This window comes from Paenibacillus sp. SJS-P3 (assembly GCF_056711585.1).
In genome coordinates, this window is record NZ_CM160043.1 from 1,728,037 (window position 1) to 1,785,707 (window position 57,671).

52 protein-coding genes, 1 tRNA gene and 1 pseudogene (2 of these 54 only partly in view) are annotated in these 57,671 nt (G+C 57.2%); 40 read left to right on the forward strand and 14 right to left on the reverse strand.

Annotated elements, in window-relative coordinates; translation table 11 throughout:
* The 6 genes from AC06G8_RS07730 to AC06G8_RS07755 all read left to right on the forward strand — a co-directional run.
* A protein-coding gene (locus AC06G8_RS07730) for a cache domain-containing sensor histidine kinase (RefSeq protein ID WP_447662110.1) crosses the window boundary here: on the forward strand, positions 1-1,282 show its 3' portion. 515 nt of this gene lie to the left of the window's left edge; the window shows 1,282 of its 1,797 coding nt (coding positions 516-1,797); its start codon lies off the left edge, out of view; it ends in the stop codon at positions 1,280-1,282.
* A complete protein-coding gene (locus AC06G8_RS07735) occupies positions 1,279-2,913 on the forward strand; it encodes a response regulator transcription factor (protein WP_447662109.1) in 1,635 nt (544 codons plus the stop codon). Before AC06G8_RS07730 ends, AC06G8_RS07735 begins: the two co-directional genes overlap by 4 nt.
* Before the next feature lie 29 nt (positions 2,914-2,942).
* Positions 2,943-4,577, forward strand: coding sequence for a glycoside hydrolase family 3 protein (locus AC06G8_RS07740; protein ID WP_480284928.1), 1,635 nt, complete (start codon positions 2,943-2,945; stop codon positions 4,575-4,577).
* A gap of 371 nt (positions 4,578-4,948) precedes the next feature.
* Complete coding sequence (locus tag AC06G8_RS07745) at positions 4,949-5,101, forward strand: hypothetical protein (protein WP_480284929.1); 153 nt, start codon at positions 4,949-4,951, stop codon at positions 5,099-5,101.
* 85 nt (positions 5,102-5,186) lie between these two features.
* The gene (pnpS, locus tag AC06G8_RS07750) at positions 5,187-6,974 is read left to right on the forward strand and encodes a two-component system histidine kinase PnpS (protein WP_480284930.1); all 1,788 of its coding nucleotides are present in this window, start codon (positions 5,187-5,189) and stop codon (positions 6,972-6,974) included.
* A gap of 178 nt (positions 6,975-7,152) precedes the next feature.
* Positions 7,153-7,872 (forward strand): response regulator transcription factor, encoded by a 720-nt coding sequence (locus AC06G8_RS07755; RefSeq protein ID WP_049867018.1) that lies wholly within the window; start codon positions 7,153-7,155, stop codon positions 7,870-7,872.
* Between the two features lie 132 nt (positions 7,873-8,004).
* Here the strand turns inward: AC06G8_RS07755 and AC06G8_RS07760 are convergent, their stop codons facing one another.
* A complete protein-coding gene (locus AC06G8_RS07760; protein ID WP_480284931.1) occupies positions 8,005-8,880 on the reverse strand; it encodes a helix-turn-helix domain-containing protein in 876 nt (291 codons plus the stop codon).
* Between the two features lie 177 nt (positions 8,881-9,057).
* On the opposite strand from AC06G8_RS07760, the gene AC06G8_RS07765 reads away from it, so the two are divergent.
* Complete coding sequence (locus AC06G8_RS07765; RefSeq protein ID WP_447662105.1) at positions 9,058-10,137, forward strand: Gfo/Idh/MocA family protein; 1,080 nt, start codon at positions 9,058-9,060, stop codon at positions 10,135-10,137.
* A gap of 1,468 nt (positions 10,138-11,605) precedes the next feature.
* Here AC06G8_RS07765 and AC06G8_RS07770 read toward each other — a convergent pair.
* On the reverse strand, positions 11,606-12,778 hold the full coding sequence (locus AC06G8_RS07770; protein ID WP_480284932.1) for a M20 family metallopeptidase: 1,173 nt from the start codon (positions 12,776-12,778) through the stop codon (positions 11,606-11,608).
* A 278-nt stretch (positions 12,779-13,056) separates the two neighbouring features.
* Between AC06G8_RS07770 and AC06G8_RS07775 the strand changes: the two genes are divergently transcribed.
* The 7 genes from AC06G8_RS07775 (at position 13,057) to AC06G8_RS07805 (ending at position 21,324) form a co-directional block, all read left to right on the forward strand.
* Positions 13,057-14,526: a PTS mannitol transporter subunit IIBC gene (locus AC06G8_RS07775; protein ID WP_480284933.1), complete on the forward strand. Its 1,470-nt coding sequence runs from the start codon at positions 13,057-13,059 to the stop codon at positions 14,524-14,526.
* 80 nt (positions 14,527-14,606) lie between these two features.
* Complete coding sequence (locus AC06G8_RS07780) at positions 14,607-16,796, forward strand: BglG family transcription antiterminator (RefSeq protein ID WP_480284934.1); 2,190 nt, start codon at positions 14,607-14,609, stop codon at positions 16,794-16,796.
* Positions 16,797-16,801: 5 nt separating this feature from the next.
* Positions 16,802-17,239, forward strand: a complete 438-nt coding sequence (locus tag AC06G8_RS07785) for a PTS mannitol transporter subunit IIA (protein WP_447662101.1) — start codon at positions 16,802-16,804, stop codon at positions 17,237-17,239.
* Positions 17,236-18,375 carry a mannitol-1-phosphate 5-dehydrogenase gene (locus tag AC06G8_RS07790; RefSeq protein ID WP_480284935.1) on the forward strand — a complete coding sequence of 380 codons (1,140 nt, stop codon included), beginning with the start codon at positions 17,236-17,238 and terminating at the stop codon, positions 18,373-18,375. The genes AC06G8_RS07785 and AC06G8_RS07790 overlap by 4 nt, the downstream gene beginning before the upstream one ends.
* Before the next feature lie 45 nt (positions 18,376-18,420).
* The gene (gene ptsP, locus AC06G8_RS07795; RefSeq protein ID WP_447662099.1) at positions 18,421-20,145 is read left to right on the forward strand and encodes a phosphoenolpyruvate--protein phosphotransferase; all 1,725 of its coding nucleotides are present in this window, start codon (positions 18,421-18,423) and stop codon (positions 20,143-20,145) included.
* 2 nt (positions 20,146-20,147) lie between these two features.
* Positions 20,148-20,411, forward strand: a complete 264-nt coding sequence (locus AC06G8_RS07800) for an HPr family phosphocarrier protein (RefSeq protein ID WP_021877772.1) — start codon at positions 20,148-20,150, stop codon at positions 20,409-20,411.
* Between the two features lie 433 nt (positions 20,412-20,844).
* The gene (locus AC06G8_RS07805; protein ID WP_480284936.1) at positions 20,845-21,324 is read left to right on the forward strand and encodes a hypothetical protein; all 480 of its coding nucleotides are present in this window, start codon (positions 20,845-20,847) and stop codon (positions 21,322-21,324) included.
* A gap of 93 nt (positions 21,325-21,417) precedes the next feature.
* Here the strand turns inward: AC06G8_RS07805 and AC06G8_RS07810 are convergent, their stop codons facing one another.
* Together AC06G8_RS07810 and AC06G8_RS07815 are read right to left on the reverse strand one after the other, a co-directional pair.
* Positions 21,418-21,873, reverse strand: coding sequence for a VOC family protein (locus AC06G8_RS07810; RefSeq protein WP_480284937.1), 456 nt, complete (start codon positions 21,871-21,873; stop codon positions 21,418-21,420).
* Positions 21,874-22,013: 140 nt separating this feature from the next.
* Positions 22,014-22,268 carry a GlsB/YeaQ/YmgE family stress response membrane protein gene (locus tag AC06G8_RS07815; RefSeq protein WP_076358280.1) on the reverse strand — a complete coding sequence of 85 codons (255 nt, stop codon included), beginning with the start codon at positions 22,266-22,268 and terminating at the stop codon, positions 22,014-22,016.
* 339 nt (positions 22,269-22,607) lie between these two features.
* On the opposite strand from AC06G8_RS07815, the gene AC06G8_RS07820 reads away from it, so the two are divergent.
* The 5 genes from AC06G8_RS07820 (at position 22,608) to AC06G8_RS07840 (ending at position 26,405) form a co-directional block, all read left to right on the forward strand.
* Positions 22,608-23,444 carry a transglutaminase domain-containing protein gene (locus AC06G8_RS07820; RefSeq protein WP_480284938.1) on the forward strand — a complete coding sequence of 279 codons (837 nt, stop codon included), beginning with the start codon at positions 22,608-22,610 and terminating at the stop codon, positions 23,442-23,444.
* Between the two features lie 94 nt (positions 23,445-23,538).
* Positions 23,539-24,198, forward strand: coding sequence for a hypothetical protein (locus tag AC06G8_RS07825; protein ID WP_447662095.1), 660 nt, complete (start codon positions 23,539-23,541; stop codon positions 24,196-24,198).
* A 176-nt stretch (positions 24,199-24,374) separates the two neighbouring features.
* Complete coding sequence (locus AC06G8_RS07830) at positions 24,375-25,040, forward strand: nitroreductase family protein (protein ID WP_480284939.1); 666 nt, start codon at positions 24,375-24,377, stop codon at positions 25,038-25,040.
* A 125-nt stretch (positions 25,041-25,165) separates the two neighbouring features.
* Positions 25,166-25,525 carry a DUF3243 domain-containing protein gene (locus AC06G8_RS07835; protein ID WP_447662093.1) on the forward strand — a complete coding sequence of 120 codons (360 nt, stop codon included), beginning with the start codon at positions 25,166-25,168 and terminating at the stop codon, positions 25,523-25,525.
* 193 nt (positions 25,526-25,718) lie between these two features.
* Positions 25,719-26,405, forward strand: coding sequence for a TerC family protein (locus AC06G8_RS07840; RefSeq protein ID WP_480284940.1), 687 nt, complete (start codon positions 25,719-25,721; stop codon positions 26,403-26,405).
* A 41-nt stretch (positions 26,406-26,446) separates the two neighbouring features.
* On the opposite strand, the gene AC06G8_RS07845 is transcribed toward AC06G8_RS07840, so the two are convergent.
* Positions 26,447-27,322 carry a LysR family transcriptional regulator gene (locus AC06G8_RS07845; RefSeq protein WP_480284941.1) on the reverse strand — a complete coding sequence of 292 codons (876 nt, stop codon included), beginning with the start codon at positions 27,320-27,322 and terminating at the stop codon, positions 26,447-26,449.
* Positions 27,323-27,508: 186 nt separating this feature from the next.
* On the opposite strand from AC06G8_RS07845, the gene AC06G8_RS07850 reads away from it, so the two are divergent.
* From AC06G8_RS07850 to phoU, 6 genes are all read left to right on the forward strand, one after another.
* The gene (locus tag AC06G8_RS07850) at positions 27,509-28,423 is read left to right on the forward strand and encodes a phosphate ABC transporter substrate-binding protein PstS family protein (protein WP_447662090.1); all 915 of its coding nucleotides are present in this window, start codon (positions 27,509-27,511) and stop codon (positions 28,421-28,423) included.
* Positions 28,424-28,528: 105 nt separating this feature from the next.
* Entirely contained in the window at positions 28,529-29,545 is a 1,017-nt protein-coding gene (pstC, locus tag AC06G8_RS07855) for a phosphate ABC transporter permease subunit PstC (protein WP_447662089.1), read from the forward strand.
* 2 nt (positions 29,546-29,547) lie between these two features.
* Complete coding sequence (gene pstA, locus AC06G8_RS07860; protein ID WP_447662259.1) at positions 29,548-30,435, forward strand: phosphate ABC transporter permease PstA; 888 nt, start codon at positions 29,548-29,550, stop codon at positions 30,433-30,435.
* Positions 30,436-30,460: 25 nt separating this feature from the next.
* Positions 30,461-31,267 carry a phosphate ABC transporter ATP-binding protein PstB gene (gene pstB / locus AC06G8_RS07865; protein ID WP_083688382.1) on the forward strand — a complete coding sequence of 269 codons (807 nt, stop codon included), beginning with the start codon at positions 30,461-30,463 and terminating at the stop codon, positions 31,265-31,267.
* Between the two features lie 31 nt (positions 31,268-31,298).
* Positions 31,299-32,054, forward strand: a complete 756-nt coding sequence (gene pstB / locus AC06G8_RS07870; RefSeq protein WP_048745432.1) for a phosphate ABC transporter ATP-binding protein PstB — start codon at positions 31,299-31,301, stop codon at positions 32,052-32,054.
* 28 nt (positions 32,055-32,082) lie between these two features.
* Positions 32,083-32,742, forward strand: coding sequence for a phosphate signaling complex protein PhoU (gene phoU, locus AC06G8_RS07875; RefSeq protein WP_447662088.1), 660 nt, complete (start codon positions 32,083-32,085; stop codon positions 32,740-32,742).
* Positions 32,743-32,932: 190 nt separating this feature from the next.
* On the opposite strand, the gene AC06G8_RS07880 is transcribed toward phoU, so the two are convergent.
* Positions 32,933-33,691: a glycerophosphodiester phosphodiesterase gene (locus tag AC06G8_RS07880; protein WP_480284942.1), complete on the reverse strand. Its 759-nt coding sequence runs from the start codon at positions 33,689-33,691 to the stop codon at positions 32,933-32,935.
* Positions 33,692-33,968: 277 nt separating this feature from the next.
* On the opposite strand from AC06G8_RS07880, the gene AC06G8_RS07885 reads away from it, so the two are divergent.
* The 3 genes from AC06G8_RS07885 to AC06G8_RS07895 all read left to right on the forward strand — a co-directional run bounded on the left by AC06G8_RS07885 (position 33,969) and on the right by AC06G8_RS07895 (position 37,330).
* Entirely contained in the window at positions 33,969-34,934 is a 966-nt protein-coding gene (locus AC06G8_RS07885; RefSeq protein WP_480284943.1) for a carbohydrate ABC transporter permease, read from the forward strand.
* On the forward strand, positions 34,931-35,770 hold the full coding sequence (locus tag AC06G8_RS07890) for a carbohydrate ABC transporter permease (RefSeq protein WP_447662085.1): 840 nt from the start codon (positions 34,931-34,933) through the stop codon (positions 35,768-35,770). Before AC06G8_RS07885 ends, AC06G8_RS07890 begins: the two co-directional genes overlap by 4 nt.
* Before the next feature lie 144 nt (positions 35,771-35,914).
* Positions 35,915-37,330 (forward strand): ABC transporter substrate-binding protein, encoded by a 1,416-nt coding sequence (locus AC06G8_RS07895; RefSeq protein ID WP_447662084.1) that lies wholly within the window; start codon positions 35,915-35,917, stop codon positions 37,328-37,330.
* Positions 37,331-37,393: 63 nt separating this feature from the next.
* Here the strand turns inward: AC06G8_RS07895 and AC06G8_RS07900 are convergent, their stop codons facing one another.
* Positions 37,394-37,624 (reverse strand): hypothetical protein, encoded by a 231-nt coding sequence (locus AC06G8_RS07900; RefSeq protein WP_480284944.1) that lies wholly within the window; start codon positions 37,622-37,624, stop codon positions 37,394-37,396.
* Positions 37,625-37,779: 155 nt separating this feature from the next.
* Here AC06G8_RS07900 and polA point away from each other — a divergent pair, with 155 nt between their 5' ends.
* The 5 genes from polA (at position 37,780) to AC06G8_RS07925 (ending at position 43,486) form a co-directional block, all read left to right on the forward strand.
* The gene (polA, locus tag AC06G8_RS07905; RefSeq protein ID WP_480284945.1) at positions 37,780-40,446 is read left to right on the forward strand and encodes a DNA polymerase I; all 2,667 of its coding nucleotides are present in this window, start codon (positions 37,780-37,782) and stop codon (positions 40,444-40,446) included.
* 78 nt (positions 40,447-40,524) lie between these two features.
* Positions 40,525-41,379, forward strand: a complete 855-nt coding sequence (gene mutM / locus AC06G8_RS07910) for a DNA-formamidopyrimidine glycosylase (protein ID WP_447662081.1) — start codon at positions 40,525-40,527, stop codon at positions 41,377-41,379.
* A 119-nt stretch (positions 41,380-41,498) separates the two neighbouring features.
* Entirely contained in the window at positions 41,499-42,212 is a 714-nt protein-coding gene (locus tag AC06G8_RS07915; protein ID WP_480284946.1) for an MntP/YtaF family protein, read from the forward strand.
* A gap of 81 nt (positions 42,213-42,293) precedes the next feature.
* Complete coding sequence (gene coaE / locus AC06G8_RS07920) at positions 42,294-42,890, forward strand: dephospho-CoA kinase (RefSeq protein ID WP_480284947.1); 597 nt, start codon at positions 42,294-42,296, stop codon at positions 42,888-42,890.
* Positions 42,887-43,486 carry a lytic transglycosylase domain-containing protein gene (locus AC06G8_RS07925; protein WP_447662078.1) on the forward strand — a complete coding sequence of 200 codons (600 nt, stop codon included), beginning with the start codon at positions 42,887-42,889 and terminating at the stop codon, positions 43,484-43,486. Before coaE ends, AC06G8_RS07925 begins: the two co-directional genes overlap by 4 nt.
* Before the next feature lie 59 nt (positions 43,487-43,545).
* On the opposite strand, the gene AC06G8_RS07930 is transcribed toward AC06G8_RS07925, so the two are convergent.
* A complete protein-coding gene (locus tag AC06G8_RS07930; RefSeq protein ID WP_480284948.1) occupies positions 43,546-43,782 on the reverse strand; it encodes an alpha/beta-type small acid-soluble spore protein in 237 nt (78 codons plus the stop codon).
* A gap of 161 nt (positions 43,783-43,943) precedes the next feature.
* Here AC06G8_RS07930 and nrdR point away from each other — a divergent pair, with 161 nt between their 5' ends.
* Positions 43,944-44,411 carry a transcriptional regulator NrdR gene (nrdR, locus tag AC06G8_RS07935; RefSeq protein ID WP_048745439.1) on the forward strand — a complete coding sequence of 156 codons (468 nt, stop codon included), beginning with the start codon at positions 43,944-43,946 and terminating at the stop codon, positions 44,409-44,411.
* 253 nt (positions 44,412-44,664) lie between these two features.
* On the opposite strand, the pseudogene AC06G8_RS07940 reads toward nrdR, so the two are convergent.
* The 4 genes and pseudogenes from AC06G8_RS07940 to AC06G8_RS07955 all read right to left on the reverse strand — a co-directional run.
* Positions 44,665-44,736: pseudogene (locus AC06G8_RS07940) on the reverse strand (hypothetical protein); the annotation flags it as partial.
* Between the two features lie 64 nt (positions 44,737-44,800).
* A complete protein-coding gene (locus tag AC06G8_RS07945) occupies positions 44,801-44,890 on the reverse strand; it encodes a hypothetical protein (protein WP_480284949.1) in 90 nt (29 codons plus the stop codon).
* A gap of 179 nt (positions 44,891-45,069) precedes the next feature.
* Entirely contained in the window at positions 45,070-45,228 is a 159-nt protein-coding gene (locus tag AC06G8_RS07950) for a MarR family transcriptional regulator (RefSeq protein ID WP_480284950.1), read from the reverse strand.
* Positions 45,225-45,368 carry a hypothetical protein gene (locus tag AC06G8_RS07955; protein WP_480284951.1) on the reverse strand — a complete coding sequence of 48 codons (144 nt, stop codon included), beginning with the start codon at positions 45,366-45,368 and terminating at the stop codon, positions 45,225-45,227. Before AC06G8_RS07955 ends, AC06G8_RS07950 begins: the two co-directional genes overlap by 4 nt.
* Before the next feature lie 171 nt (positions 45,369-45,539).
* Here AC06G8_RS07955 and AC06G8_RS07960 point away from each other — a divergent pair.
* The 3 genes from AC06G8_RS07960 (at position 45,540) to AC06G8_RS07970 (ending at position 50,355) form a co-directional block, all read left to right on the forward strand.
* Positions 45,540-45,612 (forward strand) — tRNA-Ala (locus AC06G8_RS07960).
* A gap of 1,484 nt (positions 45,613-47,096) precedes the next feature.
* Positions 47,097-47,468, forward strand: a complete 372-nt coding sequence (locus tag AC06G8_RS07965) for a hypothetical protein (protein WP_480284952.1) — start codon at positions 47,097-47,099, stop codon at positions 47,466-47,468.
* A 1,198-nt stretch (positions 47,469-48,666) separates the two neighbouring features.
* On the forward strand, positions 48,667-50,355 hold the full coding sequence (locus AC06G8_RS07970) for a methyl-accepting chemotaxis protein (RefSeq protein WP_480284953.1): 1,689 nt from the start codon (positions 48,667-48,669) through the stop codon (positions 50,353-50,355).
* Between the two features lie 337 nt (positions 50,356-50,692).
* Here the strand turns inward: AC06G8_RS07970 and AC06G8_RS07975 are convergent, their stop codons facing one another.
* Positions 50,693-53,245: a transglutaminase-like domain-containing protein gene (locus tag AC06G8_RS07975; RefSeq protein ID WP_480284954.1), complete on the reverse strand. Its 2,553-nt coding sequence runs from the start codon at positions 53,243-53,245 to the stop codon at positions 50,693-50,695.
* A gap of 32 nt (positions 53,246-53,277) precedes the next feature.
* On the reverse strand, positions 53,278-54,312 hold the full coding sequence (locus AC06G8_RS07980; protein WP_480284955.1) for a carbohydrate-binding family 9-like protein: 1,035 nt from the start codon (positions 54,310-54,312) through the stop codon (positions 53,278-53,280).
* 147 nt (positions 54,313-54,459) lie between these two features.
* Between AC06G8_RS07980 and AC06G8_RS07985 the strand changes: the two genes are divergently transcribed.
* The 3 genes from AC06G8_RS07985 to AC06G8_RS07995 form a co-directional block, all read left to right on the forward strand.
* Positions 54,460-55,629, forward strand: a complete 1,170-nt coding sequence (locus AC06G8_RS07985) for a GntR family transcriptional regulator (protein ID WP_480284956.1) — start codon at positions 54,460-54,462, stop codon at positions 55,627-55,629.
* 437 nt (positions 55,630-56,066) lie between these two features.
* Entirely contained in the window at positions 56,067-57,503 is a 1,437-nt protein-coding gene (locus tag AC06G8_RS07990; protein WP_480284957.1) for an ABC transporter substrate-binding protein, read from the forward strand.
* A gap of 83 nt (positions 57,504-57,586) precedes the next feature.
* A protein-coding gene (locus AC06G8_RS07995) for an extracellular solute-binding protein (protein WP_480284958.1) crosses the window boundary here: on the forward strand, positions 57,587-57,671 show its 5' portion. 2,870 nt of this gene lie beyond the right edge of the window; only the first 85 of its 2,955 coding nucleotides appear in the window; it begins with the start codon at positions 57,587-57,589; its stop codon lies beyond the right edge, outside the window.

The window sequence follows — 57,671 nt, forward strand, 5'->3', positions numbered from 1 at the left end:
ATACTCGCTGTTCACCCAGATGCGCGTCGTGAAGGACAGGGACAGCCTGGACAATCTGGGCATCATGGTCACCCAGTTCAAGTCGTCCGGCGTGGACGACATCCTGACGAACTTCCGGGGCAGCCTCTCCGACGGCTCAAGGTATTACATCGTCAACCAGCGCGGCCTGGTGCTGCTCGACAGCGAGACGAAGCTTGCCGGGCAAGTACTGGACGGTAATAGCTATCTGCCCTCGAGCGCGGATCAGCCCTACGCGAGCGAGCGGGCCAAGTTCCAGGGAGTCGACAGCCTGACCTCCTCTTATTGGCTCGGCATCAACGATTGGATGCTCGTATCGGCCAAACCATGGAATTCCCTGATGAGCGAGAATGTCAACTTCGTCAAATGGATCAGCCTAATCACCGGCTTGTGCCTGCTGTCGGCGATACTGTTCAACGTCTTCTTCGTCAACCGGGTGGCCAAGTCGATCATCCGCGTCGTCCGCAAGATGCGTCTGGTCGAGCAGGGATTGCTGGATATCCGGGTTCCGGTGCAGGGCAAGGACGAGACGGTGCTGCTCGGGAGCAGCTTCAACAGCATGACCGAGAGGCTGGGGGGCTTGCTGACCGAAGTGAGGGAGGAGCAGGTGCGCAAGCAGCGTGCCGAAATGATGCTCATGCAGGCGCAGATCAAGCCCCACTTCCTGTTCAATACGCTGGAGTCCATCAATGCGCTGGCTGCGCAGAACGAAGGCGCCAAGATCATGCTCATGGTCCATCGTCTCAGCCGGCTGCTGAGGACGAGCATGCACCAGAAGGAAGAGATCACGGTGCATGAGGAGCTGGAGCATGTCCGAAGCTACCTGGAAATCCAGAAGTACCGCTTCGAGGATCTGTTCCATTACGAGCTGGATGTCGATGAGGAGGCGCTGGAATACCGGATCCTCAAGCTGACGCTGCAGCCGCTCGTCGAGAACAGCATCCAGCACGGCTTCGACGGACTTGAGCACGCAGGCATGATCCGGGTGTCCGTGAGCATCGTTTCCGGCAGCATCGTCCTTGAAGTGGCCGACAACGGCATCGGCATGGACGGGGAGGCGATGAGCCGGATCGCGGAGGGCAGGAAAGAGGGGAAATGGAGTCCGATGGAGGATGGGGAGAGGGGCGGCCTCGGCCTGCGCAACGTCGCGGACCGGCTCCGGATCCATTACGGACCCGGCTATGGAATGATGATATGCAGCAGCCCCGGACAAGGAACGACGATCCGGTGCACCATTCCGCGCAATAGGGGGGAACAGGCATGACGGGAAAGGTCATGATCGTCGACGACGAACCGCATATTACTCGCAACCTGGAGAAGGTCATCCCCTGGGAGATGCTCGGACTCCAGGTGGCTGCCACGGCAAAGAACGGGCGCGAGGCTCTGGAGCTTCTCCAGGACGGCGACACGGATCTGCTCTTGTGCGACATCCGCATGCCCGTGATGGATGGAATGACGCTCGTGAAGACGATCCGCGAAGCGGGCATGGATCTGGACATCATCATGCTGTCCGGCTACCAGGACTTCAGCTATACCCGTACCGCCATCCAGTACGGAGTTCAGGACTATATTCTGAAGCCGATTCCTTATGACGAATTGACCGGGGTCATCGCGCGGGTCATGAACCAGCGCCGTACCCGCATGAAGCAGCTGCAGAGCGAGAGGCAGAGGCTGGATGCCGTCATGGATCTGGCCAATGAGAAGGTGCTGTTCGACGTGTTGAAGGATTATACGGACGTGTCCCACAACCATTGGCTCATGGCCGAGGATGAGCTTGAGCCGGCGGGACGCAGCTACATCCTGATCGTATTCGATCTCGACGCCGGGTCCGAAGAGGCCAAGGACTGGAGGGAGTGGAACGACAAGGAGCGCAAGCTCTGGAACTTCGCCGTGAGCAATGTCGTCCGGGAAGCGCTTCGCCGAAGCGGAATCCGGAATGCCGTCATCCAGATGCGGGACGGCGAATGGTGCCTGCTGCTGGAGACGGGCCTCTCGCGGCTTGATCTCAATGTCATGGCGGAGCGGACCGAGCAGCTGCTCGGCGAAGTCAGCCGGCATGTGAAGCTCAATCTCCATGCAGGCATCTGGCATGAACCGGTCCCGCTCAAGGGGCTGTCGGCCGCCTACAAGCGCGTCCACCGCTCCATGCAGCTGGATCCCGAGGCGGAGCGCATCCGATTCTTCACCGACGACAGCGTGGAGAGCGACACTTCCCACGAGGAGCTGTGGGCGAACTCCGAACGGATCCTGGAGGCGATGAAGGGCGGATCGTCCAGCGAGGTGCATGAAGTCATCCGGCAGCTGTCCGCCCATCTGCAGACTCTCAGCACGCCCGAGCTGGGCAGAGCCAAGCCCGTGCTGCACTACTTCGCTCTCCATCTCATGAGGGAGATGAAGGACATGCAGCTGCTCGGCAAGGAGCAGGAAGACGCGTTATGGCGCAAGCTGGACCGGAGGATCAGCGCCAAGGACCTGATGGGCGTCATCCGCCAGACAGCGGACGCCGGGCTTGCTGGATCGAGCGACAAGAAGAAGCATTCGGAGCGGACGATCGCGGAGGCGCGGGCTTATCTGGACCGCAACCTCTTCCGGGACATCAGCGTAGAAGAAGCGGCTACCCGCGTCGGACTCAGCACCTCTTATTTCAGCCTGCTCTTCAAGCAGACCTACGGCGAGACGTTCATCGAATACGTCACGCGGCAGCGAATGGAGAAAGCCAAGGCGCTGCTCGCGGATACTTCGAAGAGCGTCGCTCTGATCTCCAAGGAAGTCGGTTATTCCGAGCGAAGGTATTTTACCAAAGTATTCATGAAGTACACCGGCGAGAATCCGACGGATTTCCGGGCCAGGCTGAGCCAGCCTCCGGCCGAAGGCTCCAAGCCGCATTTGACTTAACCTACATTTTGGAAGGCAGGGGTCTCTCTATGTCCATCAATCATCCATCTTCTATTGCCGGCAGCGCGGGCAAGCCTTACGAGGGCTGGTCCCTCAAGGAAAAAATCGCGCAGCTGTTCATCTTCGGCTTCCATGGCAAGCAGCCTTCGGACGACATCCTTGGCGTCATCCGGGATTACGGTGTCGGAGGCGTCATCTACTTCTCCCGCAATGTCCAGGACGCCCGCCAGGTGCATGAGCTGTCCGGACAGCTCGGCGCAGCAGCCGCCGAGGCGGGGCGTCCGCCGCTGCTCGTCAGCATCGATCAGGAAGGCGGCATGGTCGCCCGCATCGTGGACGGCGTTACCCTCATGCCCGGCAATATGGCGCTCGGCGCGGCAGGCTCGGAGCAAGGGGCGTACGAAACGGCCCGGATCTCCGGCGAAGAGCTGCGCAAGCTGGGCATCAACCTCAACCTGGCGCCTTGCCTCGACGTCAACAACAATCCGGACAATCCGGTCATCAACGTGCGCTCCTTCGGAGACCGGCCGGAGCTGGTATCCAGGCTGGGAGCGGCAGCCGTCCGCGGTTACCAGGCGGCGGGGGTGTCCGCTACGGTCAAGCATTTCCCCGGGCATGGCGATACGAGCGTGGACTCCCACCACGATCTGCCCGTCGTGCCGCATGACCGTGCGCGCCTCGAAGCCGTCGAGCTGCCGCCGTTCAAGGCTGCCATCGAAGCCGGCACGGACCTCATCATGACCGCTCACATCTGCCTGCCGTCGCTCGATCCGAGCGGCGTTCCGTCCACCTTGTCGAAGCCGGTGCTGACTGGGCTGCTGCGCGGCGATCTCGGCTACGAAGGCGTCATCGTGACGGACTGCCTCGAGATGGACGCGATCGACCGCTTCTACGGTCCGGGCCAAGGCTCCGTCAAAGCCATCGATGCCGGAGCCGACCTCCTGCTCGTCAGCCATACGCCGGAGAAGCAGCTGGCCGCGCTTGAAGCCGTTGCCGCTGCCGTCGAGAACGGCCAGCTGGACGAAGCCCGCATCGATGAATCGCTGGATCGGATACTGGCGCTCAAGGACAAGCTGGCCAAGGGCGAGCCGCTGCTGCCATGGGACGAAGCTTCCCGCAGCATCTTCACCGAAGAGCATCGCGCCGCCGCTGAACGCTGGAGCGAAGCTTCCGTGACGCTCGTCAAAAATGAAGGCGGCCTGCTGCCTCTGCCGGCCGAAGGCCGCACGCTCGTCCTGTGGCCGGAGATTGTCGCCGTCTCGGTAGCCGACGAGATGCTCGCCGGCGACGGGACGCTCGGTTCGCAGCTGCAGAAGCGGCTGCCGAACGTGGAGGAGCGCCGCATGAGCGGCAGCGATCCGCTTGCGGGGCTGGAGCATTTCGACCGCATCGTCCTCGTCAGCTACGACGCGATGAAGCATCCGCTGGAGAGGACGACGGCCGAGCAGCTGATGAAGCTTGCTCCCGAGAAGACGGTCGCCGTCTCGGTCCGCAATCCTCTGGACATCAATCTGTTCCCGGATGTCCAGGCCTATCTGGCGGTATATGAGTGCCGGCCGCTTGCCCTTCAATCCGCCGCCAAGGCTCTAGCCGGCGAGCTCAAGCCTTCCGGACGGCTACCGATGGAGCTTTCGGCCGAATATCCGTTCGGCTTCGGTCTTTGATGTCTTCGGAGAGAAGGTTCTGTGATCTGCTCGGCTGACAGATCAGTTCGGACTTAGCTTTACTAGTACTTTAATTTCTAGGAATTAGAAACGTTTTGCCAACATGGAGCGGCGCTTTTGCGTCCGCTCTATTTGGTTGCGGATTTGTCCGATAGGCCCGGAATGAGGATGGAGGCAGTTGAACTCCGCATGCGTTGGAAATATAGGCAAGTAGGCTTGATTGGAGGGTTTGGCTGTCGAATAGGGTTTGGTTGTCGAAGGGTTCTGGTTTGTCTTTTAGCCCCTGCTCTGCGGAGCAGCCGGAAGAATCGTGTAGAAGCGGCAGCGTTCGCCTTTGAAGCCGGATTTCCTCCCAGGAGGAAATGGTATCAATGAAATCCGGCTTCAACAGCGATCGAAACGAACTTCCGACTGCGCAGCCTGAACTTCCGACTGCGCAGCCTGAACTTCCTACTGCGCAGCCTGAACTTCCGGCACCGGAGCTGATCGAAGCGAACTTTCCTGTGCATGAAAGTTTTACATAAAGTTTACAATACCCCCATAGCGCCGCTGGGACAGGGAGGGTACGATAGGGAAGGATTCAGAAAGAGACTTGGGAGAGATGCCGGCTTGAAACGTTTTCGCATGCGGTTGACGCTTATCATTATCCTCATGATCGGCCTGTCGGTGACGGCAGCCGGGCTCATGATGGGCAAAACCTATAAATCCAACCATATCTCGGCGCTTGAGGAAAGCATGGTTAGGGAGATGAGGATCATCAATTCCAATACGACATGGGAGTTTGCATCCCAGGCCGAGGCGGAATCGTACTTCCAGGCGAAAGCCAGGGAACTCAAGGATTTGACGGGAGCGAGGGTCACCTTCATCCGCAAGGACGGCTTCGTCCTCGGGGATTCGGATCATGATCCCTCCACGATGGACAACCATCTCAGCCGCACGGAAGTGAAGCAGGCGGAGCAGAACGGGACCGGGCGCGCGATCCGCCACAGCGACACGATCAGCAGGAACATGCTGTATGTGGCCATAGCCGCAGATAAGGATAGTCCCCATTCGGACATCATCCGGCTTTCCTATAGCCTGGAAACCGTCGAAAGGAACATCAACCGCCTCTGGACGGTGCTCATCATCGGACTGCTGCTGCTCTTCCTGGTGGCCGCTGTCGTCAGCTACCGGATCGCCAAGGGGCTGACAAGTCCGCTCGAGCAGATCACCGACGCGGCCAAGCGGATCCGTTCCATGGATTACAGCGTGCGCGTCGACGTCCACAACAAGGATGAGATCGGCGAGCTGGGAGCGGCCATCAACTCCATGGCGGAAGGCTTGCAGGTGCAGATGAACCGCATCCAGCAGAACGAGACGCAGCTCTACAGCGTGCTGGACAACATGACGAGCGGCGTTGTCATGATCGATCCCGCCGGCCGCATGATGCTGCTGAACCGCCGGGCGGAAGAGGTGCTCGGCTTCGAGCATAGGGAAATGGTGGGCAGGCCATACAGCGAGGCCAAGCAGCAGTTCGAGCTGTCCCAGATCATTCATCAGGGGCTGGAGAAGCAGGAAGCCGTCCACGAGGAGATCACGTTCTATTTCCCGGAGGAGCGCTTGCTGGAGCTGAATCTGGTGCCTGTCTACCAGAGCGACGAATCCTTCGGCGGCTTGCTGCTTGTCCTTCATGACGTCTCGGCGATCCGCCGCCTGGAGCGGATGCGCAGCGAATTCGTGGCCAATGTGTCGCATGAGCTCAAGACGCCGATTACGGCGATCAAAGGCTTCGCGGAGACGCTTCTCGGCGGAGCCGTCAACGATCCCGTCATGTCCAAGCAATTCATGCAGATCATCTATGACGAGAGCGAGAGGCTGAACCGGCTGATCGGCGACATTCTGGAGCTGTCCAAAATCGAGTCCCGCCGCGTCCCTCTCCAATTTTCCCCGATCGATCTGGCTTCCTTCATGGAGCGGAGCATGACGATACTGGAGTCGGAAGCCGCGCGCAAATCGATCACGATGACGCTGGACAACGCGCCGGGCATTTATCTGGAAGCGGATGAGGACCGGCTGCGGCAGGTCGTGGCCAATCTGCTGCAGAACGGCATCAGCTACACGCCGGAAGGCGGCAAGGTAAGCGTGCGGACAAGCCTTGTGCATGGCGAGGGCGGTTCGGAGATGGTGCAGATCCGGATCGTAGATACCGGCATCGGGATTCCGCGCAAAGATCTGCCGAGAATTTTCGAACGGTTTTATCGGGTCGACAAGGCGAGGTCGCGGGTCAGCGGCGGCACCGGCCTCGGGCTGTCGATCGTCAAGCATCTGGTCGAGCTGCATCACGGCAGCATCACGGTCGACAGCACGGTCGGCGTCGGGACGGCGTTCACGATCGAGCTGCCCGTCATTCAGCCTTGACGAAGGGAGCTTTCTCCGCTTCCTTCGTTTCCTTGCCGCCGCATGGTACACTGGTAAGAGATAAGCAGCCGGAGCCGCAAGTCCGGCGCATATGCTGCAACGCAAGCGGAACCGGCAGACGGGCGGCGGAGAGATCCGTACCCGGGCGTCGGCTCACGATGCTGGAGGTCGATAGAATATGACGCACAAAGTGCTGGTCATCGAGGACGAGCCGACATTATCCAGGCTTCTGTCTTATAACCTGACGCAAGAAGGGTATGAAGTAACCGTATCGGAGAACGGGGCGGACGGGCTGCAGGCGGCTCTGCAGCGCAGCTTCGACCTGATCATGCTCGATATCATGCTTCCGGGCATGAACGGCTTCGAGGTGCTGGGCAAACTGAGGCAGAGCGGCATCCGGACGCCGATCATCATCCTGACCGCGCGCAACGCGGAGGAAGAGGTCGTGCAGGGACTGAAGCACGGCGCGGACGATTATATCACCAAGCCGTTCGGCGTGGCGGAGCTGCTGGCCCGGGTATCCGCCGTGCTCCGGCGTTCGGGCGGCGGCCTGCCGGATGCCGCTGATCCGCAGGACAAGGTCATTACGGCCGGGGAGCTGTCCATTTATCCCGACCGCTACGAGGTCGTGCTCGCGGGCGAGCAGGTGCCGCTGAGGCCGAAGGAATTCGAAGTTCTGCTGTATTTGATCCAGCGGCCCGGCATGGTCATTACCCGCGACGATCTCATGAATGTCGTCTGGGGCTTCGACTATATCGGCGGCCAGCGGACCGTCGATGTCCATGTCAGCTCGCTGCGCAAGAAGCTCGAGCTAGGCGCACAGTCCGTCTGCATCGAATCGATCCGAGGCGTCGGCTACAAGCTGGTTCTGCCTAAGAAAGCCGGATCTTCGTTGTAAGGGGCTGACGCCGGAACAGTCCGGAGAGAGGCCCGGAAGACAGATCAAAAAAACCGGCTCAAGGGTTTCGAAACCCTTGAGCCGGTTTTTTGGCTTGAACCGCTGCCGCGCGGTTGCGGGAGCGGCTAGGAGTCAGCTGCCGCGTCCGCCCCAGGCGAGCATCCGCTTCTGGAATTCTTTCGGCGAGCAGTCGTTGTACTTCTTGAACATCTTGTAGAAGTGGGCCATGTTGGGCATGCCGATCCGGTCCCCGACCTCGGAGACGCTGAGATCCTTGGTGAGCAGAATGCGCTCGGCCCATTTGATCTTGCGATAGTTGACGTACTCGGTAAAGCTGAGCCCGATGGATTTTTTGAAGTATTTGACGAAATAATAGTAGCTCATATTCGCCAGCTTGCACACTTCCTCCACCTGGATCCGGTCGGTGAGATGCTGCTCCACGAAGCTGAGCACGGGCCGCAGGCGGACCCGGTCGAAATCCTCCTGCTCGGCGAGCACTTTGCGCTTGTCGTTGCGGAGCATGAGGAGCAGGATCTTCTTGATCAGCATGTTGACAGCGAGCTCGTAGCCGGTGTGCTTGACGGTCGCCTCCGACAGGATCTCGCGGACGCAATCCCCGATCGCTTCCTTGACGGAGGAGTTCTCCTTGAAAATATAATTCACCTGGCTGAGAGGGTGGCTGGTTTCCGTGAAGTAGCGCATGTAAGGCATTGTGCTGTGGTCGAAAAACTGCTCCAGGTCGAACTGAAGCACGATATAATCCAGCCTTTCGGCCGAGCTCCGGTCACGGTGAAGCTGGTTGGCGCCGATGATCGCAACGTCTCCGGCTTCCAGCCTGAAGACATCTTCCTCGACGAACACTTCCATGCTGCCGCTCTGGACGAGCAGAAGCTCCAGCTCCCGGTGGTAATGCCAGTTGATGAGCAGGTTGTCCTCGCGTTGCGACTGGAAGATGCGCAGAGACAAGAGAGGGTTTTCATACAGGACCTTTTCGTTGTAGACTTCCAAAGCCGAAGCGCCTCCAATACCAATATTGCATAAAAGCATCGCTATTAAGACGCTTTCTTTTTAACGGGCTGTTATCTATACTTATTCTAGTGTCAGAGGGCATCCACAATCAAGCTTCCCTCTGCAATCAACACCCAAAAACCCAAAATAACGGATTTATAGCGAGGAGGAAGATCCATGTCCAAAGTACGTGTGGGCATTATCGGATGCGGGGGCATCGCCAACGGCAAGCATATGCCTTCCCTGTCCAAAGTTCAAGAGGCTGAAATGGTGGCGTTCTGCGATATCCACCGCGACCGCGCCGAAGAGGCCAAGTCCAAATTCGGCACTGCGGAAGCGGCGGTATACGAGAATTTCCATGATCTTCTGAATGATTCTTCCATTCAAGTCGTGCATGTCTGCACGCCGAACGATTCCCATGCGGATATCGCGATCGCCGCTCTGGAAGCCGGCAAGCATGTCATGTGCGAAAAGCCGATGGCCAAAACGGCTGACGATGCGCGCCGCATGCTGGAAGCCGCCAAGCGTACCGGCAAAAAGCTGACGATCGGCTACCAGAACCGCTTCCGCTCCGACTCCCGCTTCCTGAAGGACGCTTGCGCGAAGGACGAGCTCGGCGAAGTTTACTACGCCAAGGCCCATGCCATCCGCCGCCGCGCGGTTCCGACCTGGGGCGTGTTCCTGGACGAAGAAAAACAAGGCGGCGGACCGCTCATCGACATCGGCACGCATGCGCTTGACCTGGCTCTGTGGATGATGGACAACTACAAGCCAAAAGCCGTTCTTGGACGCGCGTACCATAAGCTGTCCCAGAACGAGAACGCCGCGAATGCATGGGGTCCATGGGATCCGAAGCAGTTCACGGTCGAGGATTCCGCTTTCGCCATGATCACCATGGAGAACGGCGCTTCCATCGTACTGGAATCCAGCTGGGCCTTGAACTCCCTTGAAGTCGACGAGGCGAAAGTATCGCTGAGCGGCACGAAGGCCGGTGCGGACATGAAGAATGGCCTTCGCATCAATGGCGAAGACAACGCCCGCCTGTACGTCAAGGAAATCGAGCTTGGCAGCGGCGGCGTCGCCTTCTACGAAGGCGCTTCGGAAGATCCGGGCGAGCTGGAAGCGCGCTCCTGGATCCAGAGCGTCATCAACGACACGACTCCGGTCGTGACGCCTGAGCAGGCGCTGGTCGTATCCGAGATTCTCGAAGCGATCTACGAGTCCTCCAAGACGGGCAAAGCCGTTTACTTCGACTAATAGAAAAAAGATGCCGCTGCATGGAGTCGTCAGACTTCGGCAGCGGCTTTTTTATTGTCATCATGCGTGGAACGCGGGACGTGGAGCCGCATGGATCGGGATAAGGGGAAGCAGAATTTGATCGTTGCTTGTCAGCTCCGCGAAAATACGCTGCAACGTTTGGATATCGGGTGTATCCAGGTTCAAGTCCATGATGGACAAGCGCCATTGGAGGAAATAGCCGCGAGCCGCGGAATCAACACGGTCGTGCGGCTCAGTAAGGTGCCTTAGTATGCTTTAGTAAGCTGCCTGAGTAAGCTACCAAGGGATAAGAGTGAGTGCTGTCCAATTCTACAATTCTAACGCAACTCCATTCTGTTCCTGTTCCGCTTCACAACCGACAGATGTTACCGGGAGTGGACTTAGATTGCAGCGGGAGGTGGTAGGGAACGGGAGTCGGACTCGGAATTAGAGCTGCAGCATCGGAACGGTACCGGAAGGGACTTGGACTGCTGTGTGATGTGGGAAGGGAACAGAATTAAGTGTGGATTTGAAGTGTTGCGTGCACGGAAACAGAAGAGAATCGGAGCAGGAAGGTAATTGAAGCTAATGGTATGAAATCCGATCGGTACATGGGCGTGGAAGACGGAACGCTATCAAAATTGGAACCGTAACGCCATCGGACGTGGAGTTGGAACGGTGTTCGAAGTGGAAAAGAAACATTATCGGACATACGATCCGCTATTCCCTGTTTTTTGGGCATTCAAGAAATTTTAACGGACATGAGTTCCGCTATTTTCAGAAAAAACACCATAATGAGGCGGTTTTTGGCTAAATAACGGATCGTATGTCCGATAATCTCCAGTAACCGCCTCTACTTTCAAAATAACGGATCGTATGTCCGATAATCTCCAGTAACCGCCTCTACTTTCAAAATAACGGATCCTATGTCCGATACGTTGGCGTTCCGTTGTGAACAAGGCGCAGAAGCCTAGAAAAACGGAGAAAACGGTTAAGCTTGTTAGTGGGAAGAGATGTTGTGGCCGTAGACATGACAGCATGCACGAGGTTGAAAGCTACAAGGGCGCGAACAAGCACGACCGCAGAACATAAGGGATACCGGGAGCGCCTTCAAGCCCCAAGAGCACCGACCAAAGCACGGCGGTAGTGCTTACGCACCATCAAGCGCCAAAAGCATTGACCAATAAATGCCGGGAGCAACATAAAAGCGCCAAGAGCACCGCTACAACAACAGCCAGGGTGTTGCGAACACAAACAAAGAGTTGGAGCACCATCAAGCGCCAATTGCGCCGACCACAGCAAGGCTGTAGTGCCGGAGCACCATCAAAGCGCCTAAGCACCGACCGCCGCGCAGCGGGGGTGCCGAGGGCAATCAAGCACCAAGGGACTGCCGCCAGGCAGTCACTGACACAACAGCCAGGCACCTGTGACAACGGCCAAGGCGCCTCCCTTGCACGTCCAAGCCGGTTTACTTCCCGCGCTCGAACTCCTCCCGGATCCGCCGGTACAGCTCCGGATCCGCCAATACGTCCAAGGCGGTGGAGGCGAGCAGGCCGGCGCCTTGCAGCATCGCTTCCAGCGCCTCTTCCTTCATGGCGGCATCCCGGAACTCCGCCGTATGCAGGCCCAGTTTCTCGTTCACGACCTTCAGATAGGGATGGATGGCCGGACAGCGGAGAGAGACGTTGCCGAGATCAAGCGATCCGTGGTCGCTTCCCGATATGATTTCTTCCTCCGTAATGCCGGACGCGATCAGGTTCGAGGTGTAGACGGCAGACAAGGCCTCGTTCGTCCGGAGCTCGTCATAGCTGAACTCGAACCGCGAGACTTCGAGCTTGCAGCCGGTCTGGAGCGCTGCGCCTTCCGCGCAGGCGGTGAGCCTTGCCGTCAGCTCATCCGTATAAGCCCGGTCGCCAGAGCGGACATAGAACTTGGCGGAAGCATAACCGGGGATGATGTTCGGCGCCTGGCCGCCATGGTCGATGATGCCGTGAATGCGTCCGTCGCTGCGGGTCTGCTGGCGCATGGCGTTGCTGGAGCCGAACAGCATCAGAACGGCATCGAGGGCGTTGATGCCCAGATGCGGGCTCGCCGCCGCATGGGCCGTCCGTCCGTGATACTCGAAGCGGACCGCATCGAGTGCAAGCGAAGCTCCGGATCGCTCGTGGGAGTGGTAGGGATGCGCCATGAGCGCAAAGCCGCAGTCGTCGAAAAGGCCCGCTTCGCTCATGGGCACTTTGCCGCCGCTTGTTTCTTCGGCCGGAGTGCCGAAAACGCGGATGCTTCCGCCGGTCTCGCCGATGGACGACTTCAAGGCTACAGCAGCCGCAACGCCCATGACGCCGATGATATGATGGCCGCAGGCATGGCCGATGTCAGGAAGAGCGTCATATTCGCACAGAAAAGCGGCGACAGGCCCTGGCTTGCCGGAATCGTACGAGGCGACAAAGGCTGTCTTCATGCCGAGCGTGCCGCGCTCGACGGCGAAGCCTTGCTGCTCGAGCTCGTCGGCAAGCAGGGAAGAGGCCAGGAACTCCTCATGGCCGAGCTCGGGGTTTTTGGCGATGCGCAAAGAAATCTCCTTCCAGCGCGCTCCGTGCCGCTGAATCGTTTTTTGGATCATGCCGTGGTCAAGGGGCATAGTTCTTCCTCCCTATACAAACAATGTAAGAATGAATCCTTCGGTTCCTGTCCCAACAGTATACCATCCGCATCGCGATGCCGCCGCAATGTCCCGAAATCGCTGGAATATTCAGATCTATTCCGGATGTTTAATAAAGTATTGTCATCAGGCTTCCTGACAATATAGCGTTTTCATTTTGTTGTTGGCGAGGAGGTTGTGGGATAGGATGAATACAGGACGAACGGCTCATGACATCTTGCTGTTCGACAGAAGATAACCATAGGGAGGTACACCTCGTGGCTAAAACCACTCCATCCTCCTCATCCGGCGGTGCCCGGGTAGGAGTTCAAAAATTCGGACGCTTCCTTAGCGGCATGGTCATGCCGAATATCGGAGCGTTCATCGCTTGGGGATTGATCACGGCCTTGTTCATACCGACAGGCTGGTTCCCGAACGAATATCTCGCCAAGCTCGTCGGCCCGATGATCACCTATCTGCTTCCTCTGCTGATCGGTTATACCGGCGGTTCGATGATCCACAAGCAGCGCGGCGGCGTCATCGGAGCACTCGTCACCATGGGCGTCATCGTCGGCACCGACATTCCGATGTTCCTCGGGGCGATGGTCGTAGGTCCCGGCGCGGCATGGGTGCTGAAGAAGTTTGACCAGGCTGTCGATGGAAAAATTCGCCCCGGCTTCGAGATGCTCGTCAACAACTTCTCGCTCGGCATCATCGGCGGCGGACTCGTCCTGGTCGCTTACGCGCTCATCGGACGCATCATCGAAGGGCTGACGAACATCCTCTCCACGGGCGTGGATTGGCTGGTCGCCCACCATCTTATTCCGCTGGTCAACATCCTGATCGAGCCGGCGAAGATCCTGTTCCTGAACAACGCGATCAATCACGGTGTCCTGAACCCGATCGCGGTCGAGCAGGCCAAGGAAGCGGGCAAGTCGATCCTGTTCATGCTCGAGTCCAACCCGGGTCCGGGCCTCGGCATCCTGCTGGCCTACATGTTCGTCGGCCGCGGAGCTGCCCGCCAGTCCGCTCCTGGCGCAGCGATCATCCATTTCTTCGGCGGGATTCATGAGATCTACTTCCCGTACATCCTGATGAACCCTCGCCTGATCCTGGCTGCCATCGCAGGCGGCGTGACCGGCACGTTCACGTTCTCCCTGTTCAGCGCAGGCCTCGTCGGACCTCCGTCCCCCGGCAGCATCATCGCTTACCTGGCGATGGCGCCGCGCGGCGAGATTCTCCCGGTTCTCAGCGGTGTGGTAACGGCTGCGGTCGTATCCTTCCTCATTGCCGCGCTGCTGCTCAAGACGAGCAAGAAGGCAGTCGAAGACGAAGACGATCTGGAAGCTGCAAACCAGCGCATGAAAGACATGAAGGCTGGCGGCACTCCGGCATCGGCCGCAGCTGCGGCATCCGAAAGCGCACGCGAAGCGACTGCAGGAATGTCCGCCGGTCTGAAAGACAAGGATGAAGTGCATAAAATCGTCTTCTCCTGCGATGCAGGCATGGGATCCAGCGCGATGGGCGCATCCATCCTCCGCAAGAAGATGAAGGCTGCAGGCTCGCCTATTGAAGTCACGAATACGGCGATCAGCGACATCCCGTCGGATGCGGACATCGTCATTACGCACAAAACGCTTACCGACCGCGCTCGCGGCGTAGCGCCGAAGGCGGAGCATATTTCCATCGACAATTTCTTGAAAAGTCCGGAATATGACGAGCTTGTCAAACGACTGACGAACGAATAATAGGCTTGAGGCGAGTGGATGCGGGCAGATTGCCGGCATCCAACCGCCTTTTTGCGGCCGTACGGGGGGGGAGCAGGCTCATGGAGCTAACGTATCGGATGCGCCAGATTCTTGATTCGCTCCTTCGTCCCCCGTACGAGATCACCGTGGCGGAAATTGCTCGTACGATCCGCGTCAGCGCCCGGACGGTGCACAGGGAATTGGACGCGGTCGAGAGCTTCCTGCATCGCAGCGGAATCATGCTTCGCCGCAAAGCCGGATCGGGGCTCAGCGTCGAGGGAGATCCGGAGCGCCTTGAAGCTCTCCGGGCTCAAGTGCTCATTCCCGAGGAGGCGGAGTACTCCTCCGATGAACGCCAGGTATACCTGCTCTGCCGCCTGCTTGCGTCCAAGGAGCCGGTGAAGCTGTTCTCGCTGGCTTCGGAGATGAAGGTGACCGTTCCGACCGTAGGAGCTGATCTGGACGACCTGTCCGAATGGACGGGGAAGCAAGGTCTGCTGCTCATCCGCAGACGGGGATACGGGGTTGAAATCACCGGTTCCGAACCTCTGCTGCGGGAAGCGGTGAGAGCGGTCGTCCGCTTGCGCCTGGATGACTTGCGGCTTATTGCCGGCAGCGACGATCAGCCGATCCACCCGGTAGACGCGATGATCGCGGGCATGGCGGGTGCGGATCGGATCGGGCTTGTGGAAGAGGCGCTCTGGAAATGGGAAGAAAGCAGCCAGCGGGAAACGCTGAGCGAAGAGTCCTATACCGATCTGCTTGTTCGGCTGTCGATCGGAGCGGTAAGAATACAAGCGGGGATGACCGTCAGCGAAGGGGACATTGACCGGCTCGCATATGCGCGCAAAAGCGCAGCCGCCGGACATGCAGCCGGCGAACCCGGCGGAAGCGAGTCCGGTTCGGCCGTTATCCTGTGCCGCATGCTGGGGGAAGCTCTCGGAATCGGATATTCCGGGGCGGAAGCCGCTTATGCAGCGGAGCTGCTGCGCCGTGCGGCCTCGCATTCTTCCGGCTCGCTGGCTGCGGATGACCTGGAGCTGGCCGGCAAGGTTCGGTCGTTCATCCGCCGCATGAGCGAGTTGGACGGGACCGATTATTCGGCGGACCGCTCGCTGCGCGACGGGCTGTTTGCCCATCTGAAGGCGGCTCTGGAGAGGCTGGGGGCAGGCCAGCGGATCCGCAATCCGTTGCTGGAGGCAATACGCAAGGAATATCCGGAGCTGTATCGGCAGGTTCGTCAGGCAGCTGATTCCGCCCTGCCCGGATTCACGGTTCCCGATGAGGAGATCGCATTTCTCGTCATGCATTTCGGGGCGTCCAGGGAGCGTCTCAGGCAAGTAAGCCAAGTCATGCGGGCAATCGTCGTATGTACGAGCGGGATCGGCTCTTCCAAAATGATTGCCGTCCGCCTGCGCAAGGAGTTCCCGCAGCTGCAGATCGTGGACCAGGCATCCTGGTATGAGGCGGCGCGCATACCGCGGTCGGATTATGACCTCATCATCAGCACGGTGGACTTGCCGCTGCCCGATGACCATTATTTGAAGCTGAGCCCGCTTCTCACCCCGCCGGAGGCGGATCGCCTCCGAGAGTTCATCCAGAGCAAGAGCTGGCAGGGGGAAGGCCTCCGGCCGAAGCCGGCCGGCGATACGGCTGTTGCCGCGGCGGAGCTGATCAAGGAATGGGAATCGCCGGCAGCCGGCACCATTTCGAATGATGCTGTCAAGCTGTCCGAAGCCGCCGTTCTTACGGGACTTGAGCAGCTTGGGGCGGCTACCAAGCAGAGCATCGAACTGTTGAACGCATTCAAGGTGCTGCAGCTCTCCGTAGACGGACGGCCCAGCCTGGAAAAGTGGCTGAGCGCCGCATGCGGACATGCGGCGCTCGGGGACACTGTGAAGGATGTCCATGCAGTCGTCGATCTGCTGCTCCGCCGCGAGGAAAACGGGACGCAGCTCATACCGGGCACGGAGCTGGCCCTCTTCCACACCCGCACCGACGCCGTGCTTAAGCCTTCTCTGTTATTGTTCGAGATGGAATCGGCATTGCGGCTGGACGGTGCGGAAGGGCTGCGGCTTGCCCGCTTCCTGCTCATGCTGGCACCCCGCCAGCTGTCGCGCGAAAGCCTCGAAGTGCTCAGCGAGGTCAGCGTCACGCTGCTGGACGACGAAATGATTCAGGCTCTCGCGGAGGGCCGGGAGGGCAGGATCAGGGAGCTGATCGCCTCCCATCTCCGCGGATATCTCAAAACAAAACTGGAAAGCGAGTGAGCAAGATGAGCATTTTATCGGCAGACAAAATCAAATTGAACGTACAGGTGGCCGACAAATTCGAAGCGATCCGCATGGCGGGCCAGATGCTGGTCGACGCCGGACATGCCGACCAGGGCTATATCGAGAAAATGATCGAGCGCGAAAACGCGCTCTCCACCTATATGGGCAGCGGACTGGCCATTCCCCATGGCACGAACGAAGCCAAAGCGATGATCAGATCGACCGGCCTTGCCGTGCTGCAGGTTCCGGGCGGCGTCGACTTCGGCGGCGATGAGCCTGCCGTGCTGATCGTCGGCATCGCCGCTCAGAACGGCGAGCATATGGATATTCTGACGAGCGTCGCGATGGTCTGCTCCGACGAGGACAACATGGAGAAGATCCGTACAGCGGGATCGGCCGAGGAAATCATCTCGATCTTCGAAAGCGGGATGGAAGAATGAAGGCTCTCCATTTCGGCGCTGGAAATATCGGTCGAGGCTTTATCGGGCTGCTGCTGTCGCGTTCCGGCTATGACGTCGTCTTCTCCGATGTGAACGAAACGCTCGTCAACGCGCTGCGGGAGCGCGGCTCCTATACGGTGACGCTTGCGGATGAAGGCGGAGAAGCAATAGAGGTGACCGGAGTGTCGGCTATCGACGGCCGCGACGCCGCTGCCGTGGCGGAAGCGGTCGCCTCGGCGGATCTGGTCACGACAGCGGTCGGAGTGCCGATCCTGAAGCATATCGCTCCCGGCATCGCGGATGGGTTGAAGCTGCGCATGGAGCGCGGCGCTTCTCCGCTGCATGTTATCGCCTGCGAGAATGCAATCGGCGCCAGCACGCAGCTCAAAGAGCATGTCTACGCCCTGCTCGGGCCTGAGGATGCCAGTCGTGCGGCAGCGGCGGCAGCGTTCCCCGATTCGGCCGTCGATCGGATCGTGCCGATCCAGCATCATGAGGATCCTCTTGCCGTTACCGTGGAGCCATTTTACGAATGGGTCGTCAACCGCTCGCAGATGCTGCCCGGATCGCAGGAAATCAGCGGCGTGCATTATGTGGACGATCTCGTGCCTTACATCGAGCGCAAGCTCTTCACCGTAAACACCGGCCATTGCAGCGCTGCCTATGCGGGATACCGCAAAGGTTACGAAACGATCCAGCAGTCGATGCAGGACGAGGAGATCGTGAAGCTTGTCTCGGGGGCGCTGGCGGAGACGGGCGCGATGCTCGTGAAGGCTTACGGATTCGACGAGGGCGAGCATAAGGTCTACATCGATACGATCCTCGACCGCTTCCGCAATCCGTATCTCACCGACGAGGTCGTGCGCGTCGGCCGCTCTCCGATCCGCAAGCTGTCTCCGGACGACCGGCTGATCCGGCCGGCGCTTCGTGCCCTGGAGCAGGGCGGACATGCGGACTCCTTGGCCGAGGTGATGGCGCTGGCCTTGAAGTTCGACTACGCCGAGGATCCCCAAGCAGCCAGGCTGCAGGAAATGATTGCTGCGAACGGGGCTGCCGCAGCCTTCAGCGAAGTGAGCGGAGTGGAGTCCGGCCATCCGCTCGCTGTGAGCGTCATCGAGAAGTTCAACCGGGTATAAAACAGACAGAGACAACGAGTGCGATAGAGAAAGAAGGAGTTCAGAATGAGCCAACTGATTACTGGAGTAGCCGCATCGCCCGGAATCGCGATCGCGAAGGCATACCGCCTTCAGCAGTCGGAGACGGTTCCTTCGCGCAAGCCCGCAGAGGATGCCGGAGCGGAGAAGCAGCGGCTGAAGGAGGCCGTCGAGGCGGCCCGGGTCGATATCGACCGCATTCGGGAGCGGACGCTGGAGAAGCTGGGCGCGCAGAAGGCGGAAATATTCGAAGCGCATCTGTTCCTGCTCGACGATCCCGATCTGATCGACGCCGCGATGGACATGATCGACAGCGATGGAGTGGATGCCGCTTATGCGCTGCATGAAGTGTCCTCGTCCATCATCGACGTGCTCCGATCCATGGACAACGAGCTGCTGAGGGAACGCGCCGCGGACGTGAAGGACGTTGCCGGGCGGGTCATCAGCAAGCTGGAAGGCCGCGAGCACAGCGCGCTGTCGGAGCTGGACGAGGAGACGATCCTCATCGCGAACGATCTTACGCCGTCCGATACCGCTCAGCTCGATCTCGATTACGTGCGCGGCTTCGTGACGGAGATCGGCAGCCGCACTTCCCATTCCGCAATCATGGCCCGTTCCCTGGAGCTTCCCGCCGTCGTAGGCGCGGGAGCCGCCGCGGCGCGTATCGAGTCCGGCAGCATCGTCATTCTGGATGCGGTTGGAGGCGAGGTGATCGTCGATCCTTCCGATTCCCAGCTTCAGGACTATCAAGCCCGCAAGCGGGAATACGAGGACTACAAGCTGCGCATGCAGCAGTTCGTGAACCGTCCTTCCGTCACGTCCGACGGCCATGAGGTGGAGCTGGCCAGCAACATCGGCGGCGTCGAGGATCTGGAGAAGGTGCTGGCGAATGGCTCGGACGGCATCGGATTGTTCCGGACGGAGTTCCTTTATATGGGCCGTTCGACGTTCCCGTCAGAGGAAGAGCAGTTCACCGTCTACAAGCATGTGCTGGAGAAAATGAACGGCAAGCGCGTCGTCATCCGCACGCTCGACATCGGCGGAGACAAGGAGCTTCCTTACTTGACGCTGCCTAAGGAAGCGAATCCGTTCCTCGGCCTCCGCGCCGTCCGGCTCTGCCTGGAGCGGCAGGATCTGTTCCGCGCCCAGCTCCGCGCGTTGCTGCGGGCGAGCGCCCATGGAAAGCTGGCGATCATGTTCCCGATGATCGCTGTCGTCAGCGAGCTTCGCGAAGCGAAGCGCATCCTGGCGGAGGAGCGGGCCTCTCTGGAATCCGAGGGCGTGCCGGTATCCAATTCGCTCGAGGTCGGAATCATGATCGAGATTCCGGCAGCGGCGCTGAATGCCGAAGCGCTTGTGAAAGAAGTGGATTTTTTCAGCATCGGCACGAACGATCTCATCCAGTACACGATGGCGGCAGACCGCATGAACGAATCGGTCGCGTATCTGTACCAGCCGCATCATCCATCCATCCTGAGGCTGGTGAACATGGTCATTCAAGCTGCGAAAAAGCACGGCAAATGGGCCGGCATGTGCGGCGAGATGGCTGGCGATTCGGCGGCGATCCCGCTGCTGCTCGGCATGGGCTTGCATGAATTCAGCATGAGCGCATCCTCGGTGCTGCCGGCGCGCGAGCTGGTGTCGCGCCTGTCGCAGCAGGACTGGGCCGTGCTGGCCGAAGAAGCTCTCGGCATGGACTCGCAGCAGGAAGTACTCGATTTTGTCAATCAACAACTAAGGAGTGAAGCATAATCATGGCAACCGGAACTTTCACCGTCATTCATCCGCAGGGCTTCCATGCCCGTCCGTCCAAGCTGTTCGTGGAAAAGGCAAGCTCTTTTCCTTGCAAGGTGACGCTGCATAAGGGCAGCAAGAAAGCCAACGGCAAAAGCTCTCTCGGTCTTTTGACGCTCGGAATCGCCGCAGGCGACGAGATCACGGTTGAGACCGAAGGTGAGCAGGAAGAGCAGGCGCTGCAGGAGCTTGGCGCGATGCTGACGAAAATTTACGAGGAATAGGGTTTCAAACAGAATGCATACAAGCCGTTTGGCGGCGCCGCTTGAGAGCGGCTGTCGCCAAACGGCTTTTTTAATTCCGTTGCATAGGAAGGATGCTGGATGACATCAGCTTAAAATGGAATCATCAATAAAATAAACGGACTTTTCAAAAAAATGAATTCATGCCGAAAGGGAGGGGATTGAAATAAACGTACAATAAATCCAAATCAAACGGGTCCGTGAGCATACTATTTTCTTTCTTGAGTTATATTTCCGAATGCCAAAGAATAAACTGAATTCAATGCCTTGTCGTTCTCGACGAGCGATGCCGATGCCGGCGAAATTTAATGCTTTCTTAAGAGTCGCTTAAACCGGGCTTAACCTAGGCCCGTTACAATTAAGCATACAAGCGGCTTGTCCGGGCATCCGGACGCCGGCGAAAGGCGGTATGAACGTGGACCAAAAACAAGGACTTGATCTCCCGGCTGTCAACGATGCGGCGAGGACTTCAAGGAGTGACCGCAAATCCAGGCAAGCCCGGCTGATCGCAGCCAGCGCTCTTCTGCTGATGCTGTCGATGAGCAGCGCGATGTCCGTCCCTTCCCGCGCGCATGCATCGGCAGCCGCTCTGGAGAAGACGCAGTCCGACCGGATCGACGCAAGCCGCATAGGGTGGGCGGCTGCGGCCGCGCAAGCGGCGGGACTGCCTGTAGACCAGCTCGTGGAGCGGCTGAGGAACGGAGAGACGCCGGCCGAAGCGGCCAGCTTGTCCAGCAGCGCGGAGGACGCCGTCATCCGCGGCGTCTATCGGCCATGGGAAGCGGAACTGGAGCGCCAGCTCTCCTCCGGGGAACTGACCGAGGCTCAGGCAGAAGCCCAAAAAAGCGCGCTGCTGACTGCGGCGCGCGGGCTCGTAACAGGCGAGTGGAGCTGAAAAAGGGAACAAGCCTAAAAGAAGACACTGACAATGAGCCAGCGTCTGCATAGGCGGTAGGAAGCTGAGCGAATCGACGCAATCAGCGAACAGCTAGCGTGACAGCTCGTCCCACTGCTCCAGCGAGAGCTTATCCGTTATATGCCTCATTGTTTCGGGTACTTCCACGGCGCACATGAACTCCAGGCTGTTGCCGTCCGGATCGTTGAAATAAACCGAGGCATTGCCCTGATGAGGGCGCACGAACGGAGCCGTGGACGACCTCCCGCCGAACGGCACCGGCTGGATGCCCCGTTCACGGAGCCATTTCTCGGCATGCCGAAGATGCTCGTAGCCGACCCGGAACGCGACATGCCGCAGGGAAGGATGGTAGGGGGTGCCGGCTTCCTTGCCTTCCCAAAGTCCTAGCCAGCTGACGCCTTCCTGAAGCCAGAAAAAGGCGGTATCCTCGTCTCGCCAGGCAAGCTTCAGTCCGAGCCGGCTGTAGAATTCCATGGATTTCTCCAGGCTGCTGACCGGCAGATGGGCTTCATAGAGACCTGATATCATAATGACGATCCAACCTCCCTAACAAGAATAAGACAAGGATACCTTCTCTTGCTCCGCTCTGCCAATAGCGCATAAAAAAACCGCCCGAGCCGGGCGGTTTTTTTATGCGCTATATTTCATAGGCGTTGTACGGCTTCCAATTAAGAAGCTCTGCGCATGCTTCCGAGAATAAGGCTGACGATCGCGACCAGCACGATAGCTCCGATCAAAGCCGGAATGAAGTAGAAACCTCCGACGACAGGACCCCACTCGCCGATCAGCATGGAACCGAGCCATGCGCCGACAAACCCCGCAATGATGTTCCCGATGATGCCGCCCGGAACGTCGCGGCCTACGAGCATGCCCGCCAGCCAGCCGATAATGCCTCCTACAATCAATGCCCATAACCATGTCATGATGATTTCCTCCCTTTTCTTCTTTCAGTGTTGTGTTTGCCTCATGCCATTAAGTAACCCCTGCCGCGGATTTAGAATCAGGCTGCAGGCGAGGCTCTTCGGAACATGCCCAGACGGCAGTACCTTGAATCCGGTCTCTATACGACCCATATAGAAGAAGCGGAAAATTTATAATAGGCTTAAAGAACTATTTCTATAGTCATATATAAATTATGAAATGGTTCGATCCGAATAATCTAGTAAACAAATACCCGCTACTTGCGAACTACAGAATGATATATTGATAGTTCGATAGATACATAATGGATGAGACCGCGGGATCAAACGGAGGTTATCGGAATGAAGGTTATTTCCTCAGGATTCGAAGGATGGCTCAGAAGGATCGTCGCCGCAGCCGCGGCAGCCGCTTTGATCGCAGCTCCCCTGCAGGCGTCGGCGGCGGAGCCTCCGGCTGCAGCCGCCGTTTATGTCGCAGGAGGCGCCTACGCGGCCGATTCCTTCGAGGAAGCGGCATCCATCGTCTACGGCGTCATGAAGCAGTCGTACGGGACTTCCGTCACGGTCAACTATGCAGGCGACACATCCGACTTGGCCAAGCAGCTGGACAAGTTGTTCAAGCGGATCGGAAGCAAGGACGACTACATGCGCTTTGTATTGAAGAAAATGAGCTGGAGCTGGACGAGCACCAGAAACCAGGCTGCCATCACGTTCAAGATGGAGTATTGGGAAACAGCCGAGCAGAGCGAATATGTCCGCAAAACGGCGAAGGAAGCCGTCGATTCGCTGCTGAAGCCGGGCATGACGGACAGGCAGCAGGTGAAAGCGATCCACGACTGGGTGATCGGCCGATTCGCCTATGATTATTCGCTATCCAGCCATTCGGCGTACGATGGCCTGGCGAAGGGCGGGAGCACCGTATGCCAGGGCTATGCTCTGATGACTCAGCGGATGCTGGAGGCGGCTGGATTCGAAAGCCGGATCGTATACGGGGACTCCAAGGGATCCAAGCATGTATGGAATCTGGTCAGGCTGGGAGATTCGTGGTTCCACCTGGACACGACCCTTGACGAGGGCGGCGCCGCGAAGCCGGGGACGGCCTACCTGCTGGTGTCGGACGACGGGATCAGCAAGGATCACAGCTGGATCCGTTCCGAGTATCCGGCGGCAAGAGCATGAAAAAAGGAAGTTTATTCCTCTGTTGAAATCGCTTTATGGCTTTCCCTTTCCTATGCGGAATGGTAAGATGGACGCATGATAGGAGGATGCGTGCATGACGACAAACAATGATACCGAAGACAAGCAGGCAACTCCGGGAACCGAAGTTCCTGAAGGACAGCCCGGACTAACCGAAACCGAATTGATGAACATGATATCGGCGCTCTACCAGCATGGAGAGACGGCGCTTAGAACGTTTTACCAGGATGAATACGAAGTGGACGGGCAGGTCATCAGCCACCCCATGTACGGACCTCTCGTCATGTACAGGCTGACGGATCCTAACGGCAACTTGTATACATGCGGATTTTTCATGAACGAGCTCGTCCAGAACTTCCAGAAAAACGAAGACCCGGCCTTATGGTTATCTTCTTTCTTCGTGGATATTCTAAGGGGAGAACGCAGCAGGCTCGTGCCGCCTCCGCCTCAAAACGAAGACGAAGCGAAGTATCTGTTCGACCAGGTCATCGTCCCGCATATCGCCAAGACGGTCCGCGAGGAGTTCGCTCCGGAGTCGGTTCATGTCGATATCGATGTCCATCCCGAGCATGGGCCGGTTGTCGAAGCCGGATTCCCGTCCATCACCGACGGGAACAACGTCGTCGCCCTGCCGTTCCATTATCTGCTCGCGCTCCATCTGCTCAACAGGGATACGGCGGATCCGCTTGTCACCGGCATGTACAAGATCCGCGAGGAACATGGACTGGATGCGTAATTGAACGTCTGCACGCAAGTGCAGCATGCAAGGCGGACAGGCACGGATCAGCGATCCGCGCCTGTCTCTTTTTTAACGACAAAACCATTTATTCCTATCCGTTGACACGGATATCCTAGGATGATACTATACTGTAATCAATAGAGATACAGTTGACGATGAGGAGAGTGCAGAGAATGTCCACCATTTCTGAGCAAAGCAAGGTCCAACAGCCGGTCATCGATTTTCACACGGTCATCAAGGAACGCCGTTCCGTCCGCAAGTATGACGCTTCCCATAAGCTGACGGATGAGGAGATCCGGGAGCTGCTGTCCGCAGCCGTGCTGGCGCCTTCGGGCAGCAACATGCAGCCATGGCGCTTCATCGTCATTACGGATCCGGAATTGAAGCAAAAGCTTCTTCCGGTAGCCTTCAACCAGGAGCAGGTCGTGGCGTCCTCCGCCGTCATCGCCGTGCTTGTCGATCTGGAGTCCTACAAGGAAGCGCCGCGCATCTATGCCAAGGCGGTCGAGGCTGGTTATATGAACCAGGAAACAGCCGACACGCTGATCGGCAACATGAACAAATTCTACGGTGGTCTCAGCCGTGACCGCTTGCTGCATGGAGCCTTGATCGACGGCGGCCTGGTGTCCCAGCAGCTGATGCTGGCCGCACGCGCCAGAGGGCTGGATACAGTACCGATGGCAGGCTACAATACGGAGCAGTTCCGCGAGATGTTCGGCGTATCGGAGCGTTATGCGAACGTCATGCTGATCGCCGTCGGCAAGGCAGCCGAGCCGGGCCATCCGACCGTCCGTCTTTCCGTAGACGATGTGACGAGCTGGAACGGATTCCATCAATAAATAATTTCTCGGAATGGACCTTCGCTGGCATGCGGGAGGTCCATTCCTTCGTTTAAGGCGAATATCCCCGGGGTAATGAAGGCTCAAGCAGGACAAACCCTTTACCCCGAGAGGATGAAATGACTATGGCACAAGAGCAGGATATCAAGAACGGCGCGGAAGCCTACGACAAAGTCAAGGAAACGATCGGCAAGATGGACGAGGGCAAAAAAGAACAGATTCTCGCCAGCTTCGGCGAATTCAAAAGCTATTTGGGCAACCGGATCGATCTAGCGAGGAGAATCGGCCTCGATGAAGAGCAGCTGGCTGTAGCCGCCGAGAAAGTCGCCGATTACCTGGCCAAGCACGAAGAGCCCCGCAACAGCGAGGAGAAGCTGCTGCAGGAGCTGTGGAAGGTCGGCAAGGACGATGAGCGCCACAAGCTCGCTCATATGCTGGTCCGCTTGAGCCAGGAAACGAACGAGCCTGTTATCGAGCGCTCCTAGCAGGATGAGAAGGCATCTGTCCGAGGCTGCATCGCAGCCCGGATTAGATGCCTTTTCGTTTGGGTTTCAAGACAAGCCGAGTATAGGAAGAATTTGATATAGGTTTTATAATATGTTTACATATAATAAGTTTACTCATCAAGATTATGGACGGGCAGCAGGCTGCAGCCTGCTCCGGAAAGAAGGACTTGCGTTGGAATTTTGGGTTGGATTGTTGGAATTGATCCTGATCAATATCGTCCTGAGCGGAGACAACGCGGTCGTCGTAGCGATGGCAAGCCGCAAGCTGCCTCCCGAACAGCAAAAAAAGGCGATCCTGTGGGGCAGCATCGGTGCCATCGGACTGCGGGTCATTCTGACGTTCGTGGCGGTGAAGCTGCTCTCGATTCCTTACCTGCAGCTTGCCGGAGCCATCCTGCTCGTCTATATCGCCGTGCAGCTTCTCCAGACCGGAGACAAGGGAGAGGAAATCGAGGCAGGCGGCTCTCTGGGCGCGGCGATCCGGACGATCATTCTCGCGGATCTGGTCATGAGCCTCGACAATGTGCTGGCCATGGCAGGCGCCGCGCAAGGCAACTACCTGCTCATCTTCATCGGCCTCGCCATGACGGTTCCCCTCATTATATGGGCAAGCAAGCTGCTCGTCATGATTATGGACAAGTATCCGATCATCGTCATACTTGGAGCCGCGCTACTCGGCTACACGGCAGGGGAAATGCTTCTGGACGACAAGGCGGTCGGGGAGAAGCTGTCCGGTTTGTTCGCTTATGCGGACTATGTCATCCCGGTCGTCATCGCAATTGCTGTGCTGGTGGCCGGGCGTCTCCTGAACAGCCGCCATTCGTCGGCGGAACCGAAGCCGGAGGCGGGGGACCGCTGAGCGGTAGATCGCCGCTGCAAGCCGGATACGGCTCGCGCAGCTTATTCCGTCGGGCTCTGCAGCCAGGAGGATATCGCCAGCCGCGCTTCGGATGGAAGCCTGGAGTCGAGCTTGAGTTCAAGCTGATAGGGCGGAATGCCGTTCAGCGGCAGCAGCAGCAGCCGGCTCGGATCCGGCAGGACGCAAGTTGTTGCTTCGGCAAAGCGGGAATTCGAAAATATAGGCACGACAGCCATGCCAAGCCCGGCCGCTGCGAGCGAAGCCGCCATGCCGGAATCCGGCACTGTGTGTCCTTCTTCCAGATTCAATCCTCTTGCGGCCGCCCAGGACAAGATTTGGCTTCGCAGCCGGCTGCCAGCAGGCGGCGCGATCCAGGGCTTGCCCGATTCCATGGCAGCCTGCGCGGCTTGGATGCCTGCTGCCTGGGCCCATTCACGGGAGACGGCCAGTCTAAGGTCGGCATGGGGAAGGGGCAGCCAGTCTGCTTCAGCCGTTTCTTGCCGCTCCCTAATATGGATATCGGCATGCATATCGGGCCCTTCTTCGTTACGGAGCCATTCGATTCCGTACCCGGCCGGATCCAGCGCGAATGCGGTGAATGCCGCCATGATGCTGCTGCAAGAAGCGTCCGTCAGCAAAGACAAGCGCTTGAGGCTGCCTCCCCGGAGCCTCATCTCGCGAGCGGCTTCCTCCTGCAGCGCCAGCATCTTCAGCGCGTATCGATGAAGCCTGCGGCCTGCGTCTGTCAGAAGGATCCGGCCTGTCTTCATCTCGAACAGCGGCATTCCCCATTCTTCCTCCATCGACTTCATATGAAAGGTCACCGTAGGCTGCTTCAGGCCCAGTTCCTGAGCGACCAAGGTGACTTTTTTCAGTTGTTCGATGAGCACGATAATTCTCCATTTGATCAACGTCATGATAAATGACCTCATTCCGGATAGAGTATAGATTCAGTATATCATTTTGATGGATATTCACAGAGTACATCTATTCAATTTTACAATTGCCTTTACAAACCGAAGATATCCCTTTAACAAGGAACTTGTACAATAAGTCTTGTGAGGCAGAACAAACTTGGTTCTCGGAAGGGGATTTAAAACGAAATGAAGAAAACGATGTTGGTCCTGATGACGATGGTGCTTGCGCTGACGCTGGCAGCCTGCGGAAGCAAAGCAAACGACAACGGCACGAACAATGCAGCAGGCGGCTCCGAGCTCAGCGGTTCCATCCTGGCAGCAGGCTCGACGGCTATGCAGCCGCTGGTTGAGCAGGTGTCCAAGAAATTCATGGCCGACTCCCAATATTCCAACATCACCGTTCAAGTCCAAGGCGGCGGCAGCGGCACCGGCCTGACGCAAGTATCCGAAGGCCAAGCCGATATCGGCAACTCCGACATCTTCGCCGGCGAGAAATTCAAAGATGCCGATGCGGCGAAAGCTCAAGAGCTGGTTGACCATCAAGTCGCAGTTGTAGCCATGGCAACGGTCGTGAACAAGGAAGTCGGCATCGACAACCTGACGAAGCAGCAGCTGGTCGATATCTTCACCGGCAAGATCACGAACTGGAAAGACGCTGGCGGCAAAGACGAGAAAATCGTCATCGTCAACCGTCCATCCAGCTCCGGAACTCGCAAGACGTTCGAGAAATACGCACTTGGAACGGCATCCCAAGACCTTCCCGGCAACATTCAAGAAGATTCCTCCGGCACGGTCAAGAAGCTTGTCGGCGAAACTCCTGGAGCGATCGGCTACCTGGCTCTCTCCTACCTGGACGATTCCGTCAAAACGATCAAGCTTGACGGCGTAGACGCTACGGCCGACAACGTGAAATCCGGTTCTTATCCGGTATGGGCTTACGAGCACATGTACACGAAAGGCGAGCCTAACGAAATCGTGAAAGCTTTCATCGACTACATGCTGAGCGACGACGTTCAAAAAACGGACATCACGGATCTGGGCTACATCTCGATCCACGAGATGCAAGTAAAACGTGACGAAGCAGGCAATATTACGAAATAAGATCAGTTGCGCCAATGGCGCGCTGCAGCAGGCCAAGAGCGCGGAAACACTTCCGCGCCTTGGCTTTGCGCCATGATAATGCCAAGGCGTAAGGAGAGATGAGAAATGAACGCCATGAGACAAACTTCCCCGGGCGGCCCCGGAGACGCAAAGCCTGCAGCAGCGCCAGCCGAAGGCAAGCCTGATTCCGCCGGAGCCAAGAAGGGGGGGCCTTCCGCCGGCAATCCAGCTCGGCCGAAGCGTTCCAGACGCAGCCGCGCAGCGAGCGAATGGCAGGGCAAAGCCTATACCCTTATTTGCGTAGCCATACTTATTGTCACGATTTTTTCGATGGTCTTTTTCGTCGCATCCAAAGGGCTTGCCACCTTTTTCAAAAACGGGGTCAGCGTACCGGAGTTCCTGACCGGCATCAAGTGGTCGCCGGACGGCGAGCCGCCTTCTTTTGGCGCGCTTCCGTTCATTACGGGTTCGTTCGCGACTTCCATCCTTGCGGCCTGCATCGCGGCGCCGCTCAGCTTCTGCGCGGCCGTCTTCATGACGGAGCTGATGCCTAAGTTCGGCAAACGCTTCATGCAGCCGGTCATCGAGCTGCTCGCCGGCATTCCGTCGGTCGTGTACGGCTTTGTCGGCCTCAGCGTCGTCGTGCCGTTCCTGCGCTCGATCTTTCCCGGACAGGGACTCGGCATCGCGGCGGGCGCGATCGTCCTGTCGATCATGATCCTTCCGACGATCACCTCGATCGCCACGGATGCCTTGTCCAATCTGCCGCGCGGCCTCAAGGAAGGCAGCTATGCGCTCGGAGCTACCCGCTGGCAGACGATTTCCCGCAGCATATTGCCCGCTGTGCTCCCTTCGATGCTCACCGGCGTCGTGCTCGGCATCGCCCGCGCGTTCGGCGAGGCGCTTGCGGTGCAGATGGTCATCGGCAACTCGCCGCATATTCCCAGATCCCTGTTCGAGTCGGCTTCCACGCTGACGAGCGTCATTACGCTGAGCATGGGCAACACGGTCAAAGACACCGTGCAGAACAACGTTCTTTGGAGCCTGGCGCTCGTCCTGCTCGTCATGACGTTTGTATTTGTCGGCATTGTACGCCTTCTGGAGAGGAGAGCACGCAGATGAGAATGTCCAACAGAACGGCAGACCGCATCGCGACCGCCGTATTCTATTTCTTCGCTTTCCTGATCATCGCCGTCCTGGCTTCGTTGATCGGATTCATCCTGTACCGAGGCCTCGGACAGATCAGCTGGCATTTCCTGACCTCTCCTCCAGAGACGTTCAAGACGGGAGGCGGCATCGGGCCGCAGCTCTTCAACTCCTTGTTCCTGCTTGTCCTGACTATGATCATAACGGTTCCCCTCGGCATCGGGGCCGGCATCTATATGGCGGAATATTCGCGACCGGGACGGTTCACGGACTTCATCCGCCTCGTTGTCGAAGTGCTTTCTTCCTTCCCTTCCATCGTCGTCGGCCTGTTCGGCCTGCTTGTGTTCGTGCAGTATTTCGACCTTAAGTTCTCGCTGCTCGCAGGAGCGCTGGCTCTGACGGTATTCAACCTGCCGCTCATGGTAAGGATCACCGAGCAAGGCATCCGCGGAGTGCCGCGTGAACAGAAGGAAGCCGGGCTTGCGCTCGGCCTGACGCGCTGGCATACGATCACCAAGGTGCTGCTGCCGGTATCGCTGCCGACTATTCTGACCGGCACCATCCTGGCTGCGGGCCGCGTCTTCGGCGAAGCGGCGGCGCTGCTGTTCACGGCGGGCATGAGCTCTCCGCGCCTGGACTTCACGGACTGGAATCCGCTCAGCCCGGTATCGCCTCTCAATCCACTGAGGCCTGCCGAGACGCTGGCGGTCCACATCTGGAAGATCAACAGCGAAGGCGTCGCGCCCGACGCGGCGCAGATCGCCGCCGGCGCATCGGCGGTGCTCATCCTGACCGTGCTGCTGTTCAACCTCGGGTCGCGCTGGCTGGGCCGCTTCCTTTACCGCAAGCTGACCGCATCTCGTTAATCTCATCTGAGGAGGCTATAATTCCATGGCATTGTCTACACAGTCGGCCCCCGGGGCCCGTGCAGAGGAACACGCCGGGACGGATGCGCTGAGCGCGGATAACCTGAGCGTATTTTACGGGGAAAAGGAAGCGGTGAAAAAGGTCAGCCTGCGCTTCGCCAAGGGAAGCGTCAACGCCTTGATCGGTCCTTCCGGCTGCGGCAAGTCGACGTTCCTGCGCAGCCTGAACCGGATGAACGACACCATTCCCGATGCCCGCATGACCGGGAGCATCTGGTTCGACGGAGCGGACATCAATGCTCCGGGCACCGATGTCGTCTCCCTGCGGCAGCGGATCGGAATGGTCTGGCAGAAGCCGAATCCGTTCTACAAGTCGATCTACGAGAACATCGCCTTCGGTCCGCGCTATCATGGCGTGAAGAAGAAGCGGGAGCTGGACGAGATCGTGGAATCCTGCCTGCGCCGCACGGCTCTCTGGGAGGAGACGAAGGATCGTCTCAACCAGTCCGCGCTGTCGCTGTCCGGCGGCCAGCAGCAGCGTCTGTGCATCGCCCGCACGCTGTCGGTCGAGCCGGAAGTGCTGCTTATGGACGAGCCGGCGTCGGCGCTGGATCCCGTCTCCACGTCCAAGATCGAAGAGCTGATTTCGGAGCTGAAGCAGGAATACTGCATTGTCATCGTCACGCATAACATGGCCCAAGCCGCCCGTGTGTCCGACAAGACAGCATTCTTCTATATGGGCAACCTGATCGAGCACAACGATACGAACATCATTTTCACGAATCCGGAAAACAAGCAGACCGACGATTACATCTCGGGCCGCTTCGGCTAAGATTCCAAGACGAATGGGAGCAGGGGACACTATGAACCAGGTAATGGAGATCGACCGTCTTAATTTGCATTATGGAGACTTTCACGCCCTGAAGGAGATCAATCTCGGCATTCCCGAAAAAACCGTGACGGCCTTCATCGGACCGTCCGGCTGCGGCAAGTCCACCTTCCTCCGCACGCTGAACCGGATGAACGATCTCGTGCCGGGCGTTCAGATCGGCGGCAGCGTCAAGCTGGACGGGCAGGATATCTACGGCGCGGACACCGACGTGGAAGTGCTCCGCAAGCGTGTCGGCATGGTGTTCCAGCAGCCCAATCCTTTTCCCAAGTCGATCTTCGACAATGTCGCCTATGGTCCGCGCCTGCACGGCATCCGGGACAAATCCCGCCTGAACGACATCGTCGAGCGCAGCCTGCGAGGCGCCTCGCTGTGGGAGGAAGTGAAGGATCTGCTCGGCAAGTCCGCGCTGAGCCTCTCGGGAGGCCAGCAGCAGCGGCTGTGCATCGCGCGCGCTCTCGCCGTTGAGCCGGAGGTGCTGCTCATGGACGAGGCGACGTCCGCTCTGGACCCGATCTCGACGCTCAAGATCGAGGAGCTCGTCCGCGAGCTCAAGAAAGAGTACACGATCGTCATGGTGACGCACAACATGCATCAGGCGGCCAGGGTTTCCGACCGCACGGTATTTTTCCTCAATGGAGAGCTCGTGGAAGCGGAAGAGACGGAGAAGCTGTTCTCCAATCCTACGGATGCGCGGACGGAAGACTATATTACAGGGCGATTCGGTTAAGGCTGAAGCCGGGAGAGGGAGAGAGAACGTGATCAAACGCAAGGAGCTTGACGAAGGACTGGATCAATTGAAGGCCATGCTGGTCGAAATGGGAGACCATGTCGAATCGGCGCTGACCAAATCCATGCATTCCCTCATCCATATCAATGCCAAGGAAGCGGCTCAGATCATCCAGGAGGATCCGGAGCTGAACCGCCTGGAGGAGAAGATCACCGAGCTCGGCTCCAAGCTGATCGCGACGCAGCAGCCGGTCGCCAAGGACCTGCGCCGCATTCTCGTGGCGTTCCGGATCTCGGGTGACCTGGAGCGGATGGGCGATCTGTCCGTCGACATTGCCAAGGTCGTCATGCGTCTGGACGGCCAAGAGCTGATCAAGCCGCTGATCGACCTGCCGCGCATGGCGGAGACCGTGCAGACGATGATCTTCGAATCGATCCAATCCTACGTGCAGGAGAACGTGGATCTGGCCTACAAGATGGCCAAGGACGACGACATTGTCGATGCCCTCTATTCGCAGATCATCCGTGAGATGTTCACGATCATGGTCGAGAATCCACGTGCGATCAACCAAGCGATGCTGCTCAGCTTTGTCGGCCGCTATATCGAACGCATCGCCGACCATGCGACGAACATCGGCGAGAGCGTCACTTACCTCGTCACAGGCAAGCGCCCGGATTTGAACGTATGATGCCCAAAGCCCCTCGCTCCCATGCGAGGGGCTTTTTCGTCTTTTTTTCAACATGGAGAACAGTATTCAGCGTGGAAATCGAGGCAGATCGTTCATGCCGAACCGATGCCGCTCCGCAGGGCTGAGCTCGATCGTCTTCATATGAAAATAAAGAAAGCCTGCACGAAATGTGCAGGCTGTTTGCGTGACCTCAACGGCGGCTCAGATGCTCCATCAATCGGCCCGGATAGTCGGTGATGATGCCGGTCACACCGATGGCTACAAGACGGTCCCATTCGGCGGGATGATTGGCCGTGTAAGGATAGATGCGGAGCCCTGCGGCGACGGCGTCCTCGGCATCCTTGGCTCCGATGAGGCCGTGATGCGGATGGAGCGACCATACCTCCGTCTCCAACAGCGCCGCATAGGACGCATGATGGATGAGATCGGCGGCGTACAGCAGTCCGATGCGGAGCTCCGGCTCGGCTTGCTTCAGCCTGAGGAGCAGCTTGTGGTCGAAGGAGGACACGACGGTGCGCTCCAGGCGGCTTTCCCTGCGGAGGCAATCAAGCAGCGCCTCGTCCAGCCGGGCTCCTCCGGAATCCTTTACTTCGACGTTGATCTCGATAGGGGCCGGGAGGAGATCGTAGACTTCCTCCAGAAACGGCACTCGTTCCCCGGCAAACGAAGGCGAGAACCAGCTCCCGGCGTCCGCCTCGCGGATGGCGTCCGAATGCAGGGAGCGGATCGCTCCCGTGCGGTCCGTCGTCCGGTCGAGCGTATCGTCATGGCAGACGATGAGCTTGCCGTCCTCCGACAAGTGAATGTCCAGCTCCACCATATGGCTTCCTTGCTCGGCCGCAAGCCTGAAGCTCGCGAGCGTGTTCTCGGGCGCCTCCCCGGCTGCGCCTCTATGCCCGATCACGATCGGGCCGCCTGCATTTCCGTCCTGCTCGATTTCCCCTGTCATCCTCTTGTTCCCTCCCAGTCGGGCTCCGTTCCGGCAGAAGCCGCTTTCGGCGATCCCGTTCGCCATCATTATATGCCGTCTCTGAAAGCCTGTCTCCCATGGATTTGCAATCTAAAGAAATCTTTAGAAAGAGATCCCTGCTATCCGGCAAGCGTTATTACATTTCCTAATCTTAATAAATTGCTGACATAGGGGTTACAAAAGGACGTTATCGTTGGAGTTGCCAAGCCGATTCCGGCCTTGCAATCTATTGAAAAAAGGGCGGTGGCAATCACCCATGAGTTCATCCTTATATTCGGACAAGCCTGAACCGGTCTTGTCTCCGGCCTCCGCAGCCTCGGCCGGTACCCCGATCGCAGCAGGCAAGCTGAGGCGGATCCGGGAGCAGCTGCTTGGTTATTTGTTTCTGGCGCCGAGCCTGGCTGTATTTACCTTGTTTCTCTTTTATCCGATGGCACGCTCGGTCTATCTGAGCTTTCAGCTTACCGATCCCCGCGGCAGGGTAGCCGCCTATGCGGGCTGGGACAATTATTCTCGGATGATGGAATCGTCCGCATTCTGGAACAGCCTCTGGATCACCGTCCAGTTCACGCTGCTGACCGTACCGGCCGGACTTGCTCTCGGCTTGCTGTGCGCAAGCCTCGTCCATGCCGCTGGCAGAGGCAGCAAGATTTTCCGCTTCGTCTTTTCAGTTCCGCTCGCCCTCTCCGTCGGAACGGCATCCATCCTGTGGATGATCCTGTATCATCCGACGCTCGGCATGCTCAACTACTTGCTGGGCCAGGTCGGCATCGCGCCGATCCAATGGCTGACCGACCCCTCCGTGGCGCTCGGTTCCGTCTCGCTCATGACGATATGGATGAACTCCGGGTTTCCTTTCGTCCTGCTCCTGGCCGCCATTCAAGGGCTGGACAACGATGTCATGGACAGCTCGCGGATCGACGGCGCTTCGATGTGGAGAACGTTTTTCTCGATCAAGCTGCCGCTGCTGTCGCCGACGCTGTTCTTCCTTGCGGTCGTGTCGATCATGAGCGCCTTCCAATCGTTCGGGCAGGTCAACATCCTGACTCGGGGCGGCCCTGCCGGCTCCACGGATGTGCTGGTGTACTCCATCTACCGCGAAGCATTCGTCAACTACCAGTTCGGCACCGGCAGCGCGCTGGCGATCGTGCTGTTCGCCCTTATGCTCCTGCTGACGGCGGTTCAATTCCTCGTACTTGGAAAGAAGGTGCATTACCAGTGAGGGGATACGGCCATCCGCGCCATCCGGTCCGGTTATTCAGCCTTTACGGCTCGCTCATCCTGCTGGCGCTGTTCGTGCTCGGACCGCTGCTGTACCTGCTCGCCCAGAGCTTCATGACCCCTGCCGAAGCCAGCGAGTATCCGCCCAAGCTGCTTCCATCCGGCTTGTACACCGGAGGGCTCAAGAACGCGATTGAAACGGTGCCGATCTTCGGCTTCATCGTCAACAGCTTTGTTCTGGCGATCGCGATCATGGTGCTCCAGGTGCTGACAGCGGCGCTGGCGGCCTACGCATTCGTCTACATCCGGTTCTCGGGAAGCAGGTTCTGGTTCGCGCTGTTCATCAGCACGATGATGATTCCATGGGAAGTGACGATCATCCCGAATTATTTGACGGTCAAAAGCTGGGGATGGCTTGATTCGTTCCAAGGGCTCATCGTGCCCTTTGCGGCTTCGGCATTCGGCGTGTTCCTGCTCCGCCAGTTTTTCCTGCAGCTGCCGCGCGAGCTGTTCGAGGCGGCGCGCATCGACGGCTGCGGGCATTTCCGCCACTTCGTCTCCGTCGTGCTGCCGTTGTCCGGGCCTGCTGCCGCATCGCTGGCTGTATATGTATTCCTGAACGGCTGGAACCAGTACCTGTGGCCGCTGCTCATCACGAGCAGCGATGCCATGCGGACGGTCCAGATCGGGATCGCGATGCTTCAGTTCGAGGAGCTGACGAGCTGGAATCTGGTGCTCTGCGGAGTGGCGCTCGTCCTTGTGCCATCCCTCGTGCTGCTGGCGCTGGGCCTCAAGCCGCTCGTGCGGGGGATTACAGCCGGTGCGGTCAAAGGCTGAGCTAAGGCTGCGATGAACTGAGCAAGACGCCAGGCCGCGTATGGAACTAATGCAGCCGGCATGATTCCAGTCCTCATTCGGGTATTCGTCCTTCGGGACTTGCCATATATACAAATATCGATTCAAAGGGAGAGAAATCCAACCATGGTCAAACGCAATTGGAAAATGGCGCTGCCTGTGGCGGCTATGCTCGTGCTGCCTCTGTCTGCCTGCGCATCGAATCCGAGCAACGGCGGGCAAAGCGCCGATCCGGCACCAACCTCCGCGGCTTCCAATACGGACGCCTCCGCGAATGCGGGCGGAGCTTCCACGGAGCCTGCCAAGGAGCCGGTCAAGGTCGTCTGGTGGCATTCCATGAGCGGCGAGCTCGGCAAAGCCGCGGACAAGCTGGTCAGCGATTTCAACGCCTCGCATCCCGATGTGAAAGTGGAAGGCGTCTTCCAGGGCACCTATGACGAGAGCCTGAACAAGCTGAAGGCTTCAATGGATTCGAAGTCAGGCCCGTCCTTGATCCAGGTGTATGAAATCGGGTCGAGATTCATGATCGATTCCGGCGCCGTGACGCCGGTGCAGCAGTTCATCGACGAGGAAAACTACGACGTGTCCTCGCTGGAGCCGAATATCCGGAGCTATTACACGTTCGACGGCAAGCAGTACTCGATGCCATTCAATACGTCCAACCCGATTCTTTATTATAACAAGGATCTGTTCACAAAAGCCGGACTTGATCCGAACAAGCCGCCTGCGACTTACCAGGAGGTAGCCGAAGCGGCCAAGAAGCTGACCGGCGGCGGCGTGACGGGAGCTTCCTTCGCCATCTACGGCTGGTTCGTGGAGCAGCTGCTGGCGAATCAGGGCAAGGATCTCGTCAACAACGGCAACGGCCGCGACAGCGCCGCCTCCGAATCGCTCGTGAACCAGGAAGCGGCCGTCAACACGTTGACCTGGTGGAAGGGCATGGTCGACGACAAGTCCGCGCTGAATCTCGGACGCAAGACGGACGACACGAAAAAAGCGTTCCTGGCCGGCCAGATCGGCATGACGCTGGATTCGACGGCCTCGCTGCGCGGCATCGTCGACGGCGTCGCAGGCAAATTCGAAGTCGGCACGGCTTTCCTGCCTAAGCCGGACGCATCCTCCGAAGGCGGCGTCGTCGTCGGCGGCGCGAGCTTGTGGGTTCTGAACAACAAGCCGGCCGAAGAGCAGAAGGCTGCCTGGGAGTTCATCAAGTATTTGGCTGAGCCGGCAGTACAAGCAGAGTGGCACATCAACACCGGCTACTTCCCGATCACGACGAAAGCTTACGACGAGCAGATCGTCAAGGACAATCTGACGAAGTACCCGCAGTTCCAGACGGCAGTAGACCAGCTGCATGCCTCCAAGGCGGGCACGGCCAGCCAAGGCGCCGTCATGGGCGTCTTCCCGGAAGCGCGCCAGACGGTTGAAGGCGCGATCGAGGAAGCGTTCACGGGCAAGAAGGACGTCAAGGCCGCGCTTGACGATGCCGCCAAGCAGATCACCGAGAAGATCGGCATCTACAACAAGACGGTAGCGAAATAAGGGGCGAAAGCTTCCGAACAATCAAACAGCCCTGGGATCGATGATCCCGGGGCTGTTTTTTTATCAGTACCGCCGGTCTCCGTAGGAGCCGTCGCCGCGAATCAGCAGATAGACGATGAGTCCGAGCATCGGCGCTACGAGCAGGGCGAGCAGGACGATCAGCGCGTATTCGCTGCTGTGCCCGCACCTTCTCGCATCGCGGTAAGCCCATGCGCAGAGGGCGACGTGGAGGGCGAAAAACAGGAATCCGATGAATAGAAATCCGATTCCGAAAAGTCCGACTCCCGAATACATTCAATCACTCCTTAATATTCCAATGATAAGATAAATTTACATACGCTGAATCCATCCAGAGGTTTCGAACCGATCGAATCGGGAGCGTCCCGTCCGGGAATCGGAGGGCCGTTTATGGTATGATGGAAGCAACCATGAACAGGACGAGGTGCCCAATGGACAAGTGGATATTGATCGACGGCAACAGTATTGCCAACCGGGCTTTCTACGCCATGCCGCCGCTGACGAACGCAGCGGGATTACATACGAACGCCGTATACGGCTTCACGACGATGCTGCTCAAGGTTCTTGAAGAAGAGAAGCCGACGCATGTGCTCGTCGCCTTCGACGCCGGCAAGGTGACGTTCCGCACCGAGAGCTTCGCGGAGTACAAGGGAACGCGCCAGAAGACGCCTTCCGAGCTGTCGGAGCAGTTCCCGCTGATCAAGGAGGTCGTGGCTGCGTTCGGCATCAAGCAGTTCGAGCTGAGCGGCTACGAAGCGGATGACATTATCGGGACGATGACCCGGCTGGCGGACGAGAAGGGGGTCAAGACGATTGTCGTGTCCGGAGACAAGGACATGCTGCAGCTGGCCTCGGAGCAGGTGACGATCGCCGTGACGCGCAAGGGCGTAAGCGAGACGGAGCTTTACGATCCCGCTGCCGTCAAGGAACGCTACGGCCTCGTGCCCAGCCAGATCATCGACCTCAAGGGCTTGATGGGCGATACGTCCGACAACATACCGGGCATTCCCGGTGTCGGGGAGAAGACCGCGCTCAAGCTTCTGCATGAATACGGCACGGTCGAAGGCGTGCTGGAGCATTCCGGCGAGCTGAAAGGCAAGCTGAAAGAGCGCGTGGAAGAGAACCGTGAAGCCGCGCTCATGAGCAAGCAGCTGGCGACGATCTTCCGCGAGGTTCCTCTCGAGGAAGGAACGGCAGACTTTCCTTATAGCGGCTTCGAGCCTTCCGTGCTGGCGGATGTGTTCGGCCGGCTTGAATTCCGCTCCTTGATGGAGAGGCTGGACCTGTCGGCTGGCGCAGGTGGAGAAGCGGCGGATACGGCTCCGAGCCGTGAGCTGACCATCGTACCGGTCGAGATCGGGGATTCGGAGGCCAAGTCGGCGCTGGAAGCCGCGCTGGATGAATCCGGAGGCTTTTTCCTGGAATCGCATGGGGACAACCCCCATCATGCCGATATTCTCGGAGCGGCTTATGCGGTGGAGGACCAGGTGTTCGTCATGGATGCGGATTGGCTCGCGAGCGCGGACGCGGACGGCTTCAAAAGCTGGCTTGCCGACCCGTCCCGGCCGAAGACCGGCTGCGATCTGCACCGTGCGGAGCTCGTCCTGAACCGGATCGGCGTCCATCTGCAGGGAGCCGGCTTCGACATCGTCCTGGCCGCCTACCTGCTCGACCCGACGGATACCGACCAGAGCGTCACCGGCATCGCCGCCCGCAGCGGCCTTCCATCCGTGCCGTCGGACGAGTCGGTCTACGGCAAAGGGGCCAAGTTCAAGGTGCCGGACAAGGAGACGCTGTACGCCCACCTGGCAGCCAAGGCCGAAGCCGTGCGCGGGCTTGCGCCGCTGCAGCGCGAGAAGCTGGAGCAGAGCGGCATGAACCGTCTCTACTTCGAGCTGGAGCAGCCGCTGTCCGGCGTGCTGGCGGACATGGAGAAGCTCGGCATCTGCGCGGATGCCGGCGCGATCCGCGAGCTGGGCCAGGAGCTCGAGAAGGGCATCAGCGCCGACGTGGCCGAGATTTACCGCCTTGCGGGGACGGAATTCAACATCAACTCTCCGAAGCAGCTTGGCGAGATTCTGTTCGACCGTCTAGGACTGCCCGTCATGAAGAAGACCAAGACCGGCTATTCCACGGACGCCGATGTGCTTGAGAAGCTGGAGCCCTACCATGAAATCATTCCGCTCATCCTGCATTTCCGCCAGCTGCATAAGCTGCAGTCCACCTACGTGGAGGGCTTGCTCAAGGAGATCCGCGAGGACAGCGGCAAGATCCATACGTACTACCGGCAGACGATCGCGGCTACAGGCCGGCTGAGCAGCCAATTCCCGAACCTGCAGAATATCCCGATCCGCCTGGAGGAAGGACGCAAGATCCGCAAGGCGTTCGTGCCTTCCGAGCCGGGCTGGAGCATCCTGGCGGCCGACTACTCGCAGATCGAGCTTCGCGTGCTGGCCCATATATCGGGCGACGAGGGACTGACCGAAGCTTTCACGCATGACATGGACATCCATACGAAGACGGCCATGGACGTGTTCGGCGTGCAGGAGTCGGAGGTGGATTCCAACATGCGGCGCTCGGCGAAGGCGGTCAACTTCGGCATCGTGTACGGCATCAGCGACTTCGGCTTGTCCCAGAACCTGAACATCACCCGGAAGGAAGCGTCGCGTTTCATCGAGCAGTACTTCGAGGCGTTCAGAGGCGTGCGCAAATACATGGACGATATCGTCCTGGAAGCGCGCAAGGACGGTTATGTGAAGACGCTGCTGGAGCGCCGCCGCTATTTGCCGGAGATCAAGGCGTCGAACTTCAACCTTCGCTCGTTCGCCGAGCGGACCGCGATGAACACGCCGATCCAGGGAACGGCGGCCGATATCATCAAGCTGGCGATGGTGAAGATGCAGGAGCGGCTGCGGACCGACGGCATGAAGAGCCGCATGCTTTTGCAGGTACATGATGAATTGGTGTTCGAGGTGCCGCCGGAGGAGCTGGAAGTCATGAAGAAGCTCGTGCCGGAAGTGATGGAGAGCGCCTTGGAGCTGAATGTGCCGCTGAAGGCCGAAGTCAGCTTCGGAGCCAACTGGTACGAGGCGAAGTAGCCCCCTTGCAGTCAGAATCTGAGCAATGCGCCGCCAGGATGGTTCCGGTATAATAGAAGCCGAAGAGGTGATGACATCATGCCGGAATTGCCGGAGGTAGAGACGGTAACCCGAACACTCAATATTCTCGCAGGGGGCAAGACGATCGAGAAGGTCGTCGTCAGCCTGCCGCGCATCATACAGCGCCCCAAGGAGCCCGAAGCGTTCGAGGCTGCCCTTGAGGGCCATACGATCCTGAACGTGGAGCGCCGGGGCAAGTTCATCCGTTTCGTTCTGGACGGGCTCGTGCTCGTCTCCCATCTGCGCATGGAGGGCAAATACGGACTGCATGCTGCTGAGGACGAAGTGGCGAAGCATACGCATGTGCGCTTCCGCTTCACGGACGGAACCGAGCTGCGGTACAAGGATGTCCGCCAGTTCGGAACGATGCATCTGTTCAAGCCGGGCGAGGAATTCACGATGCCTCCGCTGCTGAAGCTCGGGCTGGAGCCGCTGAGCGAGGAGTTTACGTACGAGTCGCTGGTGGCAAGGCTCGCCAAGCGGACGACGCGCATCAAGCCGCTGCTGCTGAATCAAGAATATATTGTGGGGCTTGGCAATATTTATGTGGATGAGGCGCTGTTCCAGGCCGGCATCCATCCCGAGCTGACGGCGGACCGGCTGAAGCCGGCCCAGTGGAAGCTGCTTCACGCGGCGATCCGCGAAACGCTGCAGAGGGCCGTCGATGCGGGAGGCTCCTCCATCAAGTCCTATGTCAACGGACAGGGAGATCCCGGCAAGTTCCAGCATGAGCTGCTTGTGTACGGCCGCAAGAACGAGCCTTGCCGGAACTGCGGCAGGCCGATCGAGAAGAGCGTCGTCGGCGGGCGCGGCACGCATACTTGCGCGGTTTGCCAGCCGCTGCCGAAGGCACGCGTCCGCAAGAGCGGCTGACGCGCCGCCAAGCAGCGCCGAAGCCGGTGTCGCCCGGCGCACGATGAAGCGACAGGAACAGACGCCCATTCCTTGCATATGATGATCCTAAGTCAAATGCAGGGAGGTAGGGCTGGAACGTGTTCGCCCACATACTGCCGATGTTGCTCTTGTCATTTGCCGTCAGCGTGGATGGATTCGGCGTAGGAGTCACATACGGGCTGAGGCGTATCCGCATCCCGATGCTGTCCGTGCTGATTATTACGGGCTGTTCGGGCATCGTCATTCTGATCGCCATGAAGGTCGGGGCTTGGCTCTCCGGATTCGTATCCCCCGAAGGGGCGAAGCTGATCGGGGCCGCCATCCTGGTGCTGATCGGATCTTATACCCTTGTGCAGCAGTTTCGGCGCGGCAAGGAGGACAAAGCCAAGCCGGATGCGAGCTCAGCCCGCGACAATTCGGATCCGGCAGCGATGCCGGGGGTCGGCTCGAACGAGGCTCCCTTGCCGCCGGCCGCGGTGCTTACGTTCGAAATCAAAAAGCTTGGCCTCGTCATTCAGATTCTGAAGACGCCGCAAGCCGCCGATATGGACAGCTCGGGAAGCATAAGCGCGGGCGAAGCTCTTCTGCTCGGCTCTGCATTGTCGCTGGATGCATTCGGCGCAGGTCTCGGAGCCGCTATGGTCGGTCTCGTACCTTGGGTCACGGCATGCTGCATCATGCTGGCGAGCGGACTTTTCCTGGTGGGGGGACTGCGCTTCGGCTTCCGGTTCTCCGGAGTCAACCGGATGAAGGCGCTGAGCTTCCTGCCCGGCGTCCTGCTGCTTCTGATCGGATTCGGCAAACTATGGTAACATCTCCCTATCCCTCCCGCGGCGGAGGGATATTGGGCTTTACAAGAGGAATTATGGCTGCAAAAAGGAGGTTCGCATCTCTTGAGAATAGGACTTACAGGCGGAATCGCCAGCGGCAAGAGCACCGTAGCCCGCTTTTTGCGCGAAAGGGGAGCCTTCGTATCGGATGCCGACGAGGCGGCCCGGAAGGTTGTTCTGCCCGGAACGCCGGCATTGGACGACATCGTTGCGGCTTTCGGCCGCAGCCTGCTGCTCCCGGACGGCATGCTCGATCGGGCCGCCTTGGGGCGGGTCGTATTCGGGGATCCGGACAAGCTGAGGCAGCTCGAGTCGATCCTGCACCCGGCGATACGCGCGCATATGAAGGATGAAATGGACCGCGCCGAGGCTGAATCTCCCGGAAGGCTCATTGTGGCGGATATCCCGCTCTTGTACGAAACGGGACAGGACAAGGCATACGACGGCGTCCTGGTCGTTCATGTGCCGCATGAGCTTCAGGTCAAGCGTCTCATGGAGAGAAACGGCATGGACCAGGCGGAAGCGGAGCGGCGAATCGGCCTGCAAATGAGTCTGGACGAGAAAAAGCGGCGAGGGGACTGGGTCATCGACAACAGCGGCAGCCTGGAGGATACCCGCGCTCAGATCGGGCGATGGATGACGGAGCTTGTGCCGGCATGAGATGGCTGGCCAAGAAAAGGGTGCTGCTGATCGTGCTGACGGGATTCGTCCTCCTGCTTTTCCTCAAGTCCGACTGGATGGGCCGGATGATGTATCCGATCTCTTTCGTCGAAGAGATCCAGGCCGGCGCTTCCGATTATGAAGTCGATCCGTATCTCATCGCGGCCATCATCCGCGTGGAATCGAATTTCCATACCGGCAAGGTCTCGAAGAAAGGAGCTGCGGGGGTGATGCAGCTGATGCCCGATACGGCCCAGTGGATCATCGAGACGGCCAAGCTCGAGGCTTTGACCGCAGAGGGAGTGACCTCCGATACGAAGCTCAGCATCCGGGCCGGCTCCTGGTACATACACTCCCTTCATCAGCAGTTCAAGGGCAATTCGGTCGCGGCGGTCGCAGCCTACAATGCCGGCCCCGGCAAAGTGTCCAAGTGGCTGCAGAACGGGACTTGGGACGGCACGCTCAAAAACCTGAGCAGCATTCCATATGGAGAGACGCGCCACTATGTACAACGTGTCGATTATTATTATAATAAGTATAGGGATTTGTATCCCGACATGGCCAGCGAGTCAAGCGCTTCAGGCCGGCTCAGCTGAATGCAAAAAAAACCCGGAACGCCTCCCGTTTCGAGGAGACGTTGCCGGGCTTTCCGATATCAGGCCATAGTATTTGTTTGACCTGCCAGGGATTGCTCGCCGATCGTTACCAGGCGTTTAGTGATGTAACCGCCAAGGGAACCTGCGTCATGCGTCGTGAAGCTGCCGTAGTAGCCGTCCTGCGGGATGGCGATACCCAGTTCTTGAGCAACTTCGAATTTCATCTGATCCAGTGCCGCGTTTGCGTTTGGCACGAGCAGTTGGTTGCGGCTGCCGCTGTTGTTGTTGTTAGACATTGTTGTTCACCTCCTCGCTGTTAGTAAAAGTATTATGTGCGGAATTTGCCGGATCATACGGCGAGCTCGGCAATAATTTATCCGACAGTCCACCAATTCCGCAACCGAGCGGATTTCAGATGAAAAAAGGCCATCACACCGAATCAAGGGAGGGAATCCCCATGAAATGCCCATATTGCGAGCATTCCGGAACGAAGGTGCTGGATTCCCGTCCCGCCAACGGGGACAAGTCCATCCGCAGAAGGCGCGAATGCGAGCGCTGCAGCCGCAGGTTCACGACCTTCGAGATGATCGAGGAGACCCCTCTGATCGTCATCAAGAAGGATGGAAGCCGGGAGGAGTTCAGCCGGGACAAGATCCTGCGCGGGCTTATCCGTGCCTGCGAGAAGCGTCCCGTCCCTGCCGAGAGGCTGGAGGAGATCGTCTCCGAGGTCGAGAAGGAAATCCGCACGACCGCCCAGGCGGAAGTCGAGAGCCGCGATATCGGCGAGATCCTCATGCAGCAGCTGTATCCGGTCGACGAAGTCGCCTATGTGCGCTTCGCATCGGTGTACCGGCAGTTCAAGGACATCGACATGTTCATGAAGGAGCTGTCCAGCCTGCTGTCCAAAAATCCGGCGGATGCTTGATTTTCCGGCAGATGAAAAGACCTTCGCTGCAAGCAGCGAAGGTCTTTTGCATGGGTCAAAGGAAGGCACGCTGCACCTAGCGCATGTTCGTTCAAGCGTCGCGTAGTAGCCGCCGTCGATCGGCAGCTCGACGCCAGTGATGTACGAGGACTCGTCGGAAGCAAGGAACAGAACGCCTTGCGCGATGTCTTCCGACCTTCATCGTGCGCTCCCAGCGCTCAACGCTCTGATCCCTGAATGGAACGGCGTCGGAGATGCCGGTATTGTTGACGAGGACATTGATCTGGCCGAACTTGGCGATCGCAGCGTTGACGATGGATACCAGTCCTCTTCGGAGGCAACATTATGCTTTAGGCCCAGCGCGTCTCCGCCGAGGGCTTCGATTTCCTTTACACTTCCTGGATTTTTTCTTCCTGGAGGTCGGTGATGACGACCGTCCTGCCTTCCTTGGCGAACAGGAGAGCGTCCGCTTTGCCCATGCCGCCTGCCGCGCCTGTAATGATCGCTACTTTGCCTTAAAGTCTGTCCATTTCGTTGCCTCCTGTGGACTCGGTTTAGATTTCTTGGATTCGCTTATGGAGGTGGGCGATCATTTTTTCATACGATTGGATCAGGAGATCCATTTCCTCGGATGAAAATTCGGTCCACAACCCCTCGGTCAACTGCATGAATCTGGCTGCAAGTCCTTGCTCGGCCCATGACCGACTGCGTAAATGCGAAGATTCACTTGCCGCCGGTCTTCTGTGCTGACGACGCGCTCGATGTAGCCTTTGTCGACGAGCTTGCCGCTCAGGTTCGTCACGGCCGACGGGGTCACGTCAAGCTTGGCTGCCAGCTCGGAAGAGGTTTTGCTGCCTCATGGGCGAGCGTCTGCAGGATGGAGTACTGAGGAGCCGTCATGTTGGCATCCTGCAGCTTGGCGTAGCTGTCGACAATCGTCTGCATATGCAGACTCATCAGTTGGGATAGTCGATCCTGCTGTTCCAGTTAAACCTGACTGAAAGCATGGTCAATTTTTTTTAATTAACAGTTGACACTAAATATATGCCCATGGTATGATCTTTCTTGTCGCGGTGCTGGTTTGTTTGAGAGAATCAAGGACAAATACATAGTCGAGACCGATCATAAGGGGCCTTAGCTCAGCTGGGAGAGCGCATCGCTGGCAGCGATGAGGTCAGGGGTTCGATCCCCCTAGGCTCCATAATAAGAAAGACCTCGAAAACCCTTGTATATCAAGGGTTTTCTGCTTTTTAGGGCCTTGGCAGAGGCCCTATTCTTTTTGCTCAGAAACCAACTTGGTGCCATTTTGGTGCCATTAGTTTTTTGGTGCCGTATTGGACACCAACTTACCCTATCTGCAGGATTGATGGTGGTTTTCACACCGGTTTTTTGGCACCTGCCTGCCGCGCCTGCGGCTACTACGACTTTTTTTCTCCTTATTTTCCACGCGCTTGCGTATATTCCTGATCTGGCTGCGCGTCCGTCTCTCGCGCCAGCTGTAGCCGAAGCTGTAGTCGAAGGTCTAATGCGACCGGAGGGATTGCGTTTTTTTTATGCGGGTATGGAAAGTCTGGATAATGTTAGTACTTCTTTATGAACCGTAATGGAGCGTAGAGGAATGAAAGTATTATCCATGATTCAACCGTGGGCGACTCTGCTTGTCCTAGACGAGACTCTCTATGAAACAAGATCCTGGAGGACCCGGTATCGCGGACCGTTGACCATTCATGCAAGCCGGAAAGTCGATAATCAGGCCTGCAAATATGAACCCATCCGTTCTTTACTCGCCAAGAATGGCTAAACGGAACAAAACCTCCCTACGGGGGTTATCCTTGCAACCTGCGAGCTTACGAATTGTTATCAAGTCATCGACGCTAAGGATACGTCAGCCATTCTGGATTGCGGGAAGGTCATGACGGGGGATGACTTCCTGTTAGGCGATTACAGTCCAGGTTAATTTGCGTGGGAAATAGCGGGTTTCCGTCTGCTGAAGCCCTATATTCCAGTGAAGGGAAAACTGAGACTATGGGAATATCCGATAGGCGAAGAGTTGTTGATATGACCTACGTAAATAATCAATTGATGGAGGTTCTGACTTGACCAATCACTTATTTTCTCCTTATGAAATTGGCTTTGTTAAACTTAACTGTTGATTTTCAAACAAAAAGAAAACGGCTCACTGACAAAGCCGTAAAATCATCCAATTAATGGTAATTAATTCACCCGTATAGTGATTTCTTTACCTGTTGGTTTATTCTTGAATGGTCTACTAAACTCACTGAAAATGAATTCAATCCCTTTTATATCATTAGGTAATGGTGGAGATACGATGTAGTTAAATGATGAATGTCCAGTGGTACTTCCTTCAGTATCCATGCGGCAATCGTAATTGTCTCCCAAATACAACTCGAAATGATTCATCTTATTTTGCGATTCGCTTTTTACATCCCAATCTATATTGAAGGTTATTACGCTTGCATTGTTATGTTGTCGTATAAAGGTCACTGTATAAAAGAATCCCCCCCGTTCCAAGGATTTTAGAACTGGAATGTGAAGCAGATATTGCGAGTTTTTGGAAGATGTTGCATACTTCCATTAGAGGAGGGGGTTCTATTTACTTGGAAAATTTTTTTCGTAATCTTCACATTTACGTAAGACCATTTTATCTACAAAGGAGCTGCGTATATGGGGATGTTAATTGGAGCGATTTTGTGCGGAATCATTGCGCTCATCGCTTTTGGATACGCTGCAATTAAAAAGGAGAGCCGGGTGGCTGGAATTAGCATCGGCTGTATTTTTGTCATTTTTACGGCTTTGCTCCTCTATTGGAGCTTCGGAACGGAGTCCGGTCAACGATCTTGGAAAACGTTCCGTTCTGAAAACGGCGGCGGTCTACAACGAACTGTGGATGTCTACGATCAGTACGGTAAATTGCTGAAGCATTATGAGGGAAAGCTGGATGTCGAGACGAACGATGCAGGCACGAAGGTTCTCTTTGATCTGAACGGCAAGAGAACTGTAATATATGGGGCTATCGTTATTGTGCAGGAAAAGTAGCTTAGGTCCCTGATCTGCAGCTGAAATAAATCATGCAGATAAATATGCTTCTCATGAATTCAAGCGTTGTTCCTACTGCCAATAAAATATTTCTTAAAAGGGTCACTCAATCGAGTGGCTTTTTTTCATACCGACAAACTGAAGGAGGTTACCATGAAATCATTTTTGAACTGGCTCTTGCGTCATGCAGGCCATTCTGATGATTCGTAGCCAAGAAACCGCAAGGAGCGCCAACAAGGGAGGAAAGAAATATGAAAGATCATTGTGACGGGTGCGGGGGAACGATCGAGATTGTATTGCAGCAGCGCTGGCTGCCGGACGGTGGAGGTGGTGACCTCCATTACTTCACCTGCACACATTGCTCCCGAGAGTATCCCACGCATTACACGGATCATGAAGCTTCGTGATAATGCGATTTATAAGCTGACAGGCAGCTGGTGGAGAGATCCTAAGGTTGAAGCCCAGTGACAAAGTAACTCCGAGAGGAGTGCGAGCAAAACAATAGGCCGTAACATCAAGTGAATCCTGCCGCGCCGTCAAAAAGAACCTGAAAAGGACAAGAGAGAGTCGAGCCCCGAGAAAATGGGTGAAGACCATGGAATGCGTGATGCCCTTGGAAGTGCAGCGCAGAAGAACTCTCCGACGTATAGGGAGTGGCATGTTCTGAAAGTTGTGTTTGGAACTAGGGAGACCCTCCCCCGCACGAGTTTTTTATTTCGTAAAGAGCGAACCTATAAACCCGAAAGGTGAAGTCGCGAGCTGCGGAAAGGAGTCGGAGGGGGTTGTATTACCGATGAAGTGAGGACAACAAAACCTCATGGAGGGAAGAACCCCTGCTTTGTTCAAGCAAGTGGAGGAGGTAAGAGGGAGTGAATTCAGTTAACCCTGCTAACTACGCCAAAGTAATAGCTCAAGAACTTCAAAACAAGCTATATCTTGCCGCCAAGGAAAATTTAAAGCGAAGGTTTCATGCTCTCTGCGACAAGCCGCACACGAGTTGAGAGAACATGCAGGCACTCAGTTTGACCCCCAACTTGTACAGTTCTTTATCTTGTGGATCGAGAAAGCTTCCGCAAGGGACTCTCAATAAACCTAAAAAAACCCTAAAAAACCCTAAAAACCCGAAATAGACTTATCGGCATACGTGTTTTTACCGATATATAAAATAATATGATCAGAAGAGGGGAATTGCTAGTTTATGAGAAACATGAGTATCGGAACCAAAATAAGTCTAATCGTAATCGGTATTTTGTTGGCATTTTCGGCAGTCATAGCTTATGACGTGATTGGTGAGATGCAGAAAGGGATTGAAACTTTCGCAATGGAGAAAGCCAAAAGTGATCTGGAATTGGCGCATGGCTTCATTGAGCATAAATATCCCGGTGACTGGCAAGTGAAAGACGGTCAGCTTTATAAGGGCAGTACAAAATTGAACGAAAATTTCGATTTGGTCGATGAGATCGGAAACATGACGGGAGATACGGTAACGATTTTTCAAACGGATAAGCGAGTTGCTACCAACGTCATGAACGAAGGGAAAAGGGCCGTTGGAACCACGGTTTCCCAGCAAGTAGGGGATGTCGTTTTAAAACAGGGTCAAAAATATTTCGGCGAAGCGGTAGTGGTAGGACAAAAATATCAAGCGGCCTATGAACCGATCAAAAATCAAAAAGGTGAGATTATCGGAATTTTCTATGTAGGCGCCTCTCAAAAATTGATACAAGAAATCGTTAAGTCGTTTATGAACAGATTTTACGTTATTTTTTTAGTTTCCATTGTGATCGTCGTTTTAATTATTGTGTTATACATACGAAAAGTGAAAACTAGAATTGTCCGGGTAGCTAAAGCGATGCAAGGCGCCGGGTCTGGCGATTTCACCATCACGATTACGGACAGAACCAACGATGAGATCGGTCAGCTCAGCACCAGCTTTAACCATATGAGAGAAAGCTTGAGGGAGCTTATACAGCAAGGACTGACTGCCTCGAAGAAAGTTGCTTCTTCAACCGATCAGTTGATGACCATTGCGGAGCAGACCACCAAAGAATCGAAGCAAATCGTTTCGTCCATTGAACAGGTGGCGGCCGGAGCAGAAAGTCAGACGCAAAGCACGGCAGAAAACTTAAGTGCCATGGAAGAAGTTGCGGTGGGAGTACAAAAGATCGCCGTGAGTGCGGCAGATATTTCGGAGGCGGCTGTGTTTTCCAAACAGCAAGCGGAAACAGGTGAAGAGCTCGTTCATAAAACGGTCGGGCAAATGGCAAATATTCATCAATCCGTTCAGGAAACCGATGCTGTGATCAAATTGCTTGAAGAGAAATCAAGGGAGATTACGGGTGTTGTTGAGATTATCAGCGGCATTTCGGTTCAAACCAACCTGCTGGCATTAAATGCCAGTATTGAGGCTGCCAGGGCAGGAGAACACGGCCGGGGATTCTCAATTGTAGCTTCCGAGGTCAGAAAGCTGGCGGAACAATCCGGACAATCGTCGGATCGTATTGCGGATTTGGTTAATGAAATTGAAAGCGACATGAGGCATTCTATTCAAGCGATGACTCAAGTGATACATGAAGTAGAGACAGGACTTCATCTTACGAATGAAACCGAACGCAGTTTTATCGAGATCGTGAATTCAAACGGGCGAATTGCAGATCAGATCGAAGAAATGGCGGCAACCGCCGAGCAAATGTCAGCGGGTGTGGAGCAGATAACGGCTTCTGTCACAGAAATCGCCCAAATCGCTAAGGTCACCAGCTCAAATTCTCATCAGGTGGCCGCTTCTACATCCGAACAGCTGGTGGCGATAGAGCAAATTACTTCATCCTCAGCTTCCTTGTCGGAAGTGTCAGATGAACTGCAGAGGACACTTGAAAAGTTTAAAATATAAACCGGCAGCCGTAATCATTGCCGTGCACACCCTTATAAATTGATTGTATGAACTCCCCATGTTTGCTGCATCAGCAGAATGGGGAGTTTTTCTGTCCAAATGGTAAAAGCGGTCAATTTACGAGCTTCGCTTGGAATGCCAATCCGCAATCTTGCATCTTTAAACGCAGATTGCCCAAGTGGCCCCTCCATACATTGACTTCCCGCATGGAAAAGATGACAACTTTGTTCTCGAACCCATTGCAATGTCGGAGAATGGTTCTATTCGGACAGGCCAAAAAGGCTGCCTCCAGCAAAAGATTTGCGCTGGAAGCAGCCTCGAACCTCGATAGGCTTGTTTAAGCTTCTGCTAGAGTCTGCTGAAGCGCCTGGTAGGCCAGCTTGGAGATGCCAAGCTTATACCCGTTAGAACGGTAACGGATGCGCTGGTTCCCATCTATCGCGTAAACCGCTGGCAGCGCGGCGCTTTCTTCCGCTCCATCTTTATCTGAGATCCCGTTCGGAGTTACAGTCTGCTTGTGGAACGTAATCGTCGAGGGCAGCGAATCGTCGCCCAAAAGCCCTGAGGAGGCTTCCCATTTCTCTTCCCCGATCAGGCAGGCAATCGCAACGCCGCTCGCTTCCCATTGCTCCTTCATCTCGCGCAGCTCCCGGAGCAGATGCTTGGAAGGCTCGCGATCCGGCTCCAGCCACGCGAGAAGAATTCCTGCATCTCCGCCAAGACCCGGGAAGGCTTGCAAATTGGCCGCCCCCAGATCGGATATTTCCTTCTGCGCCTGTCTGAATACAAGCGGAATCTCTAGATGCTCCGCAGGGGCCAGCTCGAAATGATGCAGGCGGACGAGCGTCGTGCCGTCCTCGAGCCGGACGCCGGTCGTAAGCCGGTAATGTCCGGCTTGCAGCTCGAACGGTTCGTTGAACACGTCCGTTTTTCCGAACTCGTAGGTCAGCGTCCGATAGACGCCGTTCTCCCATCTGGCCAATGAGAAATTCAAGAAATAGGCCGCTTGTTCGCCGGAGTCGACGTCTCGGATCCAGGAAACAGTACCTTTGGCCGATGAATCCTGAGGCTCGGCCTCATTGTCGCTTCCAAACCGGGCATCGATCCAATCCCCACCGCTTAGAAATTGGGGACGCTTGTCGCTTGGCTCCAGGCGGGCGGGAATGCCGCAGCTGCGGGCAGCAGCGACAAAGAGAATGTCGCGTGACTGCCGGTCGCCCTTCATCAGCTTGCAACTGCCGGCTGGAGTGGCGGATCCCTTGTAATGAGTCAGGTCGTCGAAAAGCTCGAACTCGCCGCCGATCCACGCGGCAAGCTGTTGAGGATCATCTGTGTACCTCGCCAAATCCTGGCTGCTGATTTTCTGGCGGAAGAAGGACCGATAAGAAGCAATCATCTCGAAATCGACGCGCGGGTTCAGGATGTAGGAGGCGAACGTGGAATCATCCCATTGTCCCTGCAGCGGCAGGGAATGGATCAGATGGTCTTCCAGCACCGGGCGGAACGTATCGGTCATATCCTTCTCTCTCATCGCCTCGAGCAGACGAAGGGGCCATTCGCCGTAAGCAGGCGTCTGTTCGCGGAGAAACGCAGCGATCTCATGGCTGTTGCCGCGCGCGGGGCGCAGCACGCTCCAGACGCGTTCCGCCGGCAGTCCGCACTCGGCTGCAAGGGAAGCGGCATCCTGCTCATTCAAGAACGTTCCCTCATAAGCGGCCCGGATCGCAGCTCCTTGCTTGATTCTGGCTTCATGGATTGTTCTCATGTCATCCGAGACAGGCTTGCCTTCAAAGTCGGGCAGCTCCGGCGGCGGCACCATGTCAAGCTCTTGCGTCATACCCGAAAGCATACGAGACGACAGCCGGATCAGAACCTCTTTCGTCTCCTCCATTCGGAATTTGGCCTGTCCCCAGCCGCCGCTGCCGCTCGCCCATATGAACACATCGCCAAGGCCCAACGTAACCGACAGCCGGCCGAATTCATCCGTCTCCATTGGAACGATCGTATAAAGCTCGGCCTGGTTGTAAAGCTGCAGCTCCACTTTGGCAATGGCCGGATCGCCGTTCTCGTCGACAACGGAAATGGCGAGCTTGCCGGTGGCCGCATAATTGTGCAGCAGGTTCAGCTCCGAGTACCACGGCCGAGCAAGCGTAACTTCCTCCGGACCCGGATAGTTCACTGCGGTCCGGGTATGGACGAGCATAGCTCTGCGGGCTGGCTGGCGGAACCAGCCTTGGTCGAGCACGGGATCCGGCTCGCAGGCTCCGAGGAAGCGCCAAGTCCCGTCGGCCCAGGCTTCAACCCAGGCATGGTTCGAATCGCAGTGTGCCCAACGCGGCGTATACACCTGTCGGGCCGGGATGCCGATGCTCCGCAGCGCGGCGACGGCAAGCGTCGACTGTTCGCCGCAGCGGCCGAGCGCGGTACGCATAAGCGTGAGAGGGGACACAGTGCGGATATCGTTGCCGGCATAGTTGGCTTTCTCATGGCACCAGTGGTTCGTTTCCAGAATCGCATCGTACATCGACATATGCTCGACGCGCGGATAAATATCGGCGAACAATAAAGGACCCGCCGCCTCAATATTTTCGTTGTTCACTCGGTATGGCAGGACGAAATGGAAAAACAGCGAGTCGGGAATACGCTCTCCCCATGGCGCCGTATTCCGAACATGCAGGGCATGCCTGACATGGGCAAGAAACAGCTCGCCGTCATAATCGGCCATATCGTTGAGCGGCATATAGGCATACAAATATTTGAGTGCGAGCAGCTCGTCATCGGCAAGGGGCTGGCTGAAAATGCCGAAAAGCTCGGTCTCCCTGGCTGCGCCCAGCTGGCGCTTGTAGGCCAGCTTCTCTTCGATCACTTCCATCAGTTCCAGATCGTCCATCCTAAGGGGTCTCATTTGTCCGTTCAAGCCATTCACTCCTTCCATACTTTACCTTCGTGGTCGATATATAGGCGGGCATCTCCATCCGAGGAGGGAAGGGAGGCGAGGAACATGCGTGCGGTTGTCTCTAGAACGAGCTCATCGAGCGGTGCCAGCTCCAGCTCCCGCGCCCCGGCCGCGAACCGTCCGTGCTCAGCGAAGAAGCGGCGCTGGCGATAATACAGCCGCCTAAGCTCCCATTTCCGATGCTCATCCTCCGGCAGCTCAGGCAAAACCTCCCCTGGCGTCTCGTCGCCGAAAAAGACATACCCCCACAGCTCGGGATAATGCATGTTGACGATTCCCATCGGCGACCAGACCCAGTTGTCCTCCGGATAGGGCCGGCCGGTGTCAGGATCGGTTCTCTTCACATAACTCCCGTCGACCGTGTCGACCTGCCACTGCACTCGGGAAAAGTTGACCCTCCAAAACTCGCCGGGAAGAGGGGGACGTCCGCCATGGGCGCATTCCTTCAACGCTTCCCACGGCATCGCTACTTCCACGCTCCAGGACCGGTTCGGAGCGGAAGGATCGTTGAGACGGCCGTCGATGTGGACGGCTGACTGCAGGCCGCGGATATCCCAGCCGTTCACGGGCGGCCCTCCGTCCCGGTAAGGCTTGACCAGCAGCAGGTCCCAGACCGTGTTCATGGCGTTCATTTCAAACTCGTAGTAGCGATGGGTATCTCCGTCGGGATCGATAAAGATCTCAAAATCGTTGTCATGGAAAATGACGGAGTCCCGCTCGGTCAGCGTCGCCCAGATCTCATCGTCCTCAAGCTCGGCGCCGAAGTAAAAGAAATGGTCGTCCCAAAGCATTTTGACTCTCGTTCGTTTGGGCGGGACAATGTCGCTCGCGATATCGACGAAATCGCCGCTCCATTCGGCCGCGTCCCAGAACGGCTTGTCCAGTCGGCCGTCGAGCTCGCCTGCAGGATGAATCGCCCGGCGGCATAGATACCGCCTGGGAGCATATACGGGAATATTAGGCTCCGGTACCGCGCTTCCGATGACAATCACGCTCCTCATTGAATATAACCGCTTATGGGTAAGATGGAAATCTATGGTCTATGATAGATCATGGACAGCCCTCTTGTCATCCCGGCAGTTGATAAAAAGGTATATTTAATTTAAACTATACTTCAGAACTAGGTATGACCAAAGAATCAGATGAAAATGCAACGGAGAGAAGTGAACGGCGTGACATCGACCAACAAACCGCTATATATGAAAATATTGGAAGAACTGAAAGGGAAGATCCAGGGCGGCGAATACGAACCGGAAACGCAGCTGCCTACGGAGGTGGATCTCGCGGACCAATACGGGGTCAGCCGTATCACCTCCAAGCGCGCGCTGATCGAGCTGGAGCGGGAGGGCCTCATCTACCGCAAGCGCGGCAGCGGAAGCTACGTCAAGCAGCAGGAAGGGCCGGCGAGCTATGCAGGCATTCAAAGCTCGAGCCCGATCATTGCCATGGTCCTCCCTTATATGGCGACCAACGAGCTGGCTTACATCAAGGGAGCGAGCGATTGCCTGGATGCCAAGGGGTACTTTTTGAGCATTCACAACAGCAACTGGAGCAAGGACAAGGAGAAGGAGCTGCTCATCAAGCTGCAGAAAAGCGGGATGACGGGCGTGATCCTGTATCCGATCAGCACGATCGGCAACGTTGAAATCGTCCACGCGCTGAGCAGCAACAATTATCCCATCGTGACGGTGGACCAATATTACGACAATCTGTCGGTGAGCAGCGTCGTGTCCGACAACTTCCAGGGCGGTTATGATGCAGCGTCGAGGCTCATCGGGCTCGGGCATCGGCGGATCGCCTTCGTGTCGAGCATCGGCATCGAATACCGCAGTTCGGTGCGCGACCGTTATATGGGGTACTGCCAGGCGCTCAAGGAGAATCGGATCCCGATCGACCCGGAGCTCGTCTACACCGACTTCTACCGCGATGTCACGGAGCACAACGCAAAGGAATTCTACCAATCGCTTCTGCAGAAGCTGCTGGATGGGCAGGCAACGGCTATCCAGGCCGAGCATGACTATCTGGCGGTCGAGCTGCTCAAAAGCGCAGCGGAGGCGGGAATCCGCATCCCGGAGATGCTATCGATCATCGGGTTCGACGACGCCGACTTCACGAAGCATCTCGAAGTGCCGCTCTCGACCTTGGCGCAGGATTACTACACGCTTGGCCGGCAGGCGGCCGAGCTGATCATGGAACAGATCGAAAAAGGAAACGCGGAAACCCGCCAAGTAAAGGTTCCGGTCACGTTGATCGAGCGCCAATCCATCGGAGACCGGATGGAGCCGAGCGATCAAGCGGAGGTTCACTCGATACCATGATCACCGAATTCGACAGGTAGGCCCAGACAGCCGCATGAGGCGGCTGTCCGGGCTTTTTTTGCATGGATTTGCCTTCGCCTGGGATTGGCACGGGTTCGCTTAGTTTGGCAAGGATGCGCTTGGAATTGGCATGGATTCGCCTCGAATAGGCATGGATTGGCATGGATTCGCCTAAAATCTCCTTCGATCGAAAGGATATATCAAAACGGGTTATATCCACAGTTGAATATTTTTTAGAATGATATATTCTATATTTACAAATTCATACACTAAATATATAATGGGCTCATGCTTCAAATGATATGGTATATCTAATTAATGAGACAAAAGATTCCTGCGTTGGGAGGCGGAGGAGAGCTTTACCGGGCAAGCAGCATGGCAGCTGCTTGCAGGTACGATACTTTCAAACCATTTCGAGATCATGGAGGGGTTTAAAAATGAAAGCGCTTAAATCATCTTTTCTCACTGCGGCTGCTCTAACGCTCGTGCTCTCCGGCTGCAGCGGCAATGGAACGAATGAGGCAGCCAACGCAGGCAACAATGGAGCTTCGAACGAACCTGCCGTCAATTCCGGAGCAGCCGGCAATGCCTCTGAGCCGGCGGTCAACAATGCGTCTCCCGAGCCCGAGCCGGCCGCGGCCGATCTGGGCGGGCAGACCGTGAAAATCGGCGTCTGGTGGGACGGAGCGGATCCCCGGACGGTGGCCGAAGCCGAACGAACCCCTGCGGTCGACCTGCAGATCAAGAAGATCGAGGAAGTGGAGAAAAAATACAACGGCAAGATCGAATTCGTCAAGTTCGGCGACTACGGCAAGTATGTGGAGAACTTCACGACGACTTCTCTGGCCGGCCAGCCTTTTGCAGACATAGTCGTCATGGAGCTGTTCTGGGCATTCCCGACGCTCGTCAACAAAGGCTTTATTCAGCCCATCGATCAATGGATCGACGTCAGCGACAAGAAATACATCGACTGGATGAGGGACGGCGGCAGCTACAAGGGGCAGCAATACGGCATGGTCGACTCCGCGCCTTCTCCGTACGGCTTCTTCTATAATAAAACGCTCGTGCAGAAGCTTGGCCTGGAGGATCCGTACGAGCTGCAAAAAAGCGGCGCATGGACGTGGGATAAATTCCGCGAGTATGTAAAAGGCGCGACCAAGGATACGAACGGCGACGGCAAAACGGATGTATTCGGCGTAGCTGGCGCTTATGGCAAGGTCAAGGCCCTCACGGAGCAGTTCCTGTACACGAACAACGCGGCCGTCGACAAAGACGCCGGCGGCGACATCAAGTTCTCGCTGAACAGCGAAAATGCGATCCAGGCGCTGCAATACGTATCCGATCTGTACAACGTCGACAAGTCGATCATGCAGCCGGTTCCCGAGGACGCAAGCAAGGAGTTCATCGCCGGCAAAGGCGTGCTGTACGGCGGCTTCAGCTGGGAGCTCAGCGGGCTTATCGAAAATATGAAGGGCCAGGAGATCGGCTACGTGTTTTTCCCGAAAGGTCCGAAAGCCGACAAATACGTATCCTATACGCCGTTCGGCAACATGTACATGGCCGCGAAATATTCCAAGAACGCGGAAGTGGCCGTGAAAATGTTCGATGAGATTTCCCTTCACCAGGAAGGACGCGATCTGTCCCGCCAAGGCTGGGAGACTGCATATCCTTCAGCGGAATCGCTCGATACCCGCATCCAGATGGCGGACAGCATCAAGTACATTTCCTACTACGCGATTCCGGACGGCGAGAAGCTGTTCGAGGGCGTGGTCAAGGACATCACGACCGGCAAGGTGTCGCCGGCTACGGCGGTCGACAAGGTGAAGCAGCAGTACGAAGCCAATATCGCCAAGCTTGTGGATGCAAGCAAATAACAGGTGAGCCTGGCAAGCGCCCCCAATCCCACAGGCACGCATCGTGGCGGTTGGGGGTTCTGCTTACCGAGAGGAGGAAGGCCATGCGGCGGCCGATCATCCGCACTGCACTCGTAACCGTCCTGCTCGCTGCTGCAGGCGCGGCATTGCTTTCATGGCAGGGCAAGC

Excerpts from the sequence above, each read along its gene's own strand:
- AC06G8_RS07735 (WP_447662109.1), top strand. The coding sequence starts at position 1,279 with ATGACGGGAAAGGTCATGATCGTCGACGACGAACCGCATATTACTCGC.
- AC06G8_RS07740 (WP_480284928.1), top strand. The coding sequence starts at position 2,943 with ATGTCCATCAATCATCCATCTTCTATTGCCGGCAGCGCGGGCAAGCCT.
- AC06G8_RS07745 (WP_480284929.1), top strand. The coding sequence starts at position 4,949 with ATGAAATCCGGCTTCAACAGCGATCGAAACGAACTTCCGACTGCGCAG.
- AC06G8_RS07755 (WP_049867018.1), top strand. The coding sequence starts at position 7,153 with ATGACGCACAAAGTGCTGGTCATCGAGGACGAGCCGACATTATCCAGG.
- AC06G8_RS07765 (WP_447662105.1), top strand. The coding sequence starts at position 9,058 with ATGTCCAAAGTACGTGTGGGCATTATCGGATGCGGGGGCATCGCCAAC.
- AC06G8_RS07770 (WP_480284932.1), bottom strand. The coding sequence starts at position 12,778 with ATGCCCCTTGACCACGGCATGATCCAAAAAACGATTCAGCGGCACGGA.
- AC06G8_RS07780 (WP_480284934.1), top strand. The coding sequence starts at position 14,607 with ATGGAGCTAACGTATCGGATGCGCCAGATTCTTGATTCGCTCCTTCGT.
- AC06G8_RS07785 (WP_447662101.1), top strand. The coding sequence starts at position 16,802 with ATGAGCATTTTATCGGCAGACAAAATCAAATTGAACGTACAGGTGGCC.
- AC06G8_RS07790 (WP_480284935.1), top strand. The coding sequence starts at position 17,236 with ATGAAGGCTCTCCATTTCGGCGCTGGAAATATCGGTCGAGGCTTTATC.
- ptsP (WP_447662099.1), top strand. The coding sequence starts at position 18,421 with ATGAGCCAACTGATTACTGGAGTAGCCGCATCGCCCGGAATCGCGATC.
- AC06G8_RS07800 (WP_021877772.1), top strand. The coding sequence starts at position 20,148 with ATGGCAACCGGAACTTTCACCGTCATTCATCCGCAGGGCTTCCATGCC.
- AC06G8_RS07810 (WP_480284937.1), bottom strand. The coding sequence starts at position 21,873 with ATGATATCAGGTCTCTATGAAGCCCATCTGCCGGTCAGCAGCCTGGAG.
- AC06G8_RS07815 (WP_076358280.1), bottom strand. The coding sequence starts at position 22,268 with ATGACATGGTTATGGGCATTGATTGTAGGAGGCATTATCGGCTGGCTG.
- AC06G8_RS07820 (WP_480284938.1), top strand. The coding sequence starts at position 22,608 with ATGAAGGTTATTTCCTCAGGATTCGAAGGATGGCTCAGAAGGATCGTC.
- AC06G8_RS07825 (WP_447662095.1), top strand. The coding sequence starts at position 23,539 with ATGACGACAAACAATGATACCGAAGACAAGCAGGCAACTCCGGGAACC.
- AC06G8_RS07830 (WP_480284939.1), top strand. The coding sequence starts at position 24,375 with ATGTCCACCATTTCTGAGCAAAGCAAGGTCCAACAGCCGGTCATCGAT.
- AC06G8_RS07835 (WP_447662093.1), top strand. The coding sequence starts at position 25,166 with ATGGCACAAGAGCAGGATATCAAGAACGGCGCGGAAGCCTACGACAAA.
- AC06G8_RS07845 (WP_480284941.1), bottom strand. The coding sequence starts at position 27,322 with ATGACGTTGATCAAATGGAGAATTATCGTGCTCATCGAACAACTGAAA.
- AC06G8_RS07850 (WP_447662090.1), top strand. The coding sequence starts at position 27,509 with ATGAAGAAAACGATGTTGGTCCTGATGACGATGGTGCTTGCGCTGACG.
- pstC (WP_447662089.1), top strand. The coding sequence starts at position 28,529 with ATGAACGCCATGAGACAAACTTCCCCGGGCGGCCCCGGAGACGCAAAG.
- pstA (WP_447662259.1), top strand. The coding sequence starts at position 29,548 with ATGTCCAACAGAACGGCAGACCGCATCGCGACCGCCGTATTCTATTTC.
- pstB (WP_083688382.1), top strand. The coding sequence starts at position 30,461 with ATGGCATTGTCTACACAGTCGGCCCCCGGGGCCCGTGCAGAGGAACAC.
- pstB (WP_048745432.1), top strand. The coding sequence starts at position 31,299 with ATGAACCAGGTAATGGAGATCGACCGTCTTAATTTGCATTATGGAGAC.
- AC06G8_RS07880 (WP_480284942.1), bottom strand. The coding sequence starts at position 33,691 with ATGACAGGGGAAATCGAGCAGGACGGAAATGCAGGCGGCCCGATCGTG.
- AC06G8_RS07885 (WP_480284943.1), top strand. The coding sequence starts at position 33,969 with ATGAGTTCATCCTTATATTCGGACAAGCCTGAACCGGTCTTGTCTCCG.
- AC06G8_RS07895 (WP_447662084.1), top strand. The coding sequence starts at position 35,915 with ATGGTCAAACGCAATTGGAAAATGGCGCTGCCTGTGGCGGCTATGCTC.
- AC06G8_RS07900 (WP_480284944.1), bottom strand. The coding sequence starts at position 37,624 with ATGTATTCGGGAGTCGGACTTTTCGGAATCGGATTTCTATTCATCGGA.
- polA (WP_480284945.1), top strand. The coding sequence starts at position 37,780 with ATGGACAAGTGGATATTGATCGACGGCAACAGTATTGCCAACCGGGCT.
- mutM (WP_447662081.1), top strand. The coding sequence starts at position 40,525 with ATGCCGGAATTGCCGGAGGTAGAGACGGTAACCCGAACACTCAATATT.
- AC06G8_RS07925 (WP_447662078.1), top strand. The coding sequence starts at position 42,887 with ATGAGATGGCTGGCCAAGAAAAGGGTGCTGCTGATCGTGCTGACGGGA.
- AC06G8_RS07930 (WP_480284948.1), bottom strand. The coding sequence starts at position 43,782 with ATGTCTAACAACAACAACAGCGGCAGCCGCAACCAACTGCTCGTGCCA.
- nrdR (WP_048745439.1), top strand. The coding sequence starts at position 43,944 with ATGAAATGCCCATATTGCGAGCATTCCGGAACGAAGGTGCTGGATTCC.
- AC06G8_RS07945 (WP_480284949.1), bottom strand. The coding sequence starts at position 44,890 with ATGGGCAAAGCGGACGCTCTCCTGTTCGCCAAGGAAGGCAGGACGGTC.
- AC06G8_RS07955 (WP_480284951.1), bottom strand. The coding sequence starts at position 45,368 with ATGAGTCTGCATATGCAGACGATTGTCGACAGCTACGCCAAGCTGCAG.
- AC06G8_RS07965 (WP_480284952.1), top strand. The coding sequence starts at position 47,097 with ATGGGGATGTTAATTGGAGCGATTTTGTGCGGAATCATTGCGCTCATC.
- AC06G8_RS07970 (WP_480284953.1), top strand. The coding sequence starts at position 48,667 with ATGAGAAACATGAGTATCGGAACCAAAATAAGTCTAATCGTAATCGGT.
- AC06G8_RS07975 (WP_480284954.1), bottom strand. The coding sequence starts at position 53,245 with ATGGACGATCTGGAACTGATGGAAGTGATCGAAGAGAAGCTGGCCTAC.
- AC06G8_RS07980 (WP_480284955.1), bottom strand. The coding sequence starts at position 54,312 with ATGAGGAGCGTGATTGTCATCGGAAGCGCGGTACCGGAGCCTAATATT.
- AC06G8_RS07985 (WP_480284956.1), top strand. The coding sequence starts at position 54,460 with ATGCAACGGAGAGAAGTGAACGGCGTGACATCGACCAACAAACCGCTA.
- AC06G8_RS07990 (WP_480284957.1), top strand. The coding sequence starts at position 56,067 with ATGAAAGCGCTTAAATCATCTTTTCTCACTGCGGCTGCTCTAACGCTC.